A 50,653-nucleotide genomic window follows, 5' to 3' on the forward strand; every position below is an offset into this window, starting at 1 on the left:
GCCGAGCGGCCCCACCCCACCGCCTGAGTCGTGCGGTCTGCCTTCGGCGCAGCCCGTGGGTTGCTGCGGGTGGGTTGCTGCGGGTGGGCTGGCGTGGGCAGGTCGGGCGGTCAGGGTTTGGTGGTGATGAGGAGGTCGACGAGGTCGCTCAGGGTGGTCTGGTCCTGGTCGCCCCGCGGGGTGTCCAAGGCGTTCGGCTCGGCGAGCGGGTTCTCGACGGCGTAGCGGCGATCGCCCGCGTCGTGGACGGCGAGCAGCACCTCGATGGCCGTTCCGGTGTCGACGACGAACCGCAGGCCCAGGGTGTCGAGGATGCGGGTGATCGCGTCCGCGAGCTCCTTGCGGAGCGTCTTCACGTGCGCCGCGTGCAGCGTCGCGACGCGAGCGTCGCGCATGGCGAGAAGCTCGAACTCGGAGCGGAGCAGAGTCCACTGCCGGTTGTGGTCCGGGTCGGTGGCCACGGCGTCGAGAACCTGCGCGATCGCGTCGTGGTCGACCTTTCCGGAGCGGAACGCGCTCGGGTCGAGCGACCTGGTGGCGACCTCGAGCGCGTCGAGCTGCTGCCGTTTGAGACGTTCGGCGAGCGCGAGGAAGAGCTCCTCCTTGCTGCCGAAGTTCGAGTAGAACGCGCCGCGTGTGAAACCGGCGGTCTCGCAGATCGCCTCGATGGACGCGCCGTGGATCCCGTCCCGGGCGAAGACGGTGTAGGCGGCGTCCAGGAGGCGTGCCCGCGTCCGCTCGCGGCGTGGGGTCAGGACGTTGGCCAGGGCGCTCTCGACCGGCGACGAGCGCTCGGTCGGGTCGACGCCCGGTCCGGTGGCGTCGTCGCGCAGCGGCTCGGCGGTCACGGTCTCTCCTCAGGGTGGTGGTGCGAGAAAGAAGTGTAGTCCGCTCGCCGAAGTTTCGATACACGAACGTATCCGATACAGTGATGCATCGAACCACCGGAACCCCTTGGGAGCGTTCGTGTCTTCTGCTCTGTACTCGCTCGGTCGCTGGGCCGTGCGCGCGCGCCGGCTCGTGCTTGTCGGCTGGATCCTGGTGCTCGCGCTCACGGGCACCGCCGCCGGTCTGCTGCAACAAGGCCTCGACAACCAGGTCACGATCCCCGGCACCGAGTCCCAGCTCGCGCTGGATCGGCTGTCGGCCACGTTTCCACAGGTGAGCGGCGCCTCCGCACAGGTGATCGTCGTCGCGCCCGAGGGTTCCGACGTCTACCGGCCCGAGGTGCGGGGCGCTGTGGAGGACGGCGTGGCCGCCCTCGGCGACATCTCACAGGTCACCGCCGTGACGTCCCCGTACGACGAACAGATGCCCGCGTCCGTCTCCGACGACGACACGGCCACCCTGCTGACCATCCAGCTCGACGGTGACGAGGGCTCGATCACCGACGAGACGAAGGACGCGCTGTCCGACGAGGCCGCGGCGCTCGCCGCCGCTCTGCCGGAGGGCGGCGAGGCGCATCTCGGGGGCCAGCTCTTTGCCACCGAGTTCCCCGAGATCTCCCTGGTCGAGGGTGTCGGGCTGCTCGTGGCGCTCGTCGTGCTCGTGATGACGCTGGGATCGCTGATCGCTGCCGGCCTGCCGCTCTTCAACGCGCTGCTGGGGGTCGGCGTGTCGATGGCGCTGCTGTTCGCCGCCACCGCTCTCGGTCCCATCAGCTCGACCACACCGATGCTGGCGGTGATGCTCGGGCTGGCCGTGGGGATCGACTACGCGCTCTTCATCGTGTCGCGCCACCGGGAGCAGTTGCGGGACGGGCTGCCTGTCGCGGAGTCGGTCGCGCGTGCGACCGCGACGGCGGGTTCCGCGGTGGTGTTCGCCGGGCTGACCGTCATGATCGCGCTGGTCGGGCTGAGCGTGGCGGGCATTCCGTTCCTGTCGGTCATGGGTATCGCTGCGGCGGTGACCGTGGGCGTCACGGTGGTCGTGTCGCTGACGTTACTGCCTGCGGTGCTCGCGATGGCGGGCGAACGGCTGCGGCCCAGGGTTCGCCCGCGTGCGGTGTCGGACGAGGGCGACGGTGAGGAGGCACGGTCGCACGGGACCGCCGATCGGTTCTTCGCCGGATGGGTGCGCGGCGTGACCCGCTTCCCGGCGCTGACCGTGGCGATCGTCGTCGTCGCGCTGGGCGCGCTGGCGCTGCCGGCCATGAACCTGCGGCTCGCGCTGCCGGATGCCGGCGTGCTCGCCGAGGACAACTCCGCACGCGTCACCTACGACCTGGTCTCCGAGAGGTTCGGCGACGGGTTCAACGGACCGCTCGTCATCACCGGATCGATCGTGACGAGCAACGACCCGGTGGCACTGATGGACGAGATCGGGGACGAACTGGCCGACCTTCCGGGCGTCGCCGACGTGCCCCTCGCCACGCCGAACGAGTCCGCCGACACCGGGATCGTGCAGGTGGTCCCCACCGGCGGTCCGACGTCGGCCGAGACCGAGGCGCTGGTGCACGAGATCCGGAGCCTGCACGACCACTTCCTCGACACGTACGGGGTCGACCTCGCCGTCACGGGCTCGACGGCGGTCGGGATCGACGTCTCGGAGAAACTGGGTGCCGCGCTGCTCCCGTTCGCGCTGCTCGTGGTGGGGCTGTCGCTCGTGCTGCTGACCATGGTGTTCCGGTCGATCGCCGTGCCGATCAAGGCGACCGTGGGATACCTGCTCTCGGTGGGTGCGGCCTTCGGGGTGATCACGCTCGTCTTCGAGAACGGCTACCTCGCCGAGCTGCTGGGCGTGACGCGGCCGGGTCCGGTGATCAGCTTCATGCCCATCGTCCTCATGGGCGTGCTGTTCGGCCTGGCCATGGACTACGAGGTGTTCCTGGTGTCCCGCATCCGCGAGGACTACGTGCACGGCAGGGGTCGGGACCGGGCGCGGAAGGCCATCGGCACCGGCTTCCGCGGGGCGGCCGGTGTGGTCACTGCCGCGGCCGTGATCATGACGGCCGTGTTCGTCGCGTTCGTCCCGCACGGGGACATGAACCTCAAGCCGATCGCGCTCGGGCTCGCGGTCGGCGTGTTCGTGGACGCGTTCGTGGTCCGGATGGTCCTCGTGCCCGCGGTCCTCGCACTGCTGGGTGAACGAGCCTGGTGGATCCCGCGGAAGCTCGACGCCGTCCTGCCGTCGTTCGACGTCGAGGGCGAAGGACTCGCGCGGGAGATCGCACTCGCCGACTGGCCCCAGCCGGGCGCCCGGGACGCCGTCGCCGCAGAACGGCTGGTGGTTCGCACCGCGTCCGGAACGGCGGCGGGGCCGGTGAGCTTCCGCGTGCCCGAAGGAGGCGCGCTCCTGGTCCGCGGCGACTCCGCTGTCCAGGTCGGCGGTGTCCTCCTGGCGGCGGCCGGGCGAGTCGTCCGTGGGGGCGGGGTCGAGGTCGACGGCAAGCTCAAGACCACCGGCCTCGTACTGCCGGAACGGGCCGCGGCCGTGCGTGGCAGGGCCGCCGTCGTCGATGCCGGGACGACCGGCGCGGGCCACGCGCCCGACGACGCCGTTCGGCGAGCGGTGCGTGAGCGCGCGCGGCTGATCGTCGTGGACGGCTGCGAGACGGTCGGCGACGTGACCGCACGGATGGAACTGGCGCAGGCGCTCGCGGACGCGCAGCGCGACGGCGTCGCGGTGATCGTCGGGGCGGTCGGCGGCGCGGCGAGCGATCTGGCGCCGCCCGGGACGCCTGTCCTGGACGTCGGCGCCGCGACCGGGGCGGTCGGCCTGGGCGCGCGCGGGAACGAGACTTCGATGCAGGAGGTTCGGCGATGAACGCGACGAGGTGGCTGCGGCCGGAGCCTGTTCGGGACCGGCGGCGGGCAGCGGCCGTCGCCCTGCTGCCGCTCATGATCCTGGCGCTCCTCCTGGCGGCACTGTGGGACCCGCAGGACCGGCTGGAGACCGTGCCGGCGGCGATCGTGAACCTCGACGAGCCGGTGGAGGTCGACGGGCAGCTCGTGCCGCTCGGCCGGCAGCTCGCGGCCGGCCTGGTGAGCGGCGGTGAGACACCGGAGGAGGGTGAGTCCGCCGCCGTTCCGGCGTCGGACGACAGCTACGACTGGCGGGTGACCGACGCGGAGGACGCGGCGTCGGGGCTCGCGGACGGCGCCTACGCGGCCGTCGTCACGATCCCGGAGGACTTCTCCGCGGCCGCGACGTCGTACGGGAGCGATGACCCGGCCGAGGCGCGCAAGGCCACGATCGACGTCGCGACCGCTCCGGACGGCCGGGTCCTGGACGACGCGCTGGCCCAGATCGTGGCGCAGACGGCGACCGGTGTCCTCGGCGACACCCTCACCGAGACGTATGTGGACAACGTCCTGATGGGCTTCTCCACGCTGTCCGACGAGCTCGGCACCGCCGCGGACGGGGCCGGCGAGCTCGCCGACGGAGCCACGGACGCGGGCACGGGCGCGGAACAGCTGGCGGACGGCGCCCACCAGGCCTCGGACGGCGCCGAGAACCTCGGGGAGGGCGCGCACCAGCTCGCCGGGGGAGCCGGTGAACTCGCCGGCGGTGTCGGCCGGTGGGCGGGCGGAGCGAGCGAATGGGCCGCTGGAGTCGGCCAGTGGGCGGCGGGCGCCGACGCCCTGTCCGCCGGGACGTACCGGTTGGCGGGTGGAGTCGGGCAGAGCGCCATGGGCGCGAATCGGCTGGCCGAAGGCGCGGACGAGCTCGCGGGAGGTGCGCAGCGCGTTGCCGACGGAACCCAGGAGCTCGCGGCGGGTCTCGCGACGATGGATCGACAGGTCAGCAAGTTCTCCGCGGGCGCGCAGGAGGCTCTCGCCGGCCTGGAGGCGATCGGCGGGGACCTCGAGCAGTTGACCGCCGGCATCGCGGTGCTGTGCAGCGGGCCGATCGTGGAAGAAGACTCCCAGCTGACCGAGGGCGCCGAGGCAGAGCTGAACGAGCTCTGCGCCAAGCTGGCGGAGATGGATGGCACGGCCGGATCCGGGATCGGCGAGATCTCGGGCAAGCTGGACGAGCTCACGACGGGCGTGAACGACCTCGCGGCCGGATCGGCGCGACTGGCCGCAGGCTCGCGGCACGTGGCCGACGGCGCCGCCGATCTGTCGACCGGCGCCGACGAGCTCTCCGGTGGGCTCACCGAACTGCAGCAGGGCGCCAACGACGCCGCCGCCGGGATGTCAGGTCTCTCCGACGGAGCGCGGGACCTGGCGGCGGGTGCCACCGGGCTCGCGGGCGGCGCCGGGGAGTTGTCCTCCGGGGCGGGCGGCCTGGCAGACGGCGTCTCCGGGCTCGCCGCCGGCGCCGGGGACCTCTCCGGAGGGATCGACGCGGTCGCGACCGGGACGGACGACCTCGCCGACGGCATCCACGAGATGGCAGGGGGCGCAAGCGACCTCTCCGACGGCCTCGACCAGGCCACCGAGGAACTGCCCACGTACAGCGACTCGGAGCGTCAGTCCCTCGCTTCCGTCGTGGCGGACCCGGTCGAGGTCACCGGCGCGTCCGAGCTGGGCACCGGTGCCACGGGGCCGATGTTCGCGGTGCTGGCCCTCTGGCTCGGAGCACTCGGCGTGATGCTCGTGTTCCCGCCCGTGCCGTTCGGCGCCCAGGGGTCGACACGCGGCCCGCTGCGCCTGACGCTCCGAGCGCTCGCTCTCCCCGCCGCCATCGGCGTGGTGACCGGCGCCGCGACCGGAGCGATCCTCGCGGGCGTCGAAGGGCTCGACGCGGGCGGCCGGGCGGCCTCGATCGCGGCCGGTGTCCTCGTCTCGGTCGTGTTCGTCGCGGTGAACCAGGCGCTGGCCGCAGCGCTCGGGCACGTGGGACGCGCGATCAGCCTCCTCGTCGCGGTCCTCGTGATCGCGGCAGGGGTGGTCTCGACGGCCCCGGCAGGCATCCGTGGCCTGGCCGCCTTCCTCCCGGTCGGCGCCGGCCAGGAGGCTCTGGCGGCGATCACCGAGAGCTCCGGCGGCCTGGCGGCAGCCTGTGCTGCGCTGGGCGCGTGGGCACTGGCGGGCATCGTGGTGACGACCCTCGTGGTCTCCCGCTCCCGCACCGTTCGCGCCACGGCCCTCCGGGCGGCCTGACCTCCTCAGGTCGCCGGTCTGCCGCCGGTCCGTCGCCGGCTCGTCCCGGTCCGCCGCGGAGCCGGCCCCGCGAACCCGACAGGACCGGCCCGGCCGACGGGCGTTCCGGTCCGCCCGGACGATCTACCCGCGCCGGTCCGCCCGGGCCGACCCGGACGAGCTACGCCAGGTACTCGTCCACCAGCCGCTCCGCCAGCCCCGTGTACGCCGCCGGGGTCAGCTCCGCAAGCCGCGCCGCCACGTCGTCGGGCAGCCCCAGCCCGGCGACGAACTCGCGCATCCGCTCCCCGTCCACCCGCCGGCCGCGGGTCAGATCCTTGAGCCGCTCGTACGGGTTGTCCATCGCGGGCACGCCGGCCACCGCCGCCGCGCGCATCGCCGACTGGACCGCTTCACCCAGGATCTCCCAGTTCTCGTCGAGGTCCTCGGCCATCAGCGACACGTTCACCGCGAGCGCCTTCAGCCCGCGGGACACGTTGTCGATCGCGAGCACGCTGTGCCCGAACGCCGGCCCGATGTTGCGCTGCGTCGTCGAATCCGTGAGGTCGCGCTGGAGACGCGAGGTGACCAGCGTGGCCGAGAGCGTGTCCAGCAGGGAGCACGAGATCTCGAGGTTCGCCTCCGCGTTCTCGAACCGGATCGGGTTCACCTTGTGCGGCATCGTCGACGACCCGGTCGCGCCAGCGACGGGAATCTGCGTGAAGAAGCCCAGCGAGATGTAGGTCCACACGTCGGTGGCGAGGTTGTGCAGGATGCGGTTGAACCGGGCGACGTCGGCGTACACCTCGGCCTGCCAGTCGTGTGACTCGATCTGTGTGGTCAGCGGATTCCACGTCAGGCCCAGCCCTTCCACGAACGCACGCGACACCGCGGGCCAGTCCGCGCCCGGCACGGCGACGGTGTGCGCCCCGAAGGTCCCGGTCGCGCCGTTGATCTTGCCCAGGAACTCCGCGTCCTCGATGCGGCGCAGCTGGCGCCGCAGCCGGTGGGCGAGGACGGCCAGCTCCTTGCCCATCGTGGTGGGCGTCGCCGGCTGGCCGTGCGTGCGGCTCAGCATCGGCACCGCCTTGTGCTCCCGCGCCATCTCCGCGATCTGGTCCGCGAGGGCTCGGGCCGCCGGGAGCCAGACACCACGCACGGCACCGGCCACCATCAGCGCGTACGACAGATTGTTGATGTCCTCGCTCGTGCACGCGAAGTGCACCAGCTCCGACGCGGCGGGCAGGCCCGTCCCGGGAATGCGCTCCGGGGCGGCCGCGATGCGACGCTTGATGAAATACTCGACCGCCTTCACGTCGTGCACCGTGGTGCGTTCGATCTCCTTCAGCTCGGCGATCTCGTCCGCACCGAACGTCGCCGGGATCGCGCGCAGGTAGGCGATCTCCTCGTCCGTCAGCCGGGGTGCGCCCGGTACCACCGGTCCGGGGACGTCGCCGGCCCCGTTGCACAGGGTGATCAGCCACTCCACCTCGACGACCAGGCGCTCGCGGTTCAGCGCGGCCTCGCTCAGGTGGTCCACGAGCGGAGCGACGGCGGAGCGGTACCGGCCGTCGAGCGGGCCGAGAGCGATCGGCGGCGTCACCTCGGCGAGGCTGACGCGGGCCGGGACAGGCGTGTTCACGGTGGTTTCTGGCACGGTCACCAGTTTCCCACGGGAGCTTTCGCGGCGGCCGCGATGTCCCGCCATGACGCGGCTTCGGGCTGGGACGCCGACCACAGGGCCACGGTTCGCGTGGTTGTCGACATATCGCGGCTCCCGGCCCACGACGGCGGCCGCCTGGTGCCTAACGTCGTCCCGGTACGCAAACGGACGGGGTGACGGGAGGTGGGCGCATGGACGGAGCGGAGCCGGTGGCGGCACTCGCGGCCGCGCGCAAGCTCGTGGAGTCCGCTGTGGACGAGGTGGTCGCGGCCCAGCGGGTCGGATGGGAGTCGGAGGCGGCGCTGCGGTTCCGCGAGGAGGCCGCGGTGGTGACGCGCCGGCTGGTGGGGGAGCTCGACACGTTGGACGGGGCGGCACGGCTGGCCGGGGGGCTGTCGTGACGTTCTCGGGTCGGGCGGCGGCTCCGCCGGACGTGCCGCGCAACCCGTCCGACACGATCGTCGTCACCGGCGGAAGGGGTGTGGCGTCGGTCGATGCGGGGGAGGTGCGGCTCGCCGCGGCGCGGGTCTCGGATGCGGCGGACAGCTTGCGGCGGGCAGCCGCGTTGTGCGGGTCGGCCTGGGCCGTGTTGGCGGTCGCCGCTGTGGCGCCGGGGCCGGCTGCCTTCGGGGCGGGGACGAACGGACCGGGTTCGGGGGCCGGCGAAGCCGGGCGGCAGGCGCACTCGGCGGGTACCGAGGCCGCGGCGCTGTGCTCCCGTGGTGTCGGGGCGGCGACGGTGGCCGGGTCCGGTGTCGACATCGGACCCGAGACGGTGGCTCGGTGCCGCGCCCTCTCCGGTTCGGTCGAGGCCGTGACGTCGGGGCTGCTCGAGCGCGCCGACACCTGCGCTCTGCTCGGGTGGCGCCTGTTGCGGGCCGCAGGGCTGTACGAGGAGGCGGAAGGGCTGGTCGAGCGAGTGGTCGGCGGACTCGTCACGGCGGAGGGTTTCGTCATCGGTACCGCGCTCGGCGTCCCGCCGGTCGTGCGACTCCTCGGTGGCGTGTACCGGGCCATGGGGGTCACGGCCGCCGGGAGCGATCCGACTGCGGCCGCGCGGCGGTCGCCGGCCGAGCCGGAGGGCGTGCCCGGGCGGCAGGCCGAGGCGCACTTCCGGGGCGTCGGTCGTCGCCGGACCGCAGGGGGGTTCGGCGACGACGTCGTCCGGGGCGTCGCACCGTGGACCGATGAGCTGGCATACGGTTTCGGGCACGGCGTCGCGCGGTCCGCCGGAGCGCGTCCGGGGATCCCGGGCGCTGCGGGCGTGCTCGCCGACGCCGCGCGGGGCCCGTTCGGGGACGCCCTGGGCCGGAGCGCCCGCGTCGAGCGCGTCGGACGGGACGACTTCGCCGGCGCCGTGCCCGCCTGGCACGATCGCGGCGCCGGGACCCTCGACGAGGCCCTGACCCGTGTCGACGACCTGTATCCGCGGCGCGGTGCTCCGGAGGCGACCGTCGCCGTGCAGCGGGTCACGGGAGAAGGCGGTGTCACGTCGTGGACGGTGCTGGTGCCCGGCACCCAATCGGTTCCGCCGGCCGTCCACCCCTGGGACGGCCTCACCGACCTGGAACTGGTGGCGGAACATCCGGACCAGGCCACTCAGGCCGTGGAGGCCGCGATGTCGGACGCCGGCATCGGGCCCGACGAGCCCGTGGTCCTCGTGGGGCACAGCCTGGGCGGGATCGCCGTCACCGCGCTCGCGAGTCGTCCCGCCTTCGCCGAGCGTTACCGGATCGGCGGGGTGCTGACGGCCGGGGCGCCGGTCGCGACGTTCCGGACCCCGCCCGGCGTGCCGGTGCTGCACCTCGAGACCGCCGAGGAGGTCGTCTCGAGTGTGGACGGCCGATCGAGCACGGAGAGCCCACGCGCACCGGACCGGGTCACGGTCGGCCGCACGCTGGCGGATTCCACGGCCGAGGTGGACAGGGCGGCGTCGGGCGACACGTCCCGGGCGCACTCGATCCCGACGCATGCCCGGACGCTGGCCCTCGCCCGCGCATCCGGCGACCCGCGTGTTGCCGCCGTCGTCGAACGGATCGAGCCGCTCCTGCGTGGCGACAGCGCGGAGGCCACCTTCTACCGCGCGGAACGCGTCGCGCCGACGAGTCCGGAACCGTCACCGTCGCCGGGCCCGACGCCAGGTCCGTCACCGTCGCCAGGTCCGTCACCGCGCCCCGGCCGACTACCGTGAGGCGCGGTCCGTGCGGCGGCCGGTTTCCGCCCCGGCCGTCAGTCCCGGCGCCGCGCCGGGTCCGGCAGGATCGCCATGACGATCATCTGGGCCACCGCGATGACGAGCGCCGCGATCACGTACCACCAGAACCCGCCGGTGACCTCCAGCCCGTAGCTGTCGAACAGTCCGGTGACCAGCGTGGTGATCCACAGCATCAGGGCGTTGATGAGCAGGGAGATCAGGCCGAGCGTGAGCAGGTACAAGGGCAGCGCCAGCAGGTTGACGAGCGGCTTGATGATCGCGTGCACCAGTCCGTAGACCACGGCGATCACGAGGAGCGAGAGCAGGTAGGGGCCGGTTCCCTCGGGAGAGATGACCTCGACGTGGTCGCCGAACAGCACCGTCGTCAGCCAGATCGCGAACGCGGTGACCAGAATGCGTAGCAGGAGCCTCATGAGATCGAACCTACTCGCGGTCGCGGGATGTTCGCAGGAATTCTGCCCTCGGGCCGCCCCCTCGCGCCCGCCGTACGTGGCATCCTGAATCGCGTGAACACCACCCCCGAGAACACCACGGTTCCCCTGCGCGCCGCCGTCGCCGCGCTGCCCGCCTACGTCCCGGGAGCCCGTGTGGCGCCGGGATCCGGCGCGTGGAAGCTGTCGTCCAACGAGAACCCGTACCCGCCGCTGGAGTCGGTGCGCGAGGTGATCGCCCGCGCCGCCGGTGAGGTCAACCGCTACCCGGACATGTACGCCACGGAGCTGGTCGCGGCGATCGCGGAGAAGGTCGGCCTGACGCCGGCGAACGTCGTGGTCGGCACCGGGTCGGTCTCCATGCTCGGCCACGTGCTGCAGTCCGTCGTCGAACCGGGCGACGAGGTCGTGTACGCGTGGCGTTCCTTCGAGGCCTACCCGATCTACGCGGCGATCGCCGGCGCCACCTCGGTCACGGTGCCGGTCACGGCCGACGGCCGACACGACCTGCCCGCGATGGCAGCCGCCGTCACGTCGCGCACCAAGGTGGTGCTGGTGTGCACTCCCAACAACCCGACGGGCCCGGCCGTCCGCACCGGCGAACTGGCCACCTTCCTGTCCGCGGTCCCGCGCGAGACGCTCGTCGTCGTCGACGAGGCCTACCTGGAGTTCGTGCGCGACCCGGACGTGCCCGATGCGGTGGCCCTGCTCCGTGAGCACGCGAACGTCGTCGTGCTCCGCACGTTCTCGAAGGCGTACGGGCTGGCCGGCCTGCGCGTCGGCTACGCGCTGGCGCCCACCGCGCTCGCCACCGGGATCCGGTCCGCCTCGACACCGTTCGGCGTGTCCGGGATCGCCCAGCAGGCGGCGCTCGCCTCGCTCGCCCCCGCCGCCCAGGCGGAGCTCATGGAGCGGGTCGACGCGCTGGTCGCGGAACGGACGAGGGTCGCCGACGCCCTGCGGGACCAGGGCTGGGACCTGCCCGAGACGCAGGCGAACTTCGTCTGGTTCGGCCTCGGTGACGCCACGATCGACCGTGCGAAGGAGGCCACCGACGCGGGGATCCTCGTCCGCCCGTTCGCGGGCGACGGCATCCGTGTCACCATCGGCGAGCCCGAGGCCAACGACGCCTTCCTGAAGCTCGCCGCCGGCTGGCGCTGACCCGGCGCCGGCGCACCACACCGACCTCGGGCATCAGCCCGAAGATCTTTCGGCGCGAGGCCGCTTCACTTTCCTTTGCGGGCGGAGGGTGACAGGCTGAACGGGAAAGATGCCATCTCCCGGCGACACCGTCGTCGCCAGCGGGCCGAGTCGTTTGGGGGAACCCTCCAAACCGGCGACTCAAGCCTTGGCTGACACGGCGGCTGCCGGACACGGTGGGCCCTAACCTACGCTTGCGTAAGCTACGTGAACGTAGGTTACGGCCCGCAGCGAAGGAGAGATCGTGAACAGCGACATTGGCGAGGACAAGGTCCCGCTCTTGCAGCTCCTCACACCCGAGGGCGCACGAGTCACCGGCCGCGGCAACTCCGCGTACCGGAAGCGGATCGCAGGCCTCAAGCCCGACCAGCTGCGTGGGATGTACCGCGACATGGTGCTGACCCGCCGGTTCGACGACGAAGCGACCTCCCTGCAACGGCAGGGAGAACTGGGCCTCTACGCCCCCGCGCGCGGCCAGGAGGCCGCACAGGTGGGCAACGCGTACGCGCTGGCCCCGCAGGACTACGTGTTCCCCACCTACCGGGAGCACGGAGTCCTGCAGGTCCGCGGAGTGGACCCGGTGGACCGGCTCCAGTTCTACCGCGGCACCGACCACGGAGGCTGGAACCCCCACGAGTACAACGCACAGGTGTACACCGTGGTCATCGGCTCCCAGGCACTGCACGCCGCCGGCTACGCCATGGGCGTCCAGCGCGACGGCCTGGTCGGAACCGGCGACCCGGCAAAGGACACCGCCGTCGTCACCTACTTCGGCGACGGCGCCACCTCCCAGGGCGACGTCAACGAGGCCCTGGTCTTCGCGGCCGTGAACCAGGCGCCCGTGGTGTTCTACTGCCAGAACAACCAGTGGGCCATCTCCGAGCCCACCCCCCGGCAGACACGCACGCCGCTCTACAAGCGCGGTGAGGGCTTCGGCATCCCGAGCCTCCGCGTCGACGGCAACGACGTGCTCGCCTGCTACGCCGCCACCCAGGAAGCGCTCGACCGCGCCCGGTCCGGCGGCGGCCCCACCTTCATCGAGGCGTTCACCTACCGCATGGGCGCGCACACCACCTCGGACGACCCCACCCGCTACCGCACCACGGAGCAGGAGGAGATCTGGCGCCGGCGCGATCCCATCGACCGCCTCCGCATCCTCCTGGAGAACGAGGGCGCGATCGACGCCGACTTCGAGGCCGAGCTCCAGGCCGAGGCCGACGCCCTCGGCAAGCGCCTGCGCGACCTCACCCGCAAGCTGGAACCCGCCACCAAGACTCAGATGTTCGAGACCGTGTACGCCACCGAGCATTCGATCGTCTCCGAGGACCGCGCATGGTTCGAGGCGTACGAGGCCGGTGAGCCCGCCGACGCCGGCTACGCGACGGCGGCACCGACCGCCGTCGCCCCGCAGACCACCGCCGTGCAGCAGGGAGGGACCCGATGACCGCCACGATGGAGCGCCCCATGACCGACCCTGCCACGATGCAGGCCGAACCCCGTACCCGGACCCTCACCCTCGCCAAGGCGCTCAACGAGGGCCTGCGGGCCGCCATGCGCGACGACGACAAGGTCGTGCTCATGGGCGAGGACATCGGCCCCCTCGGCGGCGTCTTCCGGGTCACCGACGGCCTCCAGGCCGAGTTCGGCGAGCAGCGCGTCGTGGACACCCCGCTCGCCGAGTCCGGGATCCTCGGCACCGCCGTCGGGATGGCCATGCGGGGCTACCGACCCGTCTGCGAGATCCAGTTCGACGGATTCGTCTTCCCCGCCTACGACCAGATCACGACCCAGCTCGCCAAGATGTACAACCGCACCCGCGGCAAGGTGCAGGTCCCCGTCGTCGTGCGGATTCCCTACGGAGGCGGCATCGGCGCCGTCGAGCACCACAGCGAGAGCCCCGAGGCGCTGTTCGCGCACACCGCGGGCCTCCGCGTCGCCACCCCGGCCACCCCGCAGGACGCCTACACGATGATCCGGGAGGCCATCGCCTGCCCGGACCCCGTCGTGTTCTTCGAGCCCAAGGGACGTTACTGGTCCAAGGGCGACGTCGACCTCGACGCCCCCGTCGGCACCGACACCCTCAACAAGGCGCGCATCGCGCGACCCGGCACCGACATCACCCTCGTCGCCTACGGCCCCACCGTGGCCACGGCGATGAAGTCCGCGGAGGCGCTCGCGGCCGAGGGCCGTTCCGCCGAGGTCGTCGATCTGCGCACCCTGTCGCCGGTCGACACCGCGACCCTCGTCGAGAGCGTGCGCAAGACGGGCCGCTGCGTCGTGATCCACGAGGCGCCCGTCTTCTACGGGACGGGCGCGGAGATCGCCGCGCGTGTCACGGAGGAGTGCTTCTACGCTCTGGAGGCACCGGTGCTGCGAGTGGGTGGCTTCCACATGCAGTACCCGATCGCCAAGCTCGAGCACGACTACCTGCCGAGCGTCGATCGCATTCTCGACGCCGTCGACCGCGCCTTCGCGCACTGAACCCGGAGGGAACGTGGCTAACCAGAGCTTCCCCCTGCCCGATGTCGGGGAGGGGCTGACCGAGGCCGAGATCGTCGAGTGGCGGGTCAAACCCGGCGACCCCGTGCAGGTGAACCAGACCATCGTCGAGATCGAGACCGCGAAGTCGCTGGTCGAGCTGCCTTCGCCGTGGAGCGGCACCGTCGTCGGCCTCCTCGCGGAGCCCGGTACCACCGTGGAGGTCGGCACCCCGATCATCGAGATCGCCGTCGGCGGTGTCGTGTCCGACGACGGTCCGGGGCCGGGTGCACCGGCTGACGCGTCCGCCGCGGGTGGTGCGTCCGCGACGGGCGACACGACGGTGCCCGCCGCGCCGGCCGAACCGGAGTCCGCCGGTGAGGCCGCCTCGGCGGACTCGGAGACGTCCGGGTCCGTGCTCGTCGGGTACGGGACCCAGGAGGCGAAGGCGAGCGGTCGGCGCCGGCGCTACCAGGGCGGCCCTGCCGCGTCCGCCTCGGCGGCGCCGACCGCACCGGCTGTCGCGCCGGCCCCGCAAGCCCCGCCCAGGGCCTCACCCGCGCCCGCTCCCGTCGTGCCGGCGACACCTCCGGCGCCGGCACCCGTCACCCCCGCCCCGGCGACCGGCGTGGCCAGCGTGCCGACATCCGACACGAGGACCCGCGTCCTGGCGAAGCCTCCGGTCCGGAAGCTGGCCAAGGACCTGGGCATCGACCTGGCGGGCGTGCATCCCTCCGGACCGGGAGGCATCGTCACCCGGGAGGACGTGCTCGCGCACCAGGCCGCGGCGCAGCCGAGGACGCTCGCGACGTATGCGGGCGACACCGAGCCGTGGCTGGAGTCCGGCGCGGTCAGCGGGGACGGGCGGGAGACGCGTGTCCCCGTGAAGTCCGTGCGCAAGCGGACCGCCGAGGCCATGGTGGCCAGCGCGTTCACTGCGCCGCACGTGACGGTGTTCCACACGGTGGACGTGACCAGGACGATGGAGCTCGTCGAGACCCTCAAGAAGGACCGCGACTTCTCCGACGTCAAGGTGACACCCTTGCTCATCGCCGCGAAGGCGGTGCTGCTGGCGATCCGGCGGCACCCGCAGATCAACGCGAGCTGGGACGAGGCGGCGCAGGAGATCGTCTACAAGCACTACGCGAACCTGGGCATCGCCGCCGCGACGCCCCGTGGCCTCGTGGTGCCGAACATCAAGGACGCGCACCGGCTCGACCTGCTGGGGCTCGCGAACGCGATCGCCGACCTGACGGGTACCGCCCGGGAGGGCCGGACACCGCCGTCGGACATGACGGGCGGGACGTTCACGATCACGAACGTGGGCGTGTTCGGCATCGACTCGGGGACGCCGATCCTCAACCCCGGTGAGGCGGGCATCCTCGCCTTCGGCGCGATCCGGCAGCAGCCGTGGGTGCACGACGGCGAGCTCGCCGTGCGCTGGGTGACGCAACTCGCGCTGAGCATCGACCACCGTCTGGTGGACGGGGAGCTCGGCGCACGGTTCCTGGCGGACGTCGCCGCCGTCCTGCAGGACCCGTCCCGCGGGCTGGTCTGGGGCCGGTAGCCCGCCGCGCGTCGGCCGAGGTGGGAGGTGGCGACTGCCAACCTCCCACCTCGGCCGTTCTCGTACGGCACCGTGCGGAGGCGGCGATGCCCGCCGCACACGGGCGGAACGGCGCCGCCGGGCGGCGCGAGGGCGCTGCCCGGCGGCGGTGGCCGGATCTGTCAGGCCGCGAACTCCTTCAGGCGCGGGCGTCCGCGGCGGTTCTTGCGGCGGCGGATGATGCCGTCGACGACGATCTGCCCGCCCCACACGCCCCACGGCTCTCGGCGGGAGATGGCTCCCTCGAGACACTTCTGGGCGAGTGGACACGTCAGGCACTGCCGCTTGGCGGCCTCGAGCTCGGTGGGGTGCTCGGAGAACCACAGGTCGGGCTCGTCCGCGCAGGGCACGTCGGTGCTGGCGAACTCCAGAACATCAGCGGCGCTGGGGGTGGTCGCGATCATGTTCACACTAGGTAGAACGTGCTCCGCTGAGAAAAGGATGGGGCCCGACCGAGAAAATCCGAAAGAAGTCTCCGCCGGCAGGGTCGTGCCTGGCGGGACGGCGTCAGCCCGGCCGCTTCGACCGTCCCGCCCGCCGCGCGAGCATCGCGTTGTAGGCCTCGAGCTCGGCGTCGCCGTCGCGCTCCGCGGCCCGGTCGCTCCGCCGTGCCTCCCGCGCGTCGGACCGTGACCACTGCACCGCCACGCCCACCGCCAGCAGGAGCGTGGGCAGCTCGCCGATACCCCAGGCGATCGCGCCGCCGAGCTGCTGGTCCTCGATCGCGGACGGCCCCCACTCGCGCCCCATGAGCCCGAACCACTCGGGCACGAGCAGCGCCGTGCCGCTCGTCAGGGCGACGCCGAAGAATGCGTGGAACGCCATCGTGGCGAACAGCAGCACCAGCCGCATCGGGTACGGGGGCCGGCTCGGGCCCGGGTCGATCCCGATCAGGGCGTTGGCGAAGAGGTATCCCACGAGCGTGAAGTGGACGAACATCCACACGTGGCCCAGGTAGGAGGTCAGGGCCCACTCGAACAGCGGGGTGAAGTAGAACAGGATCATCCCGCCGGCGAAGAGCACCGCCGCCACGATCGGGTGCGCCATGAACGTCCCGAACCGGGAGTGCACCAGGTACAGCACCCACTCGCGCGGCCCGCGCGAGCCGTCCTTGCGTGCGGGGACGGCACGCAGCAGCAGGGTGACGGGCGCGGACAGCACCAGGAACAGCGGGACGACCATCGCCAGCACCATGTGCTGCACCATGTGTGCGCTGAACAGCACGTGGCCGTAGGCGGCGGCGCCCCCGTTGGTGACCCAGAACAACGTGATCATGCCGCAGCACCACGAGACGGTGCGCAGCAGGGGCCAGCGATCGCCCCGCCTGCGCAGGCGCCGGTACCAGGTCAGGTAGACGACGATGCCCGCCGCGCAGCCGAACGCGAGCAGCGCGTCCCACTGGAACTCCGTGATCCAGCGGGTGAAGGACGGCTCCGGGGGCAACGGGTGGCCCGTCACGAGCTCGGCCGGGGTGGGGTCGGCGATGGGCTCGTCGGGCACGGGCGGTGCCGTCGAGCCGAGGGCCACGGCGACGCCGGAGACGGCCCCCATCGCGAGGATCTCCACCGCGGCCAGCCGCCAGAAGAGGCCGGCGGCGCGTCGCGATCCGCTGTCGAGGCGCTGCACGCCCTCCAGGTGCCGCACCACGTTGCGGCGGTGCAGCCAGCCGGCCGTGCCCAGGGCGGCCAGCAACAGTGCCTTGGTGACGAGCAGCGTGCCGTAGTCGGTGTCGAGCGCGCTCAGTGAGCCGAGCCGGATCCACGAGCTGACCACCCCGCTCACGGCGACGGCGGCGAAGCACCAGCCGGCGATCGCGGAGTACCGCCGTACGGTTGCCGCCCGCGTGGTGGCCCGGTGCCCGAGCAGTGCGATCCCGGCGAGGCCGCCCAGCCAGATCGCCGCCCCGACCAGGTGCACGAACATCGCGGACACCGCGAGGTCGTGGCTGGCGGCCCCGGAGGCGTGGCCGGTCGAGGCCTGCAGCCCGAGCGCCCCCAGGACCAGGGCGATGGCCACGGCGGCGCCCGTCGGGCCGCGCACGAGCAGCGCCGTCGTCGACGTGATGGCCGCGAGCAGGGCCGCACCGAGCAGGGCCCGGCCCACCTCGCCGTCCGTCAGGTAGGACCACAGCGCCGTACCGAACGCCGGATCGTCGAGCGGGAGGAACGTGGCCCACGACGTGCCGAGCACCAGCGCGGTCAGAGCGGCGACGGTCCACACGCCGGCGGCCATGCCGGCGACGGAGAGCGCGCGTCGGCCGTCGCGTCCGGCCGGCAGCACGAAGGCCGCGAGGACCAGGGAGCCCAGGGTCACCGCCGCCGCCAGGTTCGACGTGGTGCGGGCCACGGGCGTGCCCCAGCGCGGCACGACGCCGGGATCGGCGAACTGCTGGAAGGCGGCGAACGCACCGGAGAACGATCCGGCCGCGGCCAGGGCGCCGAGCGCGGCGACCACGCCGGCTGCGACGGCGGCCGGCAGCCACCGCGGGCGCGCGAGAAGCGAGGCGGTCTGGCTGGTTGTCCGTGCGTCCTGCCGGGTGGTCACCGGCCAAGGCTACGACGCCGGCGAGGGGCGCAGTGCAGGCCGGGCGCAGTGCAGGCCGGGCGCCGAGGAACGGGCAGGCCGGCCGGAGCGTGATCCGAGGAGGGGCGCCGAAGCGGCCGCCGGGGCCCGGGCGCGAGATGTCCCGGAGGGCACGCCTCGGTGGAAGGTGACGTGCGAGTGAACGTCAGATGGTCACCACATGGCGCCCCCGGAACGCGCGATGAATAGTGTGCGAAAGTGCTTTCCCAGGACAGTGCGGCTCTTGAGCTGTACTCTTCGCGTCCGGCAACCTCTGGTTGTGAGCCGACGTACCAGCCTTTTCGGTGGATCCCTGCTGCCCTCTCGCGTGGACCTCGTGATCGTGGGCGCCGGGATCGTCGGTCTCGCGCACGCGGTCGAGGCGGTGTCCCGCGGCTGGTCGGTGCTCGTCGTGGAGCGCGACGCCCGCGCGGTCGGCGCCTCGGTACGGAACTTCGGCCACATCGGTGTCACGGTGCAGGACGGGATCGCGCTCTCGTACGCCCTGGCGTCGCGGGAACGCTGGCTGCGGCTCGGCAAGGAGGCGGGGTTCGCCGTCCGGGAGACCGGCTCCCTCGTCGTGGCCCGGGCCGACGACGAGCTCGCCGTCCTCGACGACTTCGCCGCGCGCCGCGACGGCGACGCCCAGGTGCTCACCCGCAAGGGCGTCACCGAGCGGGTACCCGTCTCGCCGCGGGGCCTGACCGGCGGTGCCTTCCTCCCGCTGGACCTGCGGGTGGACCAGCGCACGGCCGTGGCTGCCGTCGCCGCCTGGCTGAACACCCGCCGGGAGTGTCGCGTCGAGTGGTCGACGTCGGTCGTCGGACTGGAGCCCGGGAGCGGTGTCACCCTCGTCCGCACGTCGCGGGGCGACGTGGTGGCGCGCCGCGTCGTCTGCGCCGTCGGGCACGACGTCGGACGGCTCTTCCCCGAGGCCGCCCATGACGCGGGGATACAGCACTGCCGTCAGCAGATGCTCCGGGTCGCGCCCGCCCGCTCGGCCCGGCGGGCGATCGGCGAGATCGGCCCCGCCGTGCTCACCGGTACCTCCATGCTCCGCCACGAGGGTTTCGCCTGGAGCCCGTCCGTGGCGCGAGTCCGTCAGCGGCTCGCGGAGACGCGGCCCGAGCTGCTCGACGCCGGCGTCAGCCTCATGATCACCCAGCTGCCCGACGGCACGGTCACGCTCGGGGCGACCCACACCTACGGGTTCACCCATGATCCGTTCCGGTCCGAGGCGCTCGACGACCTGCTCCTGGCGGAGGGGGCGTCCCTGCTCGGCGTCCCGCTCCGGGCGGTGGAGCGCTGGGAGGCCACCTATGCCTCCGCCCCGCAGCCCTTCCTGGTCGCCGAGCCGATGCCCGGGGTCTCCGCCGTCTCCGTGACCGCGGGCATCGGGATGGCTTGCGCGTTCGGACTGGCCGCCAAGGTCGTGGAGGAGGTCGCCTGAGCCCAGAGGTTTCGCCGTCCACTGCATCACGGGGCCGGTCGGCCCCGCCACGAGGCCGGTGAGCCCGGCCCTCACCCCTGCGAGGAGCCACCCCATGAAGGCAACCCGCGTCCACCACCAGAAGCCGGCACGGACCATCGCCGGCCTGTTGCTCGTCGTACTCACCGCCACCTCCCTCGGTGCCTGCGCGGCCGTCTCGCAGGCGTCCGACACGACCTGCCCCGAGGGCGGCATCCGTTTCGGGGCCGATTCCTCCGGAAACCCCGCGGAGCTCGAGGACGCGTACGCGGCGTTCGGCGACGCCCTCGCGGAGGAGCTCGGCTGCGCCGTCGGCGTCCGGATCTTCGACAGCCACGCCGGCGAGGTCGAGGCCGTGGAGAACGGTGAGCTGGAGATCGCCCGGTTCTCCGCGCTCGGGTACGCCGTCGCCGCCGAACGCGTGGCGGTGACGCCGGTCGTGACGTTCGGCATGCCCAACGGCAACCTGTCCGGGTACACGGCCGGGATCTGGGTGCCGGCGGACTCCGCCGTCACGACGCCGGCACAGCTCGAGGGGCGCACGCTGGCCCTCGGCGCGGAGGGGACGACGTCGGGCGACCTCCTTCCCCGCGGGGCCCTCGCCGACGCGAACCTCTCCCCGGACCAGGTCCGGATCTCGTACGCGGGAGGCGGTGCCGCGGCGCTCGACGCCCTGAGGAACGACACCGCGGAAGCGGCGGTGATCGACTCGCGCACCCTCGCGGCCGCCGTCGCGGACGGCAGGTTCGACCCGGACGTCCACCGGCAGATCTGGGAGTCCGGCGTGATCCCGAACGATCCGATCGTGCTCTCCCCCCACGTGGACGAGGAACTCGCCGAGGCGATCGTGGAGGCCCTGCTCGACGTGCCGCCGGAGGCGATCGAACAGGTCGCCGCGAGTGCCGGCGTCGATCCCGGCGGGAAGCTGGTCGGCGTGGACGAGGTCACCTACGCCGAGGTCGTCGCTCTCGTCGACTCGTCGGGCATCGGCGAGGAGGACGTCTGAACCGGCTCAGCGGTCGCGTGACGCCTCGGTGCGGTAGCGCTCCACGAGGCGCCTGTTCGCGCGGGCACGCGCCAGCTCGTCGGTCGCGGCGCGGCTGGCCGCGCGGTGCTCGTCGAACGCGGCGACGTCGTGCTCGAGGGCCCACATCAGGGCCTCGAGCACATCGGCGCGGCTCAGCCGCATGCTGCGTGTCTCACTCATGGTTCCGATCACTGCGTCGCGCGACCCCGTCCGTGGTGTGTCGGGGGCAGGGACGATATCGCGTCGCCAAGGCTGTAGTTATCCGCCTTTCGGATGACTTTTACGGCCATCCGGCGTGTCGCAACGACTTGTCCCTCGGAGTGTCGGTGAGTTCAGTAAGGATCGTGCCATGGAGCGTTACGCGGCCCGCAAGATGAAGGAGCAGCTTGCAGACTTCGCACGTGAGCTGGGCGAACGGTACGGACCGAGCGTGCTTCCGCGCCCTGCCGCACGGCCTCGTCCACAGGCCGCACCACCCTCCGTCCGGCACGGTGACCACGCCGGTGCCGAGCCCGCGGATTCGCTCGCGGAATCCGTGACCTTCGCCGACGACGTCGTCCGCGCGCCCACGCTCGCCCTGGGACTGGTACCCCGGTCCGACGGCGGATACGGCATCGCCGTCCGCTATCGGCTCGGCCTGCCGCGGGCGCGCGCCGTCGTACGCCGGATCGCCGACGAGGTCGGCCCGGATGCCGACGTGCGCCGCACGGGCCGCATCCGCCCGCTGAGCGAGCTCGGCCCGCGCCGGCTGGCGCCGACGTCGCAGGCCGAGGGGGAGACCGACCACGTGCGCCCGCTCCGCCCCGGGGTATCGATCGGGCACGTGGGAGTCACCGCCGGAACGCTCGGTGCCTTCGTGCGCAGGCCTGGTGTGCCGGGCGAGCTGTACGCGCTCTCGAACTACCACGTCCTGGCTGGCAGCCCGAAGGCGAGCCCCGGCGACGTCGTGCTGCAGCCCGGACCGGCCGACGGCGGTCTGATGCCGGGCGACCGGGTCGGTGAACTGACCAGGGTGGCCAGGCTCGTCTCGGGTGAGGTATGCGCCACCGACGCCGCGATCGCGCGGCTGGACAGCGCGGACGTGGACCACGCGTACCCGGTCGGACCGGTGGTCCGGATCGCGCGCCCGGTCGGCGGCGAGACGGTCGAGAAGGTCGGCCGGACGACGGCGGTCACCCGCGGCCGGGTCACGGCGATCGAGCTGGACGACGTCATCGTGGGCTACGAGGACCTCGGCGCGCTCAGCTTCGACGACCAGGTGGAGATCGAGGGGAACGGAGCTCCCTTCTCCCGGGGCGGCGACTCCGGGGCGCTCGTGTACCGTGAGGACGGCACGGCGATCGGTCTGCTCTTCGCGGGTTCCGAGAGCGGTGGCCAGGGCGGTAAGGGTCTGACGTACGCGAACCCGATCGACGTCGTTCTCGAGACGATGGAGGTCGAGCTCGCGGCGACGGAGAGGTAGTTCCACGGCCGGAAAAACGTCCGGAATGTGATCTTCGCCACTCTGACGAACCGCCGACGTGCCCTGGCGGTGCCTGAGCAACAGGCGCACAATGGTGGGTCAGGAAGATGGGTCTGGAGGTGAGCGTCGATGACAACACTGGATGAGGCGCGCGCGGCGAAGAGGGGGCTGCGTGCCGCGGTCTCCGGAATCGGCGGTGTGGTCGGTATCGGTGTCGCCCCGGAGTTCAGTAGTCCGATCGAGAGTGAACGACCCGCGCCCGGCGGGGTCAGGCTCCAGCAGGTGCCGGCGCCCGGCGTCGGACGGGTCAACGTGCTCGCCCAACAGGTAGCGGTCGACGACCTCCCCAGCTCGGACGGCGGCTGGGTGCTCCAGGTCAACGTGGTGGATCCCGCCGTCGTGGACAAGATTCCCGAGGAGATCGGCGACGTCTCCGTGCGCGTCCGCGTGGTGGGGGCCGTCCGCGCCGGGTGACGGCGCCGGGTGACAATGACCCGGTGAGCACCACCCCGGCGACCCGCCTGCCCCGCGTCCGCGCCTCCGAGTTCGCCGGTCGAGGCTGGCTGAACACCGGCGGCCGCGAGGTCACCCTCGCCGACCTACGGGGCAAGATCGTCATCCTCGACTTCTGGACGTTCTGCTGCATCAACTGCCTGCACGTCCTCGACGAACTGCGTGAACTCGAGGCCGCACACCGCGACGAGCTCGTGATCGTGGGCGTGCACTCGCCCAAGTTCGAGCACGAGGCCGATCCGGACGCGCTCGCGGCCGCCGTCGAACGGTACGAGGTGCATCACGCCGTCCTCGACGACCCGGAGCTCGTCACGTGGGGGGCGTACGCGGCGCGGGCCTGGCCGACGCTCGTCGTCGTTGACCCCGAGGGGTACGTCGTCGCGCAGATGGCGGGGGAGGGACACGCGTCCGCCATCGGCGCGCTGGTGGCCGAGCTGATCGAGGAGCACGGGGCCAAGGGCACCCTGCACCGCGGTGACGGGCCCTACGTACCGCCGGCGCCGGCGTCGGGCACGCTCCGCTTCCCCGCGAAGGCGATCGCGCTGCCGTCGGGCAACCTGCTCGTGGCCGACGCCGGGCACCACTCCCTGGCCGAGCTCGCGGGCGACGGCGAGACGCTGGTCCGCCGCATCGGCTCGGGTGATCGCGGCCTCGCCGACGGCGGGCCCGGCGAGGCGCGCTTCAGCGAGCCAGGCGGGCTGTGCCTGGTCCCGGAGGCGACGCGGGCCACGCTCGGCTACGACGTCGTCGTCGCCGACACCGTCAACCACGCGTTGCGCGGCGTCCGGCTGTCCGACGGCGGCGTGGTCACCCTCGCGGGGACGGGGCGCCAGTTCATGGTGGGCGGCCAGGAGAACGTCGCCGGGCGGACCGGTGCGTTCGACGCCGCCGCGCTCCACGACGCGCGGTCCGTGAACCTGTCGTCACCGTGGGACGTCGTCTGGTCGGCGGAGCTCGGCGCCTTCGTCGTGGCGATGGCGGGGAACCACACGCTGTGGTCGTTCCGGCCCGCACGCGGCCGCGAGACCGTGCGGCTCCTGGCCGGCACCATGAACGAGGGCCTCGAGGACGGCCCCGGCGCCGACGCGTGGTTCGCCCAGCCCTCCGGCCTGGCTCCGGCCGCCGACGGCGCGCTGTGGCTCGCCGACGCGGAGACCTCGGCGCTGCGCCGGGTGGTTCCCGCCGATGCCGGAGACCCTGCTCGGGTGGGCGCCGCCGCGGTGGGCACGAACCCGCTTCCGCCGGGCGTCGAGGTCGAGACCGCCGTCGGACAAGGACTGTTCGACTTCGGGCACCGGGACGGCGCCGGCGGCCGGGCTCTGCTCCAGCATCCGCTCGGCGTGGCGGTGCTGCCGGACGGCAGCGTCGTCGTGGCAGACACGTACAACGGCGCGCTCCGCCGGTACGTGCCCCCTGCGGAGACGATTCCCGGCGCAGGCGGGCCGCTCTCCGGCGGGGAGGTGAGCACGCTCGCGACCGGGCTCGCCGAGCCGAGCGACGTCGTCGTCCAGGTGAACGGGCGCGCGTGGGCGCCAGGTGACCCGGTGCCCGACGGCGGCGAGATCCACCTGCTCGTCGTGGAGTCGGCGGCGCACCGTCTCACGCGCATCGCCGTGCGTGAGGACCTGGCGGGCGAGGTGCTGGACTCCGGCGCGCGTCGCACGCAGCGGCCCGCCACCGACATCGCCGCGGGCCCGCTGCGGTTGGAGGTTCCGTTCGAGCCCGCGCCGGGCCAGAAGCTCGACGATCGCTGGGGCCCGTCGACCGAGCTCCGGGTCAGCGCCACTCCGCCCGAGCTGCTGCGCTCCGGGGCCGGGAGCGGGACCGACCTGTTCCGGGACCTGGAGATCGATCCCGCCGTGGCCGAGGGAGTGCTGCACGTGACCGCCAAGGCGGCCTCGTGCGACGTCGTCCCGGTGGGGCCGGACGGCGAGCCCGACCCGGAGGCCTACCCGGCCTGCCATCTCGCGAGCCAGGACTGGGGGGTTCCCGTGCGGGTGGTTCCGGCGGACGGCGGCGGGCAGGGGGCGCTCACGCTGCCGCTGCGTGGCTGACGACCTGTCCGGCATCCGCGACGCCCGTCCCGCTCGGCCCTTCGCTCGCTCCGCCGGTGCGGGTGAAGACCTTGTGACGGCACACTCGAAAGGTTTCGATCGGGGCGCTGCCGGGCTAGACTGACGCCGCAGGAATCACCGGCGCGGGTCATGCATTCGCGACCCGCGCATCATCGGCGGCCGGCGTGCCGCCCGGACCCGGAGGGGGTGGAGCTCATGACCCGTAGCGAGCCCCCCAGTAGTCCGAGCCGCGGCTGACGGCTCGACCCGCAGGTCCACCACGCGACAACGCACCGATGCGTCCACCGTATCGGCGTGCCGTGCCGTCTTCTTCCGAGCCATCCAGCCGCGGCAGCTCCGTGTCCCTGTCCGCTTGTGCCACCCCACGCCCGTCCGACGGCGCGCCGAGGTGGCGGCAACGACCTCGGAGTACCCCATGGCCACCTTCCTGCCCGCACGTCCCGTGCGTTCCCGCCCGCTCCTCGACGCGCTGCGCCCCCGCCCGCGCCGTCGTCCCGCCCTGCCCTACGGCGCGCCGGAACCCGCCGCGCTGCTGCCGAGCGCGCCTCGCCGGTCGCCCGTCGTCGCCGCCGCGATCTACGACGACGGGGAGCGCACCGCGTCCTTCTCGAAGCTCTCGGACGCCTTCCGTGCCCTGCGCGGTCGCTCCGGCGGGATGGCCTGGATCGGTCTCGAACGGCCCGCCGAGCCGGCCGATCCGGGAACCGCGGCGCCACGGACGAGCCCCGGAGCCGCCACCGCCGAGGCCGAGCTCAACCGGCTCGCCGAGGAGTTCGACCTGCACCCGCTCGCCGTCGAGGACGCGATCCAGGCGCACCAGCGCCCCAAGATCGAGCGGTACGGCGACACGCTCTTCGTCGTGCTGCACGCGGCCCGGTACGACGACGACGCCGAGCGCGTCGAGTTCGGCGAGCTGCACCTGTTCATCGGGCCCGACTTCGTCGTCACCGTGCGGCACGGGGCGTCCCCCGATCTCGGCGCCGTCCGCGAGCGGCTCGAAGTGGACCGGAGCATGCTCGCGCGCGGCCCCGAGGCCGTGCTGTACGCCATCCTCGACGACGTCGTGGACGGCTACGCACCCGTCGTCGCGGGCCTCGAGAACGACATCGACGAGATCGAGTCCGAGGTGTTCGGCGGCGACCCCGACGTCTCGCGGCGCACCTACGAACTCTCCCGGCAGGTCGTGGACTTCCAGCGGGCCGTCCGCCCGGCCCAGGGGATCTGCGCCTCGCTGGCGAAGGGCGCCGAGAAGTACGACGTCCACCCCGAGCTGCAGGCGTACCTGCGCGACGTCGCCGACCACCTCACCGAGGCGGCCGACCGCATCGACTCCTACCGTGCCGCGCTCCGCGACATCCTCACCGTGAACGCCACGCTCGTCGCGCAGCGGCAGAACGAGGAGATGAAACACCTGTCCGAGGTCAGCCTGCGCCAGGGCGAGGAGGTCAAGAAGATCTCCGGCTGGGCCGCGATCCTCTTCGCACCCACGCTGGTGGGTACTGTGTACGGGATGAACTTCGACGTCATGCCCGAGCTCGGCTGGGCGTGGGGCTACCCGGCGGCCCTGGTGGCGATGGCCGCGGTGAGCGTGGGCCTCTTCGGGGTGTTCCGCGGGAAGCGCTGGATCTGAACGGCGGACCGTGATCGCGGGCGCGACGACGCCCCGGGGCGCCGGCTGGGGACCGGGACGGGCCGCCCGGGGAACCACGGCCGGGCTCAGGAACCGCCCGTCGGCACCCGCGGCACCGGAACGCTCGCCCCCGTGCCCAGGTGGGTGCGCGCGTAGGCCAGGGCCTCGGCGAGGTCGGCCGTGCGTTCGGCGGCGCTGCGCCCGCGTGTCGAGATCTCCAGGCACACATCACCCTGCCAGCCGCGCCGGGCCAGCTCGGCGAGCACCTTGTCGCACTGCATCGCTCCGCGTCCCGGGACCAGGTGCTCGTCGCGGGCGCTTCCCGTGCCGTCGGCGAGATGCAGGTGCCGCAGGCGGTCGCCGAAGATCTCGAGCAGCTCGAGGCCGTCCTGCTGCGCGACGCTCGCGTGCGAGAGGTCCAGCGTGACGGCGTCGTACCCGTGATCCGCCGGATCCCAGCCCGGCAGATAGGCCTGCATCTCGCGGCCGCCCCCGCGCCAGGGGTACATGTTCTCGACGGCGATCGTCACGCCCGTGATCTCCGAGAGCGTCGAGACCTGCTCCTCGAACTGCCGCGCGTACTTGAACTGCCAGCGGAAGGGCGGGTGCACCACCACGGTGGCCGCGCCCAGCTCCTGAGCCATCTCCACGGTCCGGTCCAGCTTGGGACCCGGCGCGCGGCCCCACACCCGCTGACTGACCAGCAGCGTCGGGGCATGCAGCGACCGCACGGGCATCCCGGTCTCCGCGGCGTGCCGCGCGAGAGTGAGCGGATTCCGTGTGGCCTCCTCGGACCAGATCATCACCTCGACGCCGTCGAACCCCGCCTCGGCCGCGGCCTCGAAGGCGTACGGCACCCGGCGCGGGAACACGGATGCGGTGGACAGCGTCACATGGACACCGGGCACGGTGATGCCGGGCGCGGTCCTGTCGGATCCGATCGGTTCCTGCATGTCATCCACCTTAGGAGCGGTTCGTAACGAAAACGTGACCTTGGGGTTCACGGAGCATGGCGACCTGCGGAGATATCACGGCACGTCCCTCCGCGCATCTCGGACGGCCTCGCGCGCGGCACGGGCTGTCGGCTTGTCGAGGGCGTTCGCGGCCAGCTCGCGGCACTGCTCCAGCGTCACCCGGCGCAGCGCGTCGGCCACCGCGGCCAGGGCGCGTGGCGTCATCGACAGCGAGGCGACGCCGAGGCCGACCAGCACCGGCGCGAGCAGCGGGTCCGCGGCGGCCTCGCCGCACACGCCCACCGGACGACCATGCACGGCTCCGCCCTCGCACGCCACCCGGACGAGGTCGAGCACGGCCGGCTGCCACGGTGTGGACAGCGCCGCGACCCCGGCCAGGTCACGGTCCGCCGCCATCGTGTACTGCGTCAGGTCGTTCGTGCCGAGGCTGGCGAACGCGGCGTCCGCGAGCAGCCACCGGGCCTGGATCGCGGCCGCAGGGGTCTCGATCATGACGCCCGCCGTGGTCAGGTCGTGCGCGGCACATGCCGCGACGAACTCGCGCGTCTCGTCCGCCGTGGCCACCATCGGCGCCATGACCCAGACCTCCGCGCGCTCGGCGCGCGCCGCCCGCGAGATCGCCTCCAGCTGACGGTCCAGCACGTCGGGATGGTCGACGGCGGTCCGGATGCCGCGGACCCCGAGGGCGGGGTTGTCCTCGTGGCCGGGTGTGAGGAAGCGCAACGGCTTGTCCGCGCCCGCGTCGAGCGTGCGGACGACGACGCGCCCTCCGGCGAACCGCGTGAGCACCGCCCGATAGGCGTCGACCTGCTCGTCGACCGTCGGCTCCGCGCCGCGCCCCAGGAAGCAGAACTCCGTCCGGAACAGGCCCACGCCACGGGCTCCCGCGCCGGCCGCGGCGTCCGCCTCCGCCGGGTCGGCGACGTTCGCCACGAGATCGACGTCGTGCCCGTCACGTGTGGCCGCGGTGCCGTCGAAGGCGTCGCGCGCCGAGGGCCGGCGTCGGACGAAGCGCCCCGCCCCGGCATCCGCCCCGTCGGACCCGTCGTCGGATCCGTCGCCGAGGCCGGCGGCGGACAGGTCGGCGGCCCCGGGCGCGACGAGGACGACACCGTCGGTGCCGTCCACGAGCACCGTCTCGCCGGCGGAGAGGTCGGCGGCCTCGCCGAGCGCGACGACGGCGGGGATGCCGAGCGACCGCGCGATGATCGCGGTGTGCGAGGTGGGGCCGCCGCGGGCCGTGACCACGGCGAGGACCGCCGCGGGGTCGAGCGTCGCCGTGTCGGCGGGCGCGAGGTCGGTGGCGACCAGGACGAACGGGTGTCCGGGATCCGGGACCCCGGGAGGCGGAGCGCCGGTCAGCACGGCCACGATGCGGTCGCGGACGTCCCGGACGTCGCGCGCCCGCTCCGCCATCGGGCCGCCGAGCGACTCGAGCTGCGTCGCCACGGTTCCGGCCGCGTCCCACACCGCTCGTTCCGGGGTGAGATGGTCGGCGCGAACCCGACGGGCGGCGTCGGCGGCGAGCGTCGGGTCGGCGGCCATCGCGGCGGTGACGGACAGGATGTCGGCGGCGGTCCCGGCGGCGCGCTCCGCGCGCTCGGCGAGGTCTCGCTCGACGCGGACGGCGGCGTCGCGAACCGCGTCCGCCGCAGCCTCCACGGCCTCCGGCTCGATCCTGTTGGTCGCCGGCTCCGGCACGCGCGGGGGCATGTGGACCACCGGGCCTGCCGCTCGGCCAGGACTCGCGGGGACGCCGGTTCGCTTCTCGGCGGGCATACCGCTCCCGTTCTGCATGGGATCGCCAGGACGTTCCGCCGGTGGGTGCCGCGACGACGGCACCCGTCGGCGCAACGTCCAACTCGAAGTGCGCGAGGCACGTTACATGCTCAGGCCCCCGGCTGCCGAGACGGCGCCGCATGCTCGCGCGACCTCGTCTGCCAGGATGACGGTATGGCGCTGACCGTGCTGTCCCCCGTCTCCGGAACCGCCGTCGCGATGACGGATGTTCCCGACCCCGTGTTCGCCGACGGCATGGTCGGCCCGGGGATCGCCGTGGACCCCGCCACGGACGGTGCGACGTCGGTCGCCGTGGCACCGATCGACGGGACGGTCATGGCGCTCCATCCGCACGGGTTCGTCGTCTCCGACGGCGCACGCCGCGCCGTCCTGGTGCACCTCGGGATCGACACCGTCCGGCTCGGTGGCGACGGATTCACCTCGCACGTCGCCAAGGGGGACTCCGTCAGGGCCGGGGACCACCTGATCTCGTGGTCGCCGGCCGACGTCGTCGCCGGCGGCCTCTCGCCCCTCGTGCCCGTCGTCGCCCTCGAGATCCCGGCGGACCGGCTCGAGGTGCTGGTCGCGCCGGGCGATCGTGTGCTGGCGGGTGCGGGCGCGACGCCGGGCACCGCGCTCCTCAGGATTCCCTGACCGCCGGGCGAGCTCGTCAGGCGGGGACGCGTTCCAGGGCGCGTGCGCCCACCGCGCGGAGCACGAACGTCTCGGTGGCCCGGATGGTGCGCTCGCGCGCCGCGGGCTCGTCCGGGATCAGCCGGCCCGACAGGCAGGCGTTGACCAGGTGCACCGTCGGCTCGACGTCCTGCGGCGGGAAGATCCCCGCGTCGATCCCCTGGGTGATGATGCGGCGCAGGATCGACTCGACGATCTCCGCGTGCTCCCGCAGCCGCGCCTGGGTGGCCCGTGAGAGGACGGTCCGCAGGTCCGGCCCCGGGGCCAGGTGGAAGACACGGGTGAGCTGGGCCTGCTGGCGGATGTAGGTGCGAAGCTGTTCCACCGGGTGGTCGACTCCGTCGAGCGCGCGTTCCAGGGTGTGTGCGTACTGCTCCGTCTCGTGCGTGATGAAGCCGAGCAGCAGTGCTTCCTTGTCGTGGAAGTGGTTGTAGACGGCGGTGCGGCCGACGCCCGCGGCCTCGGCGATGTCGGCGAGCGTGATGGTGTCGAAGCCGCGCTCCGCCATGAGTGTCGAGAGTGCGGTGAACAGCTTCTGCCTCGTCATCTGGCGGTGTTCGTGCAGGCTCTTGCCGATGATCTTGGGCATGATGACATCATAGGGGTATCCCGTCAGCTACAGGCTCGCGTCCTCATATCAGATCGCGCCACCGGTAGTGGTATCGGCCACGGTGATCCGAGGTGGAACGGCCCGCTCGGGCCGGGGTGCGGCCCGCGCAGGAAACACGTGGCTCATCGGTCCGAAACGAATTGCGCCCTTCGTCACGGGCGTGTTTCACGTCCGTAACATCCTTGATGCCGGGGCTCTCGACAGCGGCAGTAGTGTTCGCGCATGACGCTTCTTGCAGGGATCATCCCCGCAGAACATGCGGCGGGGCACACGCTCGTCCTCCCGTATCACGACGGCCCGGTCGAGGTCAGTCCGATGGCGTCGGCGTGGTTCTCCGACGTCGCGTGGTTGCGAGAACCGTCGCGCACCTCCGGGGCTCGCAAGATGACCGGAGCGCGCTTCCGCGGGATCCAGCAGACCCAGTCCGTCACTCCCGGCGTCATGCGGTTGGGCGAGGAGCACATCGCCACCGGTCCGTTCGTGGTGGAGGGCGAACACCTCGCCGAGATCTCGTTGAACGTCCCGAAGGCGGAGGCCTACGTCCTCTCGCGCAGCGACGGCCTGCGCGACGTGCGCGCGTCGGCGCCGACGTCGTACGACGACCGGGACGGCATCGCGAGGGCGTTCTCCCAGGCGCTCCCGCAGGGCGAGGAACTGCGGGTGATCCAGTGGGCCGTCGCTGCGGCGCGCAAGACAGGGGGCGTCCTGCTCGGCGACGGACGCCGGGTCATGGTGCCCGACCCCGCCGCCTCCGTGAATCTCGGGCTCTACAGCGCGCATCCGCTCGCCCCCGGCGACGTCCTGCCGCTGCTGCGCGCCTTCATCGCCACCGCGGAGGTCGGTGCGGACCAGCCGACGCCGGACGGCTCACCGCGCTACCGGCTCGTCGGCCCCACCGCCTACGACGGATCGATCGTGATCGACGTCGAACGCGTGGACCGGGTGCCCCGCGCGCTCGGGGCGCTCGACTGGCGCGCCTACGGGCCGTTCGCCTACCGCCTGAGCTGGGTCCCGGCCGACCCCTACGAGCTCGAGCTGGAGCAGCCCTCCGGCCTGCACGTCATCGCACGCGCCAGGATGCGGTCGTCGATCGCGCGCCTCGCGGTGTCGCTGCAGGGCCGGATCGCGGGCGTCATCGTGGACGACGGCGGATTCGTGGCCACCGTCGAGGAACTCGAGTTGCGCAACGACCCGCAGGCGAGCGCCGGAAACGGTCGCGCCTGGGTCTGACGGACGTCGTCGCGACGCGCGCGACGGCCGTGGCCGTCGGGACGGATCCCGGGTCGCGATGTCCGGGAAGGTGTATGTGTTTTCATTATCCACAGATTTCTTCCACAGGGTTGTGTACAGACGGCGAAATCGCAGGCGTTCTTGTGGACAGCCTTGTGGACGGACCTGTGGGCAAAAAATGTGCGTGGATGACAGGGCTGGACCGGTTGCCACCTCGCCGAACGGGAACTAGAAACGTGGCTATCGGTTCGGTGAGTGACGGCCTGATCGGTGCGCTGCAGCAGCACCGAAGGGCCGGCCGCCGGACGCCGGTCGACCGGAGAACGACAGGACGTCCCGTACCGCGGTGCGGGCTGTGGGTGACGACACAGGTGCCTGAACGGACCCGGAAGACCACCCGCGTCCGACACGCCCTGCACCTGTTTCGGCCCGGCGGCCCGGGCCAGAGGGGCGTGAATCCGGAGCCGTGACGTCGACGCGGCGCCCCCGGTCCCCGGGTAAGTCGACCGGAGGTACGCGGTACGCCAGGGCTCCCGGCCTGCCCCGGGAGCCCTGGCTCCATTCCGCTCAGCGGTCGAGCGTCGTCAGGTGCAGCGACACGGGCAGGCTCCACTTCGCTCCCGCGAGCCAGCCGCTCCAGCAGTGCGACGCGACGCCTCCTTCGCCGGCCGGGTGGTGGCCGGAGCGCTCCATGAGCCGGAGCCGTGCGGCGAGCCGTTCGGCTGCCGATGCCTGCGCGACGAGGACGTCGACCGAGATGGTGCCGAGCAGGTCGTCACCGAGGTCGAGATGGTCGACGCCGGCCCTGATCTCGAGCGCGTGCGTGTCGGTGATATGGGCGATCAGGGCCGTGACGGCGACGAGCTCGGCCGGACCGGAGCGGGTGGGGGCCGGGCTGCTCACCGCGACCACCTCCGGGCGAGCCGCGTGCGCGGGCAGCTCCCGTCGATCCGGCCGAAGGGGCCGGTCAACGCCCCGGCAGAGTCCGTCGAAGTTGTCATTCCGGTCCTTTCGTGGTCCACCCCAGAGGTCTCTCTAGGTGCGTAGTCCACGATGGGTACGATGACTAGAGGGTGCAACTCGAACGCGGAAAAGTTGCGCATCGGCAACAGCAGATAGTTAGGTGGATCCCGTGTCTAGAGAGGGCCGAGTGACAGCTTCCAGCATTGCCAAGGACCTGCGCGCCGAGATCCGCGCCGGTACGTACAAGCCTGGCGACCGACTTCCCAGCGAGGCGGCGCTGATGACGACCTACGGCGTCGCCCGTATGACGGCTCGCCACGGCCTGTCCATGCTCAAGGACGAGGGTCTCACCGTCACCCGTCACGGGTCGGGCGTCTTCGTGCGGTCGTTCGACCCGATCGTCTTCGACAGCACGGGATCGGCGTCCGACGACAGCACGATCACCCCGGTCATGGACGAGACGGACGCCGGCCTGACGGTCCGCACCCTCGCGGTGACTCCCGAGGAGGACCCGACCGAGGAGGCGCGCAAGGCGCTCGGTCTCGAACCCGGCGTCCAGGTCACCACGCGGGAACGGCTGCACGTCAAGGGCCGCAAGCCGATGCTGCACGGGGTGTCGTACGTGCCCGCGTCGATCGCCGCCGGCACGCCCATCGCCGAGGACGAGATCGGGCCCGGAGGCACGTACGCCCGCCTGAAGGAACTCGGACACGAGCCGGTGAAGTTCCACGAGGACGTCGTCGCGCGCATGCCCACCATCGAGGAGATCGAGGCGCTCCGCATCGAACCCGGTACCGCCGTTCTCCAGGTGATGCGCACGGCCCTGGACTCCGAGGGCGTCGCGGTCGAGTACAGCCGCATCGTGCTCGACGGCGGCGAGTTCATGCTCCGCTACAACTTCGACGCCTGACACCCGCAACGCCAGGCCCGCCCGTCCGCCCGGGACGGCCGGGCCTGGCTCGACGTATCCCAGGGAACGACGGGTCATCGATGCCCCGTCGAGCCGAACGCTCCGCCATCGGAGGCGCCACCGCCCAACGACACGCCCCCACCCAACGCACCACGGGGTCAAGGGGTGAAGCACGAGACGGAGGTCCGCACGCCTCTACCCGAGGCACCACGGCGGGGGCAAGGGGCGAAGCCCCAAAACGGGGGTCCGGGGGCGTGCCCCCGGGGCGGGGTGTGGGGGCTCCGCCCCCACAGAAAACAAACGAGACGGAGTGGCCCAACCTCGTTGGGCACACTCCGCCTATCCGTCGAGAGCGGGTGACGGGAATCGAACCCGCGCTGTCAGCTTGGGAAGCTGAAGTTCTACCATTGAACTACACCCGCATCATCCTGGTTCAGACCGGTTTGGCCACCCTACGATGGCCCCCGGAGGAGGTCCACAGGATCTCCATCACAACCTGCTGAACTGGTGTGCGCACCGATCATAACCGACGTCGCCGGAAAGCCGAACCCCGACGACACTGCCCGCGACTGGAGACGCCGTGAACAGGCATCACCCGAACGACGAGCCGACAGAGGCCATCGACTACGACAAGACCGTTCAGGTCCCGGGCGGCCGACCCCTCGACGAGACCATCCCGCTGCCCGACGGAACGCGTGTCGAGTCCGGCTACACCCGACCCCTGCACTTCCCGGGCGCCACGCCCCAGCCACCGCAGCGCCCCACGTCCAAGGTCAAGGGCAAGTCGCGCGTGGTCGCCGGCCTGCTCGGCATCTTCCTCGGTGCGCTCGGTGCGCACCGTTTCTACCTCGGGTACCGGGCGCTCGGCTTCGTCATGCTGGCGATCACGGTGATCGGCGCGATCGCCGGCTTCGGCTTCATCTCGGCGATCTGGGGCCTGATCGAGGGCGTCCTGTACCTCGCGCTCCGCAAGGGCTACTGGTCGGTCGACGCCAAGCAGCGCCCGCTCCGCGACTGAGCGTTCCGATCGGTCGCTCGACGAGTGATCGGCAGAACAGTTTGCCGATCACTCGCACGCGGACCGATCGCACGGCGGCGGACGACCCTGCCGACCGCGCCTCCGCCGAGTACCGTGTCCGGGTGCTGCTCTCCGACCGTGACATCCGCGCCGAGCTCGACGCCGGGCGCGTCGCCCTGGACCCGTACGAGCCGGAGATGATCCAGCCGTCCAGCATCGACGTGCGGCTCGACAAGTTCTTCCGGCTCTTCGACAACCACAAGTACCCCTTCATCGACCCGAGCCAGGAACAGCCGGAGCTCACCCGCCTCGTCGAGGTGGAGCAGGGCGAGCCGCTCGTGCTCCACCCGGGCGAGTTCGTGCTCGGCTCCACCTACGAGGCCGTCACCCTGCCCGACGACGTCGCGGCCCGCCTCGAGGGGAAGTCCTCGCTGGGCCGTCTGGGCCTGCTCACGCACAGCACCGCCGGATTCATCGACCCCGGATTCAGCGGCCACGTCACCCTGGAGCTCAGCAACGTCGCGACGCTGCCGATCACTCTCTGGCCGGGGATGAAGATCGGCCAGATGTGCTTCTTCCGGCTGTCCTCGCCCGCGGAACACCCGTACGGTTCGGACGTGTACGGGTCCCGCTACCAGGGCCAGCGCGGCCCGACGGCGTCGCGCTCCTCGAAGTCCTTCCACCGCACCAAGGTGTGAACCGGCGTCGTCAGGAGACCGGGCTACGCTCACGCCCCATGACGTACTCGCCGCTACCGCGCAGCGTGGGCCAGGCTCACCAGGCGCGTCACCTCCTCGCCGTCCCCGGCGACGTCACCGTGGACGAGGTCGAGGTGCTCGCCACCTCCCGGTTCACCGCCACGCGGTGGGACGTCACCCCGGCGGGGATCCTGCCGGGCGACGTCACGAGTGCGCCGCAGGGGCCGCGCGCCAAGGGCAACGCCCCCGGCGTCCTGCGCGTCTCCCGTCACGCGACCCTCACGGGGCCGTACGCGCCGCAGGGCGACGGGTTCGATCTCGGTCTGCCGCCCGGCAGCGCGATGGTGTTCGACGTCGTGTGTCACCGCGAGCGTGGTGAGCCGCCGTTCAGCGTCGGCGACCGGGACGGCATCGGACGCGCGTTCGCGGAGGGCCTCCCGGAACGCGAGGAGGGCCGGCTGGTCACCTGGCTCGTCGCGGTCGCGCGGCGGCTGGGTGGCGCGCTCCGGGTGGACGTCGGCGGGCTGTGGACGACGGCGTCGGACCGGCCCGGACCCCGCCCCGGCACCGGCGTCGTGCTGACCCCCGATGCGGACATCGCCGTCGACATGTCGGTCTACTCGAGCGTGTGGCTCGAGCCCGAGGCCGCGCTCGCGACCGTCCGCCCCGTGCACTCGCGCACACGCCTCGCCACGGAGGGCAAGGAATGGGGCGGCCCGCCCGACGGCATCGCCGACCGCCCGCTCTACCCCGGCGAGAAGATGGACGCGCAGCGCCGTAAGGAGCTCCACGCCGCCGCCGACGAGGTCGACATCGCCGCGCTCCAGGGGCCGCAGATCCTTCACGGCTACGGGCTGCTGATCGAACTCGGCGTCGACGGGATCATCGCCGTGGAGGTGGCCGGTGAGGAGCACCTCCCGCCGGTGCTGCGCGGACTCCCGTGGACGGCCGACGGCGCCGTCCGCTACCGCGTGCACTGGGAGCCGCCGGACCAGGTCGAGGCCAACCGGGAACAGCCCGGCATGGAACACCGCATCGCGCGCAAGCGCGCCGCGGAGCTCGTCGCCCGCATCGCCGGCCGCCTCCAGGACGCCGTCGGCGGCGAGATCGCCGACGAGGACGAATTCCTCGTCGACCCGGCCGACCTGTGACCCGTCCGACGTGCAGTGAGAACGTCACCGGCGGTGGACACCTTGTCTCGGTGCGCAACCGGTCCCGGGCCGCCGGAAGGGTTGCGAAGATCGAGGACGCGAACCGCCGCCGCCGGAAACCGGTGGCGACGGCGGCCGGCGCCGAGGATCGCGGCGACGCGGCGACGGAGCCCGGCGGCGGCAATGCCTGGCGCCCGCAGAGCTGAGCCCGGCGGCTCCGAGAACAGAGTGGCTCCGGAAAACAGAGCTAGGCTCCCGCAGTGCCCGCCAACCCGCTCGAACGCGTTCCTGCCCCGGCCGTCTTCGTCGTCTCCGGCCTGACGCAGTACGTCGGCGCGGCGGTCGCGGTGGGCCTGTTCGCGCTGCTCGGCGCTCCCGAGGTCGGCTGGTGGCGCATCGCCCTCGCCGCGGCGGTGCTCGTCCTGTGGCGCCGGCCGTGGCGGCGCACCTGGTCGCGGCGCGATCTCGGCTGGTCGGCGGCGTTCGGCGTCGTGCTCGCCGCCATGAACCTCGCGTTCTACATCGCCATCGAGTACTTGCCCCTCGGCACCGCGGTGGCCATCGAGTTCTGCGGCCCCGTCGTCGTGGCCGCCCTGACCGGGCGAGGATGGCGCGCTCGGGCGGCGATCGCCGCGGCGGCCGCCGGCGTGGTGCTGCTGGCGGGGGTGACGCTCGATTCGGGACTGTCCCGGGCCGACGCCGTCGTCGGGCTCGCGTCCATCTTCGCCGCGGCGACGTGCTGGGGCCTGTACATCCTGCTGGGGCGCCGCGTCGCGCGCGTCGGGGCGGGCGTGGACGGTCTCGCCGTGGGTATGGCGGTGGGATCGCTCTGCTTCGCGCCGTTCTTCGTGCACAGCACACCGGAGGTGCTGTCCGACGGCGGGCTCCTGCTCCTTCTCGTGGTCGTCGCCGTCTGCTCGTCGGTCGTGCCGTACGGCCTCGAGCAGGTGGTGCTGCGGCGCGTCCCGCCGGCGACGTTCGCCGTCCTTCTCGCGCTGCTTCCGGCGACGGCCGCCGTGGTGGGCGCGGTGATGCTGCAGCAACTGCCCGGGGTGGCGCAGGTGGTCGGGTTGCTGTGCGTGTCGGCGGCGATCGCGCTGTCGCCACCCCGGGCGGAGTGAAGCGGGCAGGCCCGGCCGGGCCCGGGTCGTGCGGAGCAGTCAGAGGTACTGTCCGGGACCGCGTTCCTGCTGCCGGCCGTCCTCCCGGTCGGTGGCGCCGGGTGGGAACGGGCCTCCGTGCGTGCCGGGCGGAAGGGCGCGGCGCATTCCCGTGAGCTGCGCCTGCGCCGCCATCTGCTGGGCCACCAGCGCGGTCTGGATGCCGTGGAAGAGGCCTTCGAGCCAGCCCACGAGCTGGGCGTGGGCCACCCGGAGCTCGGCGTCGGACGGCGGCTCCTGCTCGGTGAAGGGCAGCGTGATGCGGTGCAGCTCGTCGATGAGATCGGGAGAGAGGCCGTCCTCGAGCTCTTTGATCGAGCGTTCGTGGACCTCGGCGAGGCGGGTGCGGGCGGCGTCGTCGAGCGGCGCGTCGCGGACCTCGTCGAGGAGCCGCTTGATCATGCCGCCGATGCGCATCACCTTCGCCGGCTCCTCCACCTGGCCGACCACGTCCTCGGTCTCGGTGTCGTTCTCCGCGTCGTGGGGCCGTCGGACCGCGTGGCCGTCGGGTGTGACCACCTGTGGGTGGGCCTCGTGGTCGGCGGTCGTGGTGTCGTCGTCCGGTGCGGTCGGGGTGTCGTCGGCGTGGGTCATGGTCCCCAGTGTTCCGTGTCGGGCCGGTCGGCGGGAGCCCGGCGCGCGTATCACGATGTGGACACCACGCCTTCCACGCACTGATTGCCCGAGGTACTCCGTCGCCGCCCCCGGGCTTGGTCAGGGCACCAGGAGCACTTTGCCGAAGACTTCGCCCGATTCCAGCAGTTCGTGCGCGCGCTGGGCCTCCGCGAGGGGCAACTGTGTGTGGACGACCGGCCGCACCCGCCCGTCGTCGACCATCGGCCACACGTGCTCCCGGACGGCAGCGACGACGGCGGCCTTCTCCTCCGCGGGACGTGACCGCAGGGTCGTCCCGGCGACCGTCGCGCGCTTGGTCATGAGCGCCCCGAGGTCGAGCTCGCCGCGCCGTCCCCGCTGCAGTCCGATGACGACGAGGCGCCCGCCGCGAGCGAGTGCCCGGACGTTGTCGGAGAGGTAGGCGGCGCCGACGACGTCCAGGACGACATCGGCGCCGGAGCCACCGGACGCCTCACGGACCAGCTCGACGAAGTCCTGCTCGCGGTAGTCGATCGCGAGGTCCGCGCCCAGGTCAGCGCACTGCGCGGCCCGCTCGCGGCCTCCGGCGGTCGTCGCCACCCGTGCGCCGAGCGCCTTCGCGATCTGGATGGCTGCGGTGCCGACGCCGCCTGACCCGCCGTGGAGCAGGACCCACTCGCCGGCCCGCAGTCCGCCGACCGTGACGAGGTTGTCCCAGGCGGTGCACACAGCCTCGGGAAGCGCGGCGGCGTCGATCAGGTCTACGCTGCGGGGTGCCGGAAGGACCTGGGTCGCACGTACCGTGACCTGGTCCGCGTATCCGCCGCCCTCGAGGAGAGCTACCACGCGATCTCCCGTGCGCAAGTCCGACACGCCGGGACCGACACGCGTGATCTCACCGGAGATCTCGAGGCCGGGCCAGTCGGGTGCACCGGCGGGTGGCGGGTAGTGGCCGGCTCGTTGTAGCAGGTCAGCACGGTTTACGCCGGCCGCAGCAACGTTGACCAGCACTTCGCCTATCCCGGGAACCGGGTCAGATATGGTCGAAAGGGAGAGTTTCCCTGAGCGCCCGGTTGCGGATATCGTGACGGCTCGCACACCGATGGAGCCTAGCCGGGCGTCGGTCACTTGTACGCACTCCGCGAGAGTGCCGGATCCCGTGCGAACGGGTTCCGGTGATATCGCGGACAGTGATGGAGAGAGGTACGCATGTTCCGCAGGTTGGGAGTTCGCGGGAAAGTTCTTGCGACCCTGGTTGTGCCTGCCCTCGTCATGATCATCGCGGCGGCGTACATCACCTGGACGTCCATCGAGTCGGCGCTGCGCGCGCAGCAGACCGCCGATCTGGTCGCGGCGCTCGAGCAGCAGGACAACGCGGGGACGGCGTTCGCACAGGAGCGCGCGCTGACCATCGCCGCGTCCGCGCCGTGTATTCCCGGCCAGGATCCGTGCACCGCGGACGAGGCGAGAGGCCTCCTCCTGCAAGGGGTGCCGGAGACGGACGACAACGGGAAGGTCGTCAAGGAGGACGGCGAGATCGTCTACGCGCTCCCGTCGGCGCAGGTGCAGACGAACCAGGCCCTTGACGAGCGCGACGCGCAGTTCAAGTCGCTCGACACGAGCTTCCTCGACCCGCGCGTCAAGGCCGCCATCGACCAGACCATCTTCGACCGGGCTCAGGTCGTCGAGGTGCAAGACAAGGTCCGGGATCAGGCGATCGCGGAGCAGCAGGTCACCCGGGCCTACAACATCTTCATCGAGGACTCTGTCGACGTGATGACGCAGCTCGCGGACACGACGGCGAACCGCGACCTCGGCGAGCGGATCCGGGCGCACCAGCTCATGGACGAGCTGATGCTGACCAACACCTACGAGCGTCCGCTCATCGGCAACCTCCTGACGGCGTCCGCAGTGGCGCAGCGGAACGGCGACACGCTTGACCGCGCCGTCGTGCTCCGTGCCCTCGAGCAGATCACCCTGGGCAACATCCAGTTCGAGGACGCGAACATCGCGCTCGAGAAGATCCCCGGTGAGCGTCAGGTCCCGCCGATGGATGGCTCGCTCGACACGGTCCGCACGCTGATCCTGCAGGGCAACGAGCAGGACCTGATGCAGAACACGGCGCTCGCCGCCTCCTTCGGCACCGAGTCCGCGACCTGGGTCGAGGAGGCCCGCGTCGTCCGCGACCAGATCCGTGAGGACGCCCTGGACCTCGCCGAGGCGCAGGCCCGCGACGCCTTCAACACGGCCCTGATCACCGGTGGTATCGCGATCGGCGCGCTGGCGTTCTCCATCATCACCGCGCTCGTGATCGCCCGCCGCCTGGTCTCGCCGCTGCGCCGCCTGACCCAGGCGGCCGGCGTCGTCCGTGACCGGCTGCCCACCCTGGTGGAGCAGGTGTCGGTGCCCGGCCAGGGCCCGACGATGGATCTGGACCCCATCCACGTCGAGTCCTCGGACGAGATCGGCCAGCTGGCCGCGGCGTTCAACGACGTGAACCGCACCACCATCGAGGTCGCACGGGAACAGGCCGCGCTCCGCGGCTCCATCGCCGAGATGTTCGTCAACGTGGCGCGCCGCGACCAGGTGCTGCTGAACCGGCAGCTGGCGTTCCTCGACGACCTCGAGCGTTCCGAGGAAGACCCGACCACGCTGTCGAACCTCTTCCGCCTCGACCACCTCGCGACCCGGATGCGCCGCAACGCCGAGTCGCTGCTGGTCCTCGCCGGCATCGACTCCGGCCGCCGCGTGCGGCAGCCGATGCCGGTCTCCGACGTCATCCGTACCGCGTCGTCCGAGATCGAGCTGTACGACCGCGTGCGCCTCAACCTTGTCACCGACCCGATGATGCTGGGTCACAACGCGCTGAACGCGGCACACCTGCTGGCCGAGCTGCTGGAGAACGCCACGATGTTCTCCGAGCCGCACACGCCGGTGGAGGTCACCACGGAGCGCACCGAGGACTTCGTCTCGGTGACCGTCCGCGACCACGGTCTCGGCATGACCCCCGAGGAGATCGCGGAGGCGAACTCCAAGGTCGCCAGCCACGCGGCGTCCGACGCGGTCGGCGCCCAGCGTCTGGGCCTCTTCGTGGTCGGCCGCCTGGCGGACCGTCTCGGTGCCACCGTCGAGTTCGCCACCGGCACGGAGAGCACCGGCACGATCGTCACGGTCCGCTTCCCGTCCGTGCTCTTCCTGCCGGACAACTCGCTGCCCCTGCCGCAGCCGACCGACCCGCTGGAGGCGACCACCCAGGCCGCCGCGGCGCGCGTGGGCGGGATGCCGGACGGTTCCGGTGCCCCGACCCCGCCGGTCGCGCCCGCCGCGCCGGGGACGACGTCGTTCCCCATGGCGGGGGGCCCCGAGTCCGGGCGGGTCGGCCCGCGGCGGCCGCAGGTGGGCGCTCCGACGGGCTCGCTGGCCTCCTCGCCACCGGCGATGCCCGAGCCGCCCGCGGCGGTCCCGGTCGACCTCGACGCGCTCACTGACGGGACGACCGCGCTGGGCATGCCGCGTCGTCGCCAGTCGACCCCGACGGCGGGGATGCAGACGACCCCGACCGGCTCGATCGTCCTCCCCGAGATCCAGACGCCGACGATGCCGGACATCTCGCCGGACGAGACCGGCTGGACGCCCCCGCAGGACGTGTCGGCCGGCAACTCGCTCCCGAGCCGCGCGTCGGCGAAGAAGAAGCAGGAGGAGGCCGAGGCGGCTGCCGCCGCCCCGGTGTTCGAGGAGACCACCCCGGCTCCCGTGAACGTGGACCAGCGCAGCGCGCTCTTCTCGAGCTTCCGGTCGATGAACACCATCGACGGGGCGGAGTCGCAGTCGCTGCAGCTCGACCCGGTCACCCAGGATCCGGCCTCCCTGCCGGGCGGTCCGGACACCGACATCATGCGGTTCCCGGCGGCTGCCGGTGTGCGGCCCCCGACGAGCGGGATCCCCCAGCAGCGGCCGATGACCTCGTCCCAGCCGCAGGTCCGGCCCGGCCACGTGCCGTCGTCGGCCGGATTCGGCGCCCAGCCCCTCGGTGACAGCGACGACGGCCGCTACGAGGCGCTGCCCGCGTTCGAGGAGCTCATGCAGGACCTGCCGAGCCGTCGCTCCGTGCGAGAGACGAAGCCGGCCGGCAAGCGTGGGCTCTTCGGGCGCAAGCCGGGGCAACCGGCCACCGGCGAACTGCGCGCGTATCAGCCGGACGTCCAGCCGGACGCCCAGCCCGCGCTCGCCTCGCGGGCTCCGATCTCCTCCGTCCCGCAGGCCTCCGTGGCTCCCCAGGCAGCCCCGGCTCCGTCGGCGACGGCGAACAGGACGCCGCGGACCGACTTCGGTCCGAGCGACTTCGGTCCCGCGGACTTCGCGCCTGCGCCCGCCGCATCTGCGCCGCCCGCACCTGCGCCCGCCGCGCCTGCGCCGCCCGCGCCCGCGCCGGCCGCGCAGGAGGAGCCCTACCAGCGCGGCTACCAGGAGGGCTACAAGCGCGCGCTGGAGGAGACGCGGGCCCACTCGGTGATCGACGCCGAGACGTCGGCCGTCCCGCGGACCGCGGTCCCGGCGCCGACGCCCGCGACGAGCCCCGTTGACCCGCGCGCCTCGCAGGCCTCCGTGCCCCTGGTGGGAGCTCCGGCCACGGAGGCCGTGCCCCTGCCTCCGGCCGACGCGACGCGCCCGCCGGCCGCCTCTGCGGCCCCTGCCCCGATGGCACCGGCGCCCGCCCTGGCCGTCGAGAACCACTCGCCGCTCGCGTCACCGTCGTCCGGTGACATCGAGTTCCGCGATCCGTATCCGACCGGTGCGGTGTACGACCCGTCGTCGTACGGCGAACCGGCGTCGCTGACGCGGCGCACACCAGGCTCCGACAGCGACGGCACGAACCCCCTGGACCGCGAGTACGTGCGCGACTCGGTGGAGGCTAGGTCGGAGTGGGTGGCCTCGGCCACCTTGTACGAGGAAATGACCAGCCTCCTCAACCGGGGGGCTTATCAGGAAGACGATGTGAGCGACTCCTACCGGCCCGAGACCGTCTCCACCGTCTCGGACGGAACCTCGACCGGACTCACGCGCCGAACGCGCGGTGCGTCCGGGACGGGGGCGGACCCGGCCGTGGAGAAGCACTCTGCTCGCATCGAGCGCGACCCCGAGCAGCTCCGCTCACGACTGTCGGCCTTCCAGTCGGCTACCGTGCGTGGACGCGACGAAGCCGTGGACCAGAGCGGGACAGAGCACAATCCCGGAAACAAGGACGACGAGGGGGGCTCGACGTGGTCGCCCTCGACGATGAATGATGTCCCTGACTCAGCGCCGCAGCCGCGGTGACAAGCGCGTCTGTGGATTCTGACTAGGAGGAACAGAAGTGACCCTCAGCACCGAAGCAACCAATTTCGGGTGGCTGCTCGACAACTTCGTGCGTACCGTTCCCGGTAGCCGCCACACGCTCGTGGTGTCTGCGGACGGTCTGCTCATGGCGATGTCCGACCAGCTCGACCGCACCAGCGGCGACCAGCTGGCCGCCATCGTCTCGGGAATGTCGAGTCTCACCCGCGGAGCCTCACGCCAGCTCAACGGCGGGAACGTGCGCCAGTCCATCATCGAGATGGACAACGGCTTCCTCTTCCTGATGAACGTGTCCAACGGTTCCGTCCTGGGCGTCGTCGCCGAGGCGACCTGCGACATCGGCCTGATCGGCTACGAGATGGCTCTCATGGTGTCCCGCACCGAGGCCACCCTGACCCCGCAGCTGATCTCGGAGATGCGTGGCAGCCTCCCGGTCGACGGGCAGACCCGAGCCGCCAGCATGGGATGAGGCATAGACGATGACGTACGCACCTTTGGGTTCCCAGGGGTCCGCCGATGTTCATGAGACCTCGACGGTCCGTCCCTATGCGGTCACCGGAGGCCGTGTGCGGTCGGCGATGTCCGACCTGCCGCTCGAGGCACTTGTCGAGGTGATGCCCGGGGCGGTCACCGGCCAGGGTCTTCCGCCCGAGAAGCGCGCGATTCTCCAGCACGCCGCGCACACGTACGTGTCGATCGCCGAGCTCTCCGCTCTGCTTCGGCTGCCCCTCGGCGTCGTCCGGATCCTCGTGGCGGACATGCAGGAGGAGGGGCACATCACGGTGCACACCTCGACCCCCGTCAACGTCCACACAGGCCATGGAAGCTCGAACTCGGGCCTGTCGCTCAGTGTCTTGGAGAGTGTTCTGAATGGCATTTCCGCCCTCTAGCAACGGGACCGGCGCCGGCCCGAACTGGGCGCCGGTGTCCGATTCGGCGACGGGTGCTCCCGCCCGGCAGAGCGTCCTCGGCGGGGGCGGGTCCGCGCCCACGGCATCCGCCGGGCCGCGTCCGGCCCAGCCCGCGCAGCCTGCCCCGCCCGTGGTCCAGCAGCCCCCGGCCGGCCAGGCGGGATCCGCCGCGCAGCCGGCCGGCGAGCGCACCGCACCCACCGTGGTGAAGATCGTCGTCGCGGGCGGGTTCGCCGTCGGCAAGACGACGTTCATCGGGTCGATCTCCGATGTCGAGCCCCTCAACACCGAGGCCGCCATGACGGAGCACTCGGTGGGCGTGGACGACGCCGGTGGTGTCACCGACCGCAAGACCACCACGACGGTGGCGATGGACTTCGGGCGCGTGGAGCTGCCGGGCAACCTGTGGCTCTACCTGTTCGGGACGCCCGGCCAGGACCGCTTCCTGTTCATGTGGGACGACCTGGTGCGCGGCGCGATCGGCGCGGTCGTCCTGGTGGACACGGACCGTCTGGAGCAGTGCTTCCCGGCGATCGACTACTTCGAGTCGCGCAACATCCCGTTCGTGGTCGGCGTGAACTGCTTCGACGGCGTGGCGAAGCACCGGCTCGAGGATGTGCGCGAGGCGCTGCAGATCCCCGAGCACGTGCCGATGCTCTACACGGACGCCCGCTCGCGTGCGGCGACCAAGCAGACGCTCATCGCCCTCGTGCAGCTCGCGATGCGCCAGCTCCGCGCAGGGAAGCAGGGCTGACGAGCGACCGCACAAGGTTCGCCGGCGAGGGCACGGAAGCGGTGCCCCGCCGAACGGCGGGCTGTCCACGGACGGACGGCCCGCCGTTAGACTTGTCCGGCACCGGGAGGGCTGACAGAGCGGCCTAATGTGACGGTCTTGAAAACCGTTGTGCGGCAACGCACCGGGGGTTCGAATCCCTCGCCCTCCGCTGCGGCGATGGGTGAGGTGTGCCCACTTCGTGGGCCGCCTCGCCTTCGCCATTTCTTGTGGGGGCGCAGCCCGCACGCCCCGCCTGGGGCCTTTGCCCCAGACCCCCGGCGGGCGGGCACACAGATCTGGTGGCGTTGCGCCAAGGGCTTCGTCCCGGGCCCATGTCGGGCGGGCTCGCGGGTCCGGTGGCGTTGTCGCGACCCTTACGTGATGTCGACGATCGGCAGCCGGAGGGCGGCCGGTGCGGACTCGGGGACGGCGGGGCGAGCCGGCCGCACCGGTGAAAGGCGTCGGTAGGGGGCGCCGAGAGCGGGACGGGCGTCGTCGTCCCCCTTGTTGGGCCACAGCGCGCAGGCCCGCTCCGCCTGCGCCGTGATCGTGAGGCTCGGGTTCACGCCGAGGTTGGCGGTGATGGTGGTGCCGTCCATGACGTGCAGTCCGGGGTGACCGTACAGGCGCAGGTACGGGTCGACGACGCCGCGCTCGGGCGAGGGCCCGATGGTGCAACCGCCCATGATGTGCGCCGTCATCGGAGCGCCGAACGGCTCGGTCACGATGCTCCCGGCGACCCCGCCCATCCGCGCGGCCATCCGCCGGGCGGTCTCGTGGCCCTCCGGGATCCACACGGGATTCGGCCGTTCCTGCGGCATCCGCGTTGTCAGTCTCCGGCCGAACAGGCCCCGGCGCAGGTAGGCGTCGAGAGAGTTGTCGTGACTCTGCATCACGAGCGCGATGACGGCGCGCTCGGACCAGCGCCGGTAGTCCACCAGGACCCGCAGCCACCTGAGATGGCGGAGCATCACACCGCCCCAGCGCAGGGCTCGCAGAGGCTTGCCGCCGGGGACGAGCGGCGTGACGAGGGCGCCCATCAGGTTGGACCCCCTGCCGTACCGGGTGGGTTCCACATGCGTGTGCTCGTCGGGGAAGATCGAGGACGTGATGGCGACGCCCTGTGAGTAGTCGACGTCGGACACCTTCTTGGTGACCGCGCCGAGCAGGGCCTCGGAATTGGTCCGCGTCAGGCGGCCCAGGCGATCCGAGATGTGCGGGAGGACGCCGTCGGCCTTCATCCGGTGCAGGAGGTCCTGTGTCCCCAGGGTGCCCGCCGCGAGGACCACCTCGCGGGCGGTGAACCGCCGGCGGTTCCTGTGCCCGCGGCCGGTGCGGTGGGTGAGGACCTCGTAGCCGCCGCCGTCGAGCGGCCTGACGACGTGCGCGGTGGTGAGGGGATGGATCTCCGCCCCGGCCTGCTCGGCGAGGTGGAGATAGTTCTTCACGAGGCTGTTCTTGGCGCCGTGCCGGCAGCCGGTCATGCATTCGCCGCACTCGCGGCAGCCGGTGCGCTCGGGACCGGCGCCACCGAAGTACGGATCGGCGAAGGTCTCGTCGGGACTGGGCCGGGCGGCGCCGCCGGGGCCGAAGTACACGGCGACGTCGGTGGGCCGGAAGGTGTCGGCGACGCCCATGTCGGCCGCGACGTCGCGGATCAGACGGTCCGCGGGCGAGTCGCCGTGATAGGCGGTCACGCCGAGCATGCGGGAGGCCTGGTCGTAGTAGGGGTCGAGCTCCGCCTTCCAGTCGGTGATGTCGGCCCAGGCCGGGTCTCGGAAGAACGCGTCGTTGCGGGGCCGGTAGGACACGTTCGCGTACACCAGTGAGCCGCCGCCGACCCCGTTGCCCGTCAGGCACAGTACGTTGCGCAGGAGCGTGATGCGCTGGATCCCGAAGCATCCGAGCCTCGGCGCCCAGAGATAGTCCTTCAGATGCCAGTTGTTCCTGGCGAACTCATGATCTTCGAACCGGCGGCCGGCTTCGAGGACGCCGACCGCGTACCCCTTCTCGGTGAGCCTCAGCGCGGCGACACTGCCGCCGAAGCCCGATCCGATGACCAAGACGTCGTAGTCCATGGGCCGAAGGTACTGGAGTACTGAGGAAAACTTCAATAAGACGGCGGCCGCGACGTGTGCCCGACCCGCTTTGCCGGACGGCGGGTACGCCAGGTACTCTGGGCTGCGCGCTCGCCGCCCCGGGGCGGCCGTCGTAAGGAGACGTCGCATAGTCAGGCCTAGTGCGCCACCCTGCTAAGGTGGTAACGGTGCAAGCCGTTCGCGGGTTCAAATCCCGCCGTCTCCGCTTCGGCGATGGGCGATCTGTGTCCCCCTGAGGGGACCCGGGTCGCCTTCGCTGTTTCTTGCGGGGGCGCAGCCCCCACGCCCCCCGGGGACACGCTCCCGGACCCCCGTTCTTGGGGCCTTGCCCCTTGCCCCCGCCATGGTGCGTTGAGTGCGGGCGTGCGGATCCTTCGGGGTTTCTCTTGCCCCGTGGGCGAGCTTCGCTTTTTGCCCTGTGGCTGAGCTATCGGGTCAGCTTGGATCGTTCGGGCGCGGCACGTCCTGGGCCAGGTTCTGGGCTCTGCCCCTTGCCCTTGTCGACGGCGGTTGAAAACTGAGCAGTCGCGCGCTACCCGATCGCGGCGCGTCGGGCGGATGCCGGGGTCTCGGGGTGTCGTCGGTCACGAAGGGGGATTTCGGTTTGGGAACCTGGGGCGGAGGCGGTAGTGTTCTCGTCGTTCGGCCGCGTGAGCGGTTCGTGCGGTAGGCGCCCGTAGCTCAACGGATAGAGCATCTGACTACGGATCAGAAGGTTGGGGGTTCGAATCCCTCCGGGCGCGCAGACCAAGGCAAGGGCCCTGATCAGCGTAAATGCTGGTCAGGGCCCTTGTCGTTCGGCGACGCCGAAGTCGTGCCCGAGGGTGAGGTTCGTCGTTCGGCGCCGGCGTGGGACGTTCGTCCCGAGCAGTGGGAGGCTGAGGGGTCGTGAGCGGAGACGCAACCGAGGGTGAGCGGCGGCAGGGCGAGTTCGTGCAGTCGCTCGAACGGGGTCTGGCCGTGATCCGGGCCTTCGGCGCGGCGCACCCCGCCATGACCCTGAGCGAGGTCGCCCGGGAGGCCGGGCTGAGCCGCGCCTCCGCGCGCCGGTTCCTGCACACGCTGGTCGAACTCGGGTACGTGGCGACGGACGGACGCAACTTCACGTTGCGCCCGCGCGCCCTGGAGCTCGGCTACGCCTACCTGTCGGGGCTGACGCTCCCGGAGGTCGCGCAGCCGCACCTCGAGGCCCTGAGCGAGCACGTCGGCGAGTCCACCTCGGTCGCCGTGCTCGACGACGCGGACGTGGTCTACGTCGCCCGGGTCGCGACCCACCGGATCATGAACGCGGCGATCCGGGTCGGGACGCGCTTCCCCGCCCATGCCACGTCGATGGGTCGGGTGATCCTGGCAGGGCTCGACGACCCCGCGCGGGAAGACTTCCTCTCCCGCGCCGAGCTGTTGCCGCTCACGCCGCGGACCCTTACGACGCCGCACGCTCTGCGCGCCGAGCTGGCGAGGGTCCGCGAGCAGGGTCATGCGCTCGTGGACCAGGAACTGGAGGAAGGCCTACGCTCCCTGGCGGTGCCGATACGGGACGCCGAGGGCGGCGTGGTGGCTGCCGTCAACGTGTCGGCGCCGGTCCGCCGTGGCGATGTCGAGGCGTTCGTCACCGAGATCCTCCCGCCGTTGCGCAGGGCGGCGGCCGAGATCGAGGCCGATCTCCGGCGAGTTCCGTAGGCCGACGCCGGATGATAGCCTCGCCGGCACGCACAAGGAACATGAGTTCGTAGAGCGAACGCAAGGATGATGCGATGGGGCAGGCATTCGTGTACGACGCGGTGCGGACGCCGTTCGGCCGGTACGGCGGCGCGCTCGCCGGCGCCCGGCCGGACGACCTCGCAGCCTTCGTGCTGAAGCAGCAGATCGGCCGCGCGCCCGGACTTGACCCGGCGCGGATCGACGACGTCCTTCTCGGCAACGCCAACGGAGCGGGCGAGGACAACCGCAACGTGGCACGCATGGCTGTCCTCCTCGCCGGGCTGCCGATCACGGTCCCTGCCGTCACGGTGAACCGACTGTGCGGCTCGGCCCTCGAGGCGGCGATCCAGGGCGCCCGCGCCATCGAGTGCGGCGACGCCGACATCGTGCTCGCCGGCGGAGTCGAGTCCATGACCCGTGCCCCCTGGGTGGTGCCCAAGCCGGGGCGTGGCTTTCCCGCGGGAAACGTGGAGATGGTCTCCACCACCCTGGGCTGGCGCCTCACCAATGGCCGCATGGAACCCGATTGGACCGTCTCCATGGGGGAGGGCACCGAGCGCCTGCGAGAGCGGTTCGGGATCTCTCGCGAGCGTCAGGACGAGTTCGCGCTGCGCTCGCACCGTCTGGCGCACGAGGCGTGGGAGGCCGGCCGCTACGACGACCTGGTCGTGACCTACTCGGGGCCGGGCGCCGGCAAGGAGCCGCTGGTCCGCGACGAGCCGATCCGTCCGGGCGGAACGTCCGAGAAGCTCGCCGCGCTCAAGCCGAGCTTTCGTCCCGACGGCACCGTCACGGCCGGCAACGCCTCGCCGCTGTCCGACGGAGCGAGTGCGGCGCTGCTCGGTTCGGAGGCCGCGGCGGATCTCACCGGTCTGGCACCGCTCGCTCGGATCGCGGGCCGCGCGGCGGTGGCGGGCGAGCCGCAGTACTTCGGGTACGCGCCGGTGGAGGCGGCAAACAGGGCTCTGGAGCGGTCTGGCATCGCCTGGGACGACGTCGCTGCCGTGGAGCTGAACGAGGCGTTCGCGGCGCAGTCGCTGGCCTGCCTGGATGCGTGGAAGGTCGACGAGTCGATCGTGAACGCATGGGGCGGCGCGATCGCCGTCGGCCACCCACTGGGCGCGTCCGGGACACGCGTGCTCGGCACCCTGGCCCGGCGCCTGCGAGCCGGGCGCGCCCGGTGGGGCGTCGCGGCGATCTGCATCGGCGTCGGGCAGGGCCTGGCAGTGGTGCTGGAGAACACCGAGATCGGGTGATGAGTCGCTGCGTGGGCACGGCGCGTGCCGCGCTCGGCGATGTCGCCGGCGAGTCCACGGTGATGGTCGGCGGCTTCGGGCGGATCGGTCGCGAGAGCCAACGACGCGTTCGAGGTGGCCAAGCGCCTACTCAGCGAAGATGGGGAAACCTGAACGAAAAATTACCTGATCTCGGCCTTGGGGATGGTTCCTTGGCGAATCTGCGGCTGACGGCGCGCGCCGAAGCGTCAGGAGAGGGGCGGCTAGGGGATGCGTCCAGGCATGACTGGTGTTCACTTGGTCTTCGGAGCTGCGAAGGTGCTGGTGTGGTGGCCGTCACGGTCTCCTGGCTTTGACTCGGGTGTCGCTCTGCCGTAACGTTCTCGTCGTTCGCCCGGCAGGGAGGCACGGACAGGAACCGCGGAACACGCGGGCTGGCCGGTCCCGGGGCGAGAACTC

The 50,653-nt window shown here is 72.1% G+C and carries 41 protein-coding genes and 4 tRNA genes; 31 read left to right on the forward strand and 14 right to left on the reverse strand.

What is annotated here, in order from left to right; translation table 11 throughout:
- Window positions 1-110 precede the first annotated feature (110 nt).
- On the reverse strand, window positions 111-848 hold the full coding sequence (locus IIE03_RS00225; RefSeq protein WP_192860730.1) for a TetR/AcrR family transcriptional regulator: 738 nt from the start codon (window positions 846-848) through the stop codon (window positions 111-113).
- Between the two features lie 118 nt (window positions 849-966).
- Between IIE03_RS00225 and IIE03_RS00230 the strand changes: the two genes are divergently transcribed.
- Window positions 967-3,765, forward strand: a complete 2,799-nt coding sequence (locus IIE03_RS00230) for an MMPL family transporter (RefSeq protein ID WP_192860731.1) — start codon at window positions 967-969, stop codon at window positions 3,763-3,765.
- Window positions 3,762-6,050, forward strand: coding sequence for a YhgE/Pip domain-containing protein (locus IIE03_RS00235; RefSeq protein ID WP_192860732.1), 2,289 nt, complete (start codon window positions 3,762-3,764; stop codon window positions 6,048-6,050). Before IIE03_RS00230 ends, IIE03_RS00235 begins: the two co-directional genes overlap by 4 nt.
- 160 nt (window positions 6,051-6,210) lie before the next feature.
- Here the strand turns inward: IIE03_RS00235 and purB are convergent, their stop codons facing one another.
- On the reverse strand, window positions 6,211-7,686 hold the full coding sequence (gene purB / locus IIE03_RS00240; RefSeq protein WP_408632815.1) for an adenylosuccinate lyase: 1,476 nt from the start codon (window positions 7,684-7,686) through the stop codon (window positions 6,211-6,213).
- A gap of 197 nt (window positions 7,687-7,883) precedes the next feature.
- On the opposite strand from purB, the gene IIE03_RS00245 reads away from it, so the two are divergent.
- Together IIE03_RS00245 and IIE03_RS00250 are read left to right on the forward strand one after the other, a co-directional pair.
- Complete coding sequence (locus tag IIE03_RS00245) at window positions 7,884-8,093, forward strand: hypothetical protein (RefSeq protein WP_192860734.1); 210 nt, start codon at window positions 7,884-7,886, stop codon at window positions 8,091-8,093.
- Window positions 8,090-9,883, forward strand: a complete 1,794-nt coding sequence (locus tag IIE03_RS00250; RefSeq protein WP_192860735.1) for an RBBP9/YdeN family alpha/beta hydrolase — start codon at window positions 8,090-8,092, stop codon at window positions 9,881-9,883. The genes IIE03_RS00245 and IIE03_RS00250 overlap by 4 nt, the downstream gene beginning before the upstream one ends.
- Before the next feature lie 38 nt (window positions 9,884-9,921).
- On the opposite strand, the gene IIE03_RS00255 is transcribed toward IIE03_RS00250, so the two are convergent.
- Window positions 9,922-10,320 carry a phage holin family protein gene (locus tag IIE03_RS00255; RefSeq protein ID WP_192860736.1) on the reverse strand — a complete coding sequence of 133 codons (399 nt, stop codon included), beginning with the start codon at window positions 10,318-10,320 and terminating at the stop codon, window positions 9,922-9,924.
- Between the two features lie 93 nt (window positions 10,321-10,413).
- On the opposite strand from IIE03_RS00255, the gene hisC reads away from it, so the two are divergent.
- The 4 genes from hisC (at window position 10,414) to IIE03_RS00275 (ending at window position 15,583) form a co-directional block, all read left to right on the forward strand.
- Entirely contained in the window at window positions 10,414-11,499 is a 1,086-nt protein-coding gene (gene hisC / locus IIE03_RS00260) for a histidinol-phosphate transaminase (RefSeq protein ID WP_318842701.1), read from the forward strand.
- Between the two features lie 283 nt (window positions 11,500-11,782).
- Window positions 11,783-12,982 (forward strand): pyruvate dehydrogenase (acetyl-transferring) E1 component subunit alpha, encoded by a 1,200-nt coding sequence (pdhA, locus tag IIE03_RS00265; RefSeq protein ID WP_318842702.1) that lies wholly within the window; start codon window positions 11,783-11,785, stop codon window positions 12,980-12,982.
- Entirely contained in the window at window positions 12,979-14,019 is a 1,041-nt protein-coding gene (locus tag IIE03_RS00270; RefSeq protein ID WP_408632816.1) for an alpha-ketoacid dehydrogenase subunit beta, read from the forward strand. Before pdhA ends, IIE03_RS00270 begins: the two co-directional genes overlap by 4 nt.
- Before the next feature lie 13 nt (window positions 14,020-14,032).
- Complete coding sequence (locus IIE03_RS00275; RefSeq protein ID WP_192860738.1) at window positions 14,033-15,583, forward strand: dihydrolipoamide acetyltransferase family protein; 1,551 nt, start codon at window positions 14,033-14,035, stop codon at window positions 15,581-15,583.
- 161 nt (window positions 15,584-15,744) lie between these two features.
- Here the strand turns inward: IIE03_RS00275 and IIE03_RS00280 are convergent, their stop codons facing one another.
- Both IIE03_RS00280 and IIE03_RS00285 read right to left on the reverse strand, forming a co-directional pair.
- Complete coding sequence (locus IIE03_RS00280) at window positions 15,745-16,026, reverse strand: WhiB family transcriptional regulator (protein WP_192860739.1); 282 nt, start codon at window positions 16,024-16,026, stop codon at window positions 15,745-15,747.
- Window positions 16,027-16,129: 103 nt separating this feature from the next.
- On the reverse strand, window positions 16,130-18,166 hold the full coding sequence (locus tag IIE03_RS00285; protein WP_192860740.1) for a bifunctional copper resistance protein CopD/cytochrome c oxidase assembly protein: 2,037 nt from the start codon (window positions 18,164-18,166) through the stop codon (window positions 16,130-16,132).
- A 298-nt stretch (window positions 18,167-18,464) separates the two neighbouring features.
- On the opposite strand from IIE03_RS00285, the gene IIE03_RS00290 reads away from it, so the two are divergent.
- Window positions 18,465-19,634, forward strand: coding sequence for a TIGR03364 family FAD-dependent oxidoreductase (locus IIE03_RS00290; protein WP_318842703.1), 1,170 nt, complete (start codon window positions 18,465-18,467; stop codon window positions 19,632-19,634).
- 94 nt (window positions 19,635-19,728) lie between these two features.
- Complete coding sequence (gene phnD, locus IIE03_RS00295) at window positions 19,729-20,658, forward strand: phosphate/phosphite/phosphonate ABC transporter substrate-binding protein (protein WP_192860742.1); 930 nt, start codon at window positions 19,729-19,731, stop codon at window positions 20,656-20,658.
- 6 nt (window positions 20,659-20,664) lie between these two features.
- Here phnD and IIE03_RS00300 read toward each other — a convergent pair whose 3' ends face one another.
- A complete protein-coding gene (locus IIE03_RS00300) occupies window positions 20,665-20,859 on the reverse strand; it encodes a hypothetical protein (RefSeq protein WP_192860743.1) in 195 nt (64 codons plus the stop codon).
- 169 nt (window positions 20,860-21,028) lie between these two features.
- On the opposite strand from IIE03_RS00300, the gene IIE03_RS00305 reads away from it, so the two are divergent.
- The 4 genes from IIE03_RS00305 to IIE03_RS00320 all read left to right on the forward strand — a co-directional run bounded on the left by IIE03_RS00305 (window position 21,029) and on the right by IIE03_RS00320 (window position 26,359).
- Window positions 21,029-22,141, forward strand: a complete 1,113-nt coding sequence (locus IIE03_RS00305; protein WP_192860744.1) for a chymotrypsin family serine protease — start codon at window positions 21,029-21,031, stop codon at window positions 22,139-22,141.
- A 129-nt stretch (window positions 22,142-22,270) separates the two neighbouring features.
- Window positions 22,271-22,615 (forward strand): hypothetical protein, encoded by a 345-nt coding sequence (locus IIE03_RS00310; protein ID WP_192860745.1) that lies wholly within the window; start codon window positions 22,271-22,273, stop codon window positions 22,613-22,615.
- 23 nt (window positions 22,616-22,638) lie between these two features.
- Window positions 22,639-24,708, forward strand: coding sequence for an NHL domain-containing thioredoxin family protein (locus tag IIE03_RS00315; RefSeq protein WP_192860746.1), 2,070 nt, complete (start codon window positions 22,639-22,641; stop codon window positions 24,706-24,708).
- A gap of 436 nt (window positions 24,709-25,144) precedes the next feature.
- Window positions 25,145-26,359, forward strand: a complete 1,215-nt coding sequence (locus tag IIE03_RS00320) for a magnesium and cobalt transport protein CorA (RefSeq protein ID WP_192860747.1) — start codon at window positions 25,145-25,147, stop codon at window positions 26,357-26,359.
- An 86-nt stretch (window positions 26,360-26,445) separates the two neighbouring features.
- Here IIE03_RS00320 and IIE03_RS00325 read toward each other — a convergent pair whose 3' ends face one another.
- A complete protein-coding gene (locus IIE03_RS00325; protein WP_192860748.1) occupies window positions 26,446-27,312 on the reverse strand; it encodes a sugar phosphate isomerase/epimerase family protein in 867 nt (288 codons plus the stop codon).
- A 75-nt stretch (window positions 27,313-27,387) separates the two neighbouring features.
- A complete protein-coding gene (gene ptsP, locus IIE03_RS00330) occupies window positions 27,388-29,112 on the reverse strand; it encodes a phosphoenolpyruvate--protein phosphotransferase (RefSeq protein ID WP_192860765.1) in 1,725 nt (574 codons plus the stop codon).
- A 174-nt stretch (window positions 29,113-29,286) separates the two neighbouring features.
- On the opposite strand from ptsP, the gene IIE03_RS00335 reads away from it, so the two are divergent.
- Window positions 29,287-29,766 carry a PTS sugar transporter subunit IIA gene (locus IIE03_RS00335; RefSeq protein ID WP_192860749.1) on the forward strand — a complete coding sequence of 160 codons (480 nt, stop codon included), beginning with the start codon at window positions 29,287-29,289 and terminating at the stop codon, window positions 29,764-29,766.
- A gap of 16 nt (window positions 29,767-29,782) precedes the next feature.
- Here the strand turns inward: IIE03_RS00335 and IIE03_RS00340 are convergent, their stop codons facing one another.
- Complete coding sequence (locus IIE03_RS00340) at window positions 29,783-30,394, reverse strand: TetR/AcrR family transcriptional regulator (RefSeq protein ID WP_192860750.1); 612 nt, start codon at window positions 30,392-30,394, stop codon at window positions 29,783-29,785.
- Between the two features lie 243 nt (window positions 30,395-30,637).
- Here IIE03_RS00340 and IIE03_RS00345 point away from each other — a divergent pair, with 243 nt between their 5' ends.
- A complete protein-coding gene (locus IIE03_RS00345) occupies window positions 30,638-31,645 on the forward strand; it encodes a hypothetical protein (protein WP_225997014.1) in 1,008 nt (335 codons plus the stop codon).
- A gap of 567 nt (window positions 31,646-32,212) precedes the next feature.
- Here the strand turns inward: IIE03_RS00345 and IIE03_RS00350 are convergent.
- Window positions 32,213-32,548 carry a hypothetical protein gene (locus tag IIE03_RS00350; protein WP_192860751.1) on the reverse strand — a complete coding sequence of 112 codons (336 nt, stop codon included), beginning with the start codon at window positions 32,546-32,548 and terminating at the stop codon, window positions 32,213-32,215.
- A gap of 247 nt (window positions 32,549-32,795) precedes the next feature.
- Here IIE03_RS00350 and IIE03_RS26540 point away from each other — a divergent pair, with 247 nt between their 5' ends.
- Window positions 32,796-33,518, forward strand: coding sequence for a GntR family transcriptional regulator (locus tag IIE03_RS26540; RefSeq protein ID WP_192860752.1), 723 nt, complete (start codon window positions 32,796-32,798; stop codon window positions 33,516-33,518).
- Between the two features lie 351 nt (window positions 33,519-33,869).
- Here the strand turns inward: IIE03_RS26540 and IIE03_RS00360 are convergent.
- Window positions 33,870-33,940, reverse strand: a tRNA-Gly gene (locus IIE03_RS00360).
- Between the two features lie 158 nt (window positions 33,941-34,098).
- Here IIE03_RS00360 and IIE03_RS25495 point away from each other — a divergent pair.
- The 5 genes from IIE03_RS25495 (at window position 34,099) to IIE03_RS00385 (ending at window position 37,506) form a co-directional block, all read left to right on the forward strand.
- The gene (locus tag IIE03_RS25495) at window positions 34,099-34,536 is read left to right on the forward strand and encodes a TM2 domain-containing protein (protein ID WP_318842704.1); all 438 of its coding nucleotides are present in this window, start codon (window positions 34,099-34,101) and stop codon (window positions 34,534-34,536) included.
- Window positions 34,537-34,658: 122 nt separating this feature from the next.
- Entirely contained in the window at window positions 34,659-35,234 is a 576-nt protein-coding gene (gene dcd, locus IIE03_RS00370) for a dCTP deaminase (RefSeq protein WP_192860753.1), read from the forward strand.
- A gap of 38 nt (window positions 35,235-35,272) precedes the next feature.
- Window positions 35,273-36,385, forward strand: a complete 1,113-nt coding sequence (locus tag IIE03_RS00375; protein WP_192860754.1) for a hypothetical protein — start codon at window positions 35,273-35,275, stop codon at window positions 36,383-36,385.
- A 50-nt stretch (window positions 36,386-36,435) separates the two neighbouring features.
- Window positions 36,436-36,591, forward strand: coding sequence for a hypothetical protein (locus IIE03_RS00380; protein ID WP_192860755.1), 156 nt, complete (start codon window positions 36,436-36,438; stop codon window positions 36,589-36,591).
- Between the two features lie 54 nt (window positions 36,592-36,645).
- Window positions 36,646-37,506 (forward strand): EamA family transporter, encoded by an 861-nt coding sequence (locus tag IIE03_RS00385; protein WP_192860756.1) that lies wholly within the window; start codon window positions 36,646-36,648, stop codon window positions 37,504-37,506.
- Window positions 37,507-37,545: 39 nt separating this feature from the next.
- On the opposite strand, the gene IIE03_RS00390 is transcribed toward IIE03_RS00385, so the two are convergent.
- Together IIE03_RS00390 and IIE03_RS00395 are read right to left on the reverse strand one after the other, a co-directional pair.
- Window positions 37,546-38,139, reverse strand: coding sequence for a bacterial proteasome activator family protein (locus tag IIE03_RS00390; protein ID WP_192860757.1), 594 nt, complete (start codon window positions 38,137-38,139; stop codon window positions 37,546-37,548).
- A gap of 120 nt (window positions 38,140-38,259) precedes the next feature.
- Complete coding sequence (locus IIE03_RS00395) at window positions 38,260-39,267, reverse strand: NAD(P)H-quinone oxidoreductase (RefSeq protein WP_318842705.1); 1,008 nt, start codon at window positions 39,265-39,267, stop codon at window positions 38,260-38,262.
- 129 nt (window positions 39,268-39,396) lie between these two features.
- On the opposite strand from IIE03_RS00395, the gene IIE03_RS00400 reads away from it, so the two are divergent.
- The 5 genes from IIE03_RS00400 (at window position 39,397) to IIE03_RS00420 (ending at window position 45,328) form a co-directional block, all read left to right on the forward strand.
- Window positions 39,397-43,455, forward strand: a complete 4,059-nt coding sequence (locus tag IIE03_RS00400) for an ATP-binding protein (RefSeq protein ID WP_192860759.1) — start codon at window positions 39,397-39,399, stop codon at window positions 43,453-43,455.
- A gap of 37 nt (window positions 43,456-43,492) precedes the next feature.
- A complete protein-coding gene (locus IIE03_RS00405) occupies window positions 43,493-43,942 on the forward strand; it encodes a roadblock/LC7 domain-containing protein (RefSeq protein ID WP_192860760.1) in 450 nt (149 codons plus the stop codon).
- A gap of 10 nt (window positions 43,943-43,952) precedes the next feature.
- On the forward strand, window positions 43,953-44,363 hold the full coding sequence (locus IIE03_RS00410; RefSeq protein ID WP_123812896.1) for a DUF742 domain-containing protein: 411 nt from the start codon (window positions 43,953-43,955) through the stop codon (window positions 44,361-44,363).
- A gap of 223 nt (window positions 44,364-44,586) precedes the next feature.
- Window positions 44,587-45,138, forward strand: a complete 552-nt coding sequence (locus tag IIE03_RS00415; RefSeq protein WP_201845977.1) for a GTP-binding protein — start codon at window positions 44,587-44,589, stop codon at window positions 45,136-45,138.
- Between the two features lie 105 nt (window positions 45,139-45,243).
- Window positions 45,244-45,328 (forward strand) — tRNA-Ser (locus tag IIE03_RS00420).
- A 205-nt stretch (window positions 45,329-45,533) separates the two neighbouring features.
- On the opposite strand, the gene IIE03_RS00425 is transcribed toward IIE03_RS00420, so the two are convergent.
- Complete coding sequence (locus tag IIE03_RS00425) at window positions 45,534-47,237, reverse strand: GMC family oxidoreductase N-terminal domain-containing protein (protein WP_192860761.1); 1,704 nt, start codon at window positions 47,235-47,237, stop codon at window positions 45,534-45,536.
- A 137-nt stretch (window positions 47,238-47,374) separates the two neighbouring features.
- Between IIE03_RS00425 and IIE03_RS00430 the strand changes: the two genes are divergently transcribed.
- From IIE03_RS00430 to IIE03_RS00445, 4 genes are all read left to right on the forward strand, one after another.
- Window positions 47,375-47,463 (forward strand) — tRNA-Ser (locus IIE03_RS00430).
- A gap of 465 nt (window positions 47,464-47,928) precedes the next feature.
- Window positions 47,929-48,001, forward strand: a tRNA-Arg gene (locus tag IIE03_RS00435).
- A 145-nt stretch (window positions 48,002-48,146) separates the two neighbouring features.
- Entirely contained in the window at window positions 48,147-48,938 is a 792-nt protein-coding gene (locus IIE03_RS00440; protein ID WP_318842706.1) for an IclR family transcriptional regulator domain-containing protein, read from the forward strand.
- Between the two features lie 74 nt (window positions 48,939-49,012).
- Window positions 49,013-50,215, forward strand: coding sequence for a thiolase family protein (locus IIE03_RS00445; RefSeq protein ID WP_192860762.1), 1,203 nt, complete (start codon window positions 49,013-49,015; stop codon window positions 50,213-50,215).
- The last annotated feature ends 438 nt before the right edge of the window (window positions 50,216-50,653 follow it).

This window comes from Myceligenerans pegani, assembly GCF_014892515.1.
In the GTDB taxonomy this organism is placed as follows: Bacteria; Actinomycetota; Actinomycetes; order Actinomycetales; family Cellulomonadaceae; genus Myceligenerans; species Myceligenerans pegani.

What these genes read in the sequence shown, in the direction of transcription:
- IIE03_RS00305 (WP_192860744.1), top strand. Translation starts at nt 21,029, where the DNA reads ATGGAGCGTTACGCGGCCCGCAAGATGAAGGAGCAGCTTGCAGACTTC.
- IIE03_RS00375 (WP_192860754.1), top strand. Translation starts at nt 35,273, where the DNA reads ATGACGTACTCGCCGCTACCGCGCAGCGTGGGCCAGGCTCACCAGGCG.
- IIE03_RS00235 (WP_192860732.1), top strand. Translation starts at nt 3,762, where the DNA reads ATGAACGCGACGAGGTGGCTGCGGCCGGAGCCTGTTCGGGACCGGCGG.
- IIE03_RS00300 (WP_192860743.1), bottom strand. Translation starts at nt 20,859, where the DNA reads ATGAGTGAGACACGCAGCATGCGGCTGAGCCGCGCCGATGTGCTCGAG.
- IIE03_RS00310 (WP_192860745.1), top strand. Translation starts at nt 22,271, where the DNA reads ATGACAACACTGGATGAGGCGCGCGCGGCGAAGAGGGGGCTGCGTGCC.
- IIE03_RS00245 (WP_192860734.1), top strand. Translation starts at nt 7,884, where the DNA reads ATGGACGGAGCGGAGCCGGTGGCGGCACTCGCGGCCGCGCGCAAGCTC.
- IIE03_RS00280 (WP_192860739.1), bottom strand. Translation starts at nt 16,026, where the DNA reads ATGATCGCGACCACCCCCAGCGCCGCTGATGTTCTGGAGTTCGCCAGC.
- IIE03_RS00445 (WP_192860762.1), top strand. Translation starts at nt 49,013, where the DNA reads ATGGGGCAGGCATTCGTGTACGACGCGGTGCGGACGCCGTTCGGCCGG.
- IIE03_RS00255 (WP_192860736.1), bottom strand. Translation starts at nt 10,320, where the DNA reads ATGAGGCTCCTGCTACGCATTCTGGTCACCGCGTTCGCGATCTGGCTG.
- IIE03_RS00410 (WP_123812896.1), top strand. Translation starts at nt 43,953, where the DNA reads ATGACGTACGCACCTTTGGGTTCCCAGGGGTCCGCCGATGTTCATGAG.
- IIE03_RS00270 (WP_408632816.1), top strand. Translation starts at nt 12,979, where the DNA reads ATGACCGCCACGATGGAGCGCCCCATGACCGACCCTGCCACGATGCAG.
- IIE03_RS00325 (WP_192860748.1), bottom strand. Translation starts at nt 27,312, where the DNA reads ATGCAGGAACCGATCGGATCCGACAGGACCGCGCCCGGCATCACCGTG.
- IIE03_RS00390 (WP_192860757.1), bottom strand. Translation starts at nt 38,139, where the DNA reads ATGACCCACGCCGACGACACCCCGACCGCACCGGACGACGACACCACG.
- phnD (WP_192860742.1), top strand. Translation starts at nt 19,729, where the DNA reads ATGAAGGCAACCCGCGTCCACCACCAGAAGCCGGCACGGACCATCGCC.
- IIE03_RS00345 (WP_225997014.1), top strand. Translation starts at nt 30,638, where the DNA reads ATGACGCTTCTTGCAGGGATCATCCCCGCAGAACATGCGGCGGGGCAC.
- ptsP (WP_192860765.1), bottom strand. Translation starts at nt 29,112, where the DNA reads ATGCCCGCCGAGAAGCGAACCGGCGTCCCCGCGAGTCCTGGCCGAGCG.
- IIE03_RS00320 (WP_192860747.1), top strand. Translation starts at nt 25,145, where the DNA reads ATGGCCACCTTCCTGCCCGCACGTCCCGTGCGTTCCCGCCCGCTCCTC.
- IIE03_RS00335 (WP_192860749.1), top strand. Translation starts at nt 29,287, where the DNA reads ATGGCGCTGACCGTGCTGTCCCCCGTCTCCGGAACCGCCGTCGCGATG.
- IIE03_RS00340 (WP_192860750.1), bottom strand. Translation starts at nt 30,394, where the DNA reads ATGCCCAAGATCATCGGCAAGAGCCTGCACGAACACCGCCAGATGACG.
- IIE03_RS00425 (WP_192860761.1), bottom strand. Translation starts at nt 47,237, where the DNA reads ATGGACTACGACGTCTTGGTCATCGGATCGGGCTTCGGCGGCAGTGTC.